At 56.8% G+C, this 55,682-nt stretch carries 55 protein-coding genes and 1 pseudogene (1 of these 56 cut by a window edge); 33 read left to right on the forward strand and 23 right to left on the reverse strand.

The annotated features are described in order from the left end of the window. The 4 genes in view from Q1B27_RS17655 to Q1B27_RS17670 are tightly spaced (each overlapping or abutting the next) and all read left to right on the forward strand, a layout consistent with a single transcriptional unit that may run on beyond the window. Positions 1–660: the 3' portion of an energy-coupling factor ABC transporter ATP-binding protein gene (locus Q1B27_RS17655; protein WP_299849391.1), read on the forward strand. The gene continues 48 nt to the left of window position 1, outside the view; the window shows 660 of its 708 coding nt (coding positions 49–708); its start codon lies off the left edge, out of view; its stop codon occupies positions 658–660. Beyond that, positions 635–1,249 carry an energy-coupling factor transporter transmembrane protein EcfT gene (locus Q1B27_RS17660; protein ID WP_299849393.1) on the forward strand — a complete coding sequence of 205 codons (615 nt, stop codon included), beginning with the start codon at positions 635–637 and terminating at the stop codon, positions 1,247–1,249. The genes Q1B27_RS17655 and Q1B27_RS17660 overlap by 26 nt, the downstream gene beginning before the upstream one ends. Further along, positions 1,250–1,804 carry a biotin transporter BioY gene (locus Q1B27_RS17665; RefSeq protein WP_299849395.1) on the forward strand — a complete coding sequence of 185 codons (555 nt, stop codon included), beginning with the start codon at positions 1,250–1,252 and terminating at the stop codon, positions 1,802–1,804. It abuts the gene before it with no gap. Further along, positions 1,794–2,480 (forward strand): nitroreductase family protein, encoded by a 687-nt coding sequence (locus Q1B27_RS17670; protein ID WP_299849397.1) that lies wholly within the window; start codon positions 1,794–1,796, stop codon positions 2,478–2,480. The genes Q1B27_RS17665 and Q1B27_RS17670 overlap by 11 nt, the downstream gene beginning before the upstream one ends. Before the next feature lie 8 nt (positions 2,481–2,488). Here Q1B27_RS17670 and Q1B27_RS17675 read toward each other — a convergent pair whose 3' ends face one another. From Q1B27_RS17675 to Q1B27_RS17685, 3 genes are read right to left on the reverse strand one after another with little or no spacing between them, the layout of a single operon-like run. Next, complete coding sequence (locus Q1B27_RS17675; RefSeq protein WP_299849399.1) at positions 2,489–3,601, reverse strand: thiolase family protein; 1,113 nt, start codon at positions 3,599–3,601, stop codon at positions 2,489–2,491. Next, positions 3,598–4,782, reverse strand: a complete 1,185-nt coding sequence (locus tag Q1B27_RS17680) for an AMP-binding protein (RefSeq protein WP_299849401.1) — start codon at positions 4,780–4,782, stop codon at positions 3,598–3,600. Before Q1B27_RS17680 ends, Q1B27_RS17675 begins: the two co-directional genes overlap by 4 nt. Positions 4,783–4,794: 12 nt before the next feature. Beyond that, positions 4,795–5,934: a mandelate racemase/muconate lactonizing enzyme family protein gene (locus Q1B27_RS17685; protein ID WP_299849403.1), complete on the reverse strand. Its 1,140-nt coding sequence runs from the start codon at positions 5,932–5,934 to the stop codon at positions 4,795–4,797. Between the two features lie 150 nt (positions 5,935–6,084). On the opposite strand from Q1B27_RS17685, the gene Q1B27_RS17690 reads away from it, so the two are divergent. The 5 genes from Q1B27_RS17690 (at position 6,085) to Q1B27_RS17710 (ending at position 11,528) form a co-directional block, all read left to right on the forward strand. Continuing rightward, positions 6,085–7,683 (forward strand): ATP-binding protein, encoded by a 1,599-nt coding sequence (locus tag Q1B27_RS17690; RefSeq protein WP_299849405.1) that lies wholly within the window; start codon positions 6,085–6,087, stop codon positions 7,681–7,683. Further along, entirely contained in the window at positions 7,680–8,261 is a 582-nt protein-coding gene (locus tag Q1B27_RS17695) for a response regulator (protein WP_299849406.1), read from the forward strand. Before Q1B27_RS17690 ends, Q1B27_RS17695 begins: the two co-directional genes overlap by 4 nt. A gap of 177 nt (positions 8,262–8,438) precedes the next feature. Then, complete coding sequence (locus Q1B27_RS17700; RefSeq protein ID WP_299849407.1) at positions 8,439–9,428, forward strand: DctP family TRAP transporter solute-binding subunit; 990 nt, start codon at positions 8,439–8,441, stop codon at positions 9,426–9,428. Positions 9,429–9,495: 67 nt separating this feature from the next. Then, entirely contained in the window at positions 9,496–10,068 is a 573-nt protein-coding gene (locus Q1B27_RS17705) for a TRAP transporter small permease (protein WP_299849409.1), read from the forward strand. A gap of 74 nt (positions 10,069–10,142) precedes the next feature. After that, positions 10,143–11,528, forward strand: a complete 1,386-nt coding sequence (locus Q1B27_RS17710; protein WP_299849513.1) for a TRAP transporter large permease — start codon at positions 10,143–10,145, stop codon at positions 11,526–11,528. Positions 11,529–11,645: 117 nt separating this feature from the next. Here Q1B27_RS17710 and Q1B27_RS17715 read toward each other — a convergent pair whose 3' ends face one another. From Q1B27_RS17715 to Q1B27_RS17740, 6 genes are all read right to left on the reverse strand, one after another. Next, positions 11,646–12,731, reverse strand: a complete 1,086-nt coding sequence (locus tag Q1B27_RS17715; protein ID WP_299849411.1) for a zinc-binding dehydrogenase — start codon at positions 12,729–12,731, stop codon at positions 11,646–11,648. 128 nt (positions 12,732–12,859) lie between these two features. After that, on the reverse strand, positions 12,860–13,660 hold the full coding sequence (gene pcaD / locus Q1B27_RS17720; RefSeq protein ID WP_299849415.1) for a 3-oxoadipate enol-lactonase: 801 nt from the start codon (positions 13,658–13,660) through the stop codon (positions 12,860–12,862). Next, positions 13,660–14,862 (reverse strand): endonuclease/exonuclease/phosphatase family protein, encoded by a 1,203-nt coding sequence (locus tag Q1B27_RS17725; protein WP_299849417.1) that lies wholly within the window; start codon positions 14,860–14,862, stop codon positions 13,660–13,662. The genes pcaD and Q1B27_RS17725 overlap by 1 nt, the downstream gene beginning before the upstream one ends. Further along, positions 14,859–15,845, reverse strand: coding sequence for a threonine/serine dehydratase (locus tag Q1B27_RS17730; protein ID WP_299849420.1), 987 nt, complete (start codon positions 15,843–15,845; stop codon positions 14,859–14,861). Before Q1B27_RS17730 ends, Q1B27_RS17725 begins: the two co-directional genes overlap by 4 nt. Then, positions 15,842–16,675, reverse strand: a complete 834-nt coding sequence (locus Q1B27_RS17735) for an alpha/beta hydrolase (RefSeq protein WP_299849422.1) — start codon at positions 16,673–16,675, stop codon at positions 15,842–15,844. The genes Q1B27_RS17730 and Q1B27_RS17735 overlap by 4 nt, the downstream gene beginning before the upstream one ends. Beyond that, entirely contained in the window at positions 16,675–17,361 is a 687-nt protein-coding gene (locus tag Q1B27_RS17740; protein WP_299849424.1) for a haloacid dehalogenase type II, read from the reverse strand. The genes Q1B27_RS17735 and Q1B27_RS17740 overlap by 1 nt, the downstream gene beginning before the upstream one ends. Before the next feature lie 211 nt (positions 17,362–17,572). On the opposite strand from Q1B27_RS17740, the gene Q1B27_RS17745 reads away from it, so the two are divergent. Continuing rightward, positions 17,573–18,001: a peptidylprolyl isomerase gene (locus Q1B27_RS17745; RefSeq protein WP_299849426.1), complete on the forward strand. Its 429-nt coding sequence runs from the start codon at positions 17,573–17,575 to the stop codon at positions 17,999–18,001. Between the two features lie 342 nt (positions 18,002–18,343). Here the strand turns inward: Q1B27_RS17745 and Q1B27_RS17750 are convergent, their stop codons facing one another. Next, entirely contained in the window at positions 18,344–18,832 is a 489-nt protein-coding gene (locus tag Q1B27_RS17750) for a VOC family protein (RefSeq protein WP_299849428.1), read from the reverse strand. 138 nt (positions 18,833–18,970) lie between these two features. Between Q1B27_RS17750 and Q1B27_RS17755 the strand changes: the two genes are divergently transcribed. Further along, the gene (locus Q1B27_RS17755; RefSeq protein ID WP_299849430.1) at positions 18,971–19,567 is read left to right on the forward strand and encodes a LysR family transcriptional regulator; all 597 of its coding nucleotides are present in this window, start codon (positions 18,971–18,973) and stop codon (positions 19,565–19,567) included. 68 nt (positions 19,568–19,635) lie between these two features. Here the strand turns inward: Q1B27_RS17755 and Q1B27_RS17760 are convergent, their stop codons facing one another. Beyond that, the gene (locus Q1B27_RS17760; protein WP_299849432.1) at positions 19,636–20,526 is read right to left on the reverse strand and encodes a DMT family transporter; all 891 of its coding nucleotides are present in this window, start codon (positions 20,524–20,526) and stop codon (positions 19,636–19,638) included. A 112-nt stretch (positions 20,527–20,638) separates the two neighbouring features. Between Q1B27_RS17760 and Q1B27_RS17765 the strand changes: the two genes are divergently transcribed. From Q1B27_RS17765 to Q1B27_RS17785, 5 genes are all read left to right on the forward strand, one after another. Continuing rightward, positions 20,639–21,463 (forward strand): LysR substrate-binding domain-containing protein, encoded by an 825-nt coding sequence (locus Q1B27_RS17765; RefSeq protein WP_299849434.1) that lies wholly within the window; start codon positions 20,639–20,641, stop codon positions 21,461–21,463. A 235-nt stretch (positions 21,464–21,698) separates the two neighbouring features. Beyond that, positions 21,699–23,174 carry a trimethylamine methyltransferase family protein gene (locus tag Q1B27_RS17770; RefSeq protein ID WP_299849436.1) on the forward strand — a complete coding sequence of 492 codons (1,476 nt, stop codon included), beginning with the start codon at positions 21,699–21,701 and terminating at the stop codon, positions 23,172–23,174. Positions 23,175–23,185: 11 nt separating this feature from the next. After that, positions 23,186–23,629, forward strand: coding sequence for an SRPBCC family protein (locus Q1B27_RS17775; protein WP_299849438.1), 444 nt, complete (start codon positions 23,186–23,188; stop codon positions 23,627–23,629). After that, positions 23,622–24,326: a hypothetical protein gene (locus Q1B27_RS17780; RefSeq protein WP_299849440.1), complete on the forward strand. Its 705-nt coding sequence runs from the start codon at positions 23,622–23,624 to the stop codon at positions 24,324–24,326. The genes Q1B27_RS17775 and Q1B27_RS17780 overlap by 8 nt, the downstream gene beginning before the upstream one ends. Continuing rightward, positions 24,327–26,735, forward strand: coding sequence for an FAD-dependent oxidoreductase (locus tag Q1B27_RS17785; protein ID WP_299849442.1), 2,409 nt, complete (start codon positions 24,327–24,329; stop codon positions 26,733–26,735). Here the strand turns inward: Q1B27_RS17785 and Q1B27_RS17790 are convergent. Continuing rightward, positions 26,732–27,652: a LysR family transcriptional regulator gene (locus Q1B27_RS17790; RefSeq protein ID WP_299849444.1), complete on the reverse strand. Its 921-nt coding sequence runs from the start codon at positions 27,650–27,652 to the stop codon at positions 26,732–26,734. The genes Q1B27_RS17785 and Q1B27_RS17790 overlap by 4 nt on opposite strands. 102 nt (positions 27,653–27,754) lie before the next feature. Here Q1B27_RS17790 and Q1B27_RS17795 point away from each other — a divergent pair, with 102 nt between their 5' ends. The 4 genes from Q1B27_RS17795 to Q1B27_RS17810 all read left to right on the forward strand — a co-directional run bounded on the left by Q1B27_RS17795 (position 27,755) and on the right by Q1B27_RS17810 (position 33,976). Next, positions 27,755–29,035, forward strand: coding sequence for an aminotransferase class III-fold pyridoxal phosphate-dependent enzyme (locus Q1B27_RS17795; RefSeq protein WP_299849445.1), 1,281 nt, complete (start codon positions 27,755–27,757; stop codon positions 29,033–29,035). Between the two features lie 210 nt (positions 29,036–29,245). Further along, positions 29,246–31,105, forward strand: coding sequence for an EAL domain-containing protein (locus Q1B27_RS17800; RefSeq protein WP_299849447.1), 1,860 nt, complete (start codon positions 29,246–29,248; stop codon positions 31,103–31,105). 887 nt (positions 31,106–31,992) lie between these two features. After that, complete coding sequence (locus tag Q1B27_RS17805; protein ID WP_299849515.1) at positions 31,993–32,775, forward strand: hypothetical protein; 783 nt, start codon at positions 31,993–31,995, stop codon at positions 32,773–32,775. Between the two features lie 16 nt (positions 32,776–32,791). Next, the gene (locus Q1B27_RS17810; protein WP_299849449.1) at positions 32,792–33,976 is read left to right on the forward strand and encodes an MFS transporter; all 1,185 of its coding nucleotides are present in this window, start codon (positions 32,792–32,794) and stop codon (positions 33,974–33,976) included. A 258-nt stretch (positions 33,977–34,234) separates the two neighbouring features. On the opposite strand, the gene Q1B27_RS17815 is transcribed toward Q1B27_RS17810, so the two are convergent. The 3 genes from Q1B27_RS17815 to irrA form a co-directional block, all read right to left on the reverse strand. Further along, positions 34,235–34,618: a RidA family protein gene (locus Q1B27_RS17815; RefSeq protein ID WP_299849451.1), complete on the reverse strand. Its 384-nt coding sequence runs from the start codon at positions 34,616–34,618 to the stop codon at positions 34,235–34,237. Positions 34,619–34,780: 162 nt separating this feature from the next. Further along, the gene (locus Q1B27_RS17820; RefSeq protein ID WP_299849453.1) at positions 34,781–35,770 is read right to left on the reverse strand and encodes an NADPH:quinone reductase; all 990 of its coding nucleotides are present in this window, start codon (positions 35,768–35,770) and stop codon (positions 34,781–34,783) included. A 46-nt stretch (positions 35,771–35,816) separates the two neighbouring features. After that, positions 35,817–36,236, reverse strand: coding sequence for an iron response transcriptional regulator IrrA (irrA, locus tag Q1B27_RS17825; protein ID WP_299849455.1), 420 nt, complete (start codon positions 36,234–36,236; stop codon positions 35,817–35,819). A 172-nt stretch (positions 36,237–36,408) separates the two neighbouring features. Between irrA and fabA the strand changes: the two genes are divergently transcribed. The 4 genes from fabA to Q1B27_RS17845 all read left to right on the forward strand — a co-directional run bounded on the left by fabA (position 36,409) and on the right by Q1B27_RS17845 (position 39,383). After that, entirely contained in the window at positions 36,409–36,918 is a 510-nt protein-coding gene (fabA, locus tag Q1B27_RS17830; RefSeq protein ID WP_299849457.1) for a bifunctional 3-hydroxydecanoyl-ACP dehydratase/trans-2-decenoyl-ACP isomerase, read from the forward strand. A gap of 24 nt (positions 36,919–36,942) precedes the next feature. Continuing rightward, a complete protein-coding gene (gene fabB, locus Q1B27_RS17835; RefSeq protein ID WP_299849459.1) occupies positions 36,943–38,172 on the forward strand; it encodes a beta-ketoacyl-ACP synthase I in 1,230 nt (409 codons plus the stop codon). 6 nt (positions 38,173–38,178) lie between these two features. After that, positions 38,179–38,970, forward strand: a complete 792-nt coding sequence (locus tag Q1B27_RS17840; RefSeq protein WP_299849461.1) for an enoyl-ACP reductase — start codon at positions 38,179–38,181, stop codon at positions 38,968–38,970. 155 nt (positions 38,971–39,125) lie between these two features. After that, a complete protein-coding gene (locus Q1B27_RS17845) occupies positions 39,126–39,383 on the forward strand; it encodes a hypothetical protein (protein ID WP_299849463.1) in 258 nt (85 codons plus the stop codon). Between the two features lie 400 nt (positions 39,384–39,783). Here Q1B27_RS17845 and Q1B27_RS17850 read toward each other — a convergent pair whose 3' ends face one another. From Q1B27_RS17850 to Q1B27_RS17865, 4 genes are read right to left on the reverse strand one after another with little or no spacing between them, the layout of a single operon-like run. Then, a complete protein-coding gene (locus Q1B27_RS17850) occupies positions 39,784–41,403 on the reverse strand; it encodes an ABC transporter ATP-binding protein (protein ID WP_299849466.1) in 1,620 nt (539 codons plus the stop codon). Then, positions 41,400–42,233, reverse strand: a complete 834-nt coding sequence (locus Q1B27_RS17855) for an ABC transporter permease (protein ID WP_299849468.1) — start codon at positions 42,231–42,233, stop codon at positions 41,400–41,402. Before Q1B27_RS17855 ends, Q1B27_RS17850 begins: the two co-directional genes overlap by 4 nt. Further along, positions 42,233–43,219: an ABC transporter permease gene (locus tag Q1B27_RS17860; protein WP_299849470.1), complete on the reverse strand. Its 987-nt coding sequence runs from the start codon at positions 43,217–43,219 to the stop codon at positions 42,233–42,235. The genes Q1B27_RS17855 and Q1B27_RS17860 overlap by 1 nt, the downstream gene beginning before the upstream one ends. A gap of 42 nt (positions 43,220–43,261) precedes the next feature. Beyond that, on the reverse strand, positions 43,262–44,857 hold the full coding sequence (locus tag Q1B27_RS17865; RefSeq protein ID WP_299849472.1) for an ABC transporter substrate-binding protein: 1,596 nt from the start codon (positions 44,855–44,857) through the stop codon (positions 43,262–43,264). 257 nt (positions 44,858–45,114) lie between these two features. On the opposite strand from Q1B27_RS17865, the pseudogene Q1B27_RS17870 reads away from it, so the two are divergent. Continuing rightward, positions 45,115–46,279, forward strand: a pseudogene (locus Q1B27_RS17870) (IS3 family transposase). Positions 46,280–46,324: 45 nt separating this feature from the next. Here the strand turns inward: Q1B27_RS17870 and Q1B27_RS17875 are convergent. After that, entirely contained in the window at positions 46,325–46,645 is a 321-nt protein-coding gene (locus Q1B27_RS17875; protein ID WP_299849474.1) for a hypothetical protein, read from the reverse strand. On the opposite strand from Q1B27_RS17875, the gene Q1B27_RS17880 reads away from it, so the two are divergent. From Q1B27_RS17880 to Q1B27_RS17910, 7 genes are all read left to right on the forward strand, one after another. Continuing rightward, on the forward strand, positions 46,644–47,030 hold the full coding sequence (locus Q1B27_RS17880) for a Fur family transcriptional regulator (RefSeq protein WP_299849476.1): 387 nt from the start codon (positions 46,644–46,646) through the stop codon (positions 47,028–47,030). The genes Q1B27_RS17875 and Q1B27_RS17880 overlap by 2 nt on opposite strands. Positions 47,031–47,061: 31 nt before the next feature. After that, on the forward strand, positions 47,062–47,709 hold the full coding sequence (locus tag Q1B27_RS17885; protein ID WP_299849478.1) for a DUF2796 domain-containing protein: 648 nt from the start codon (positions 47,062–47,064) through the stop codon (positions 47,707–47,709). After that, positions 47,675–48,406, forward strand: coding sequence for an ABC transporter ATP-binding protein (locus tag Q1B27_RS17890; RefSeq protein WP_299849480.1), 732 nt, complete (start codon positions 47,675–47,677; stop codon positions 48,404–48,406). The genes Q1B27_RS17885 and Q1B27_RS17890 overlap by 35 nt, the downstream gene beginning before the upstream one ends. Continuing rightward, positions 48,403–49,653, forward strand: a complete 1,251-nt coding sequence (locus tag Q1B27_RS17895; protein WP_299849483.1) for an ABC transporter permease — start codon at positions 48,403–48,405, stop codon at positions 49,651–49,653. Before Q1B27_RS17890 ends, Q1B27_RS17895 begins: the two co-directional genes overlap by 4 nt. Before the next feature lie 20 nt (positions 49,654–49,673). Then, positions 49,674–50,174 (forward strand): DUF3299 domain-containing protein, encoded by a 501-nt coding sequence (locus tag Q1B27_RS17900; protein ID WP_299849485.1) that lies wholly within the window; start codon positions 49,674–49,676, stop codon positions 50,172–50,174. Further along, positions 50,168–50,677 carry a DUF3299 domain-containing protein gene (locus Q1B27_RS17905; protein ID WP_299849487.1) on the forward strand — a complete coding sequence of 170 codons (510 nt, stop codon included), beginning with the start codon at positions 50,168–50,170 and terminating at the stop codon, positions 50,675–50,677. Before Q1B27_RS17900 ends, Q1B27_RS17905 begins: the two co-directional genes overlap by 7 nt. A gap of 540 nt (positions 50,678–51,217) precedes the next feature. Further along, positions 51,218–51,670, forward strand: a complete 453-nt coding sequence (locus Q1B27_RS17910; protein ID WP_299849517.1) for a hypothetical protein — start codon at positions 51,218–51,220, stop codon at positions 51,668–51,670. Here Q1B27_RS17910 and Q1B27_RS17915 read toward each other — a convergent pair. After that, complete coding sequence (locus Q1B27_RS17915; RefSeq protein WP_299849489.1) at positions 51,606–51,815, reverse strand: DUF6471 domain-containing protein; 210 nt, start codon at positions 51,813–51,815, stop codon at positions 51,606–51,608. The two genes, Q1B27_RS17910 and Q1B27_RS17915, sit on opposite strands and share 65 nt — an antisense overlap. Before the next feature lie 51 nt (positions 51,816–51,866). On the opposite strand from Q1B27_RS17915, the gene Q1B27_RS17920 reads away from it, so the two are divergent. Beyond that, positions 51,867–52,367: a LuxR C-terminal-related transcriptional regulator gene (locus Q1B27_RS17920; protein ID WP_299849491.1), complete on the forward strand. Its 501-nt coding sequence runs from the start codon at positions 51,867–51,869 to the stop codon at positions 52,365–52,367. Between the two features lie 198 nt (positions 52,368–52,565). Here Q1B27_RS17920 and htpG read toward each other — a convergent pair whose 3' ends face one another. Together htpG and htpX are read right to left on the reverse strand one after the other, a co-directional pair. Further along, positions 52,566–54,431 (reverse strand): molecular chaperone HtpG, encoded by a 1,866-nt coding sequence (htpG, locus tag Q1B27_RS17925; protein WP_299849493.1) that lies wholly within the window; start codon positions 54,429–54,431, stop codon positions 52,566–52,568. 60 nt (positions 54,432–54,491) lie between these two features. Then, positions 54,492–55,370 carry a zinc metalloprotease HtpX gene (htpX, locus tag Q1B27_RS17930; RefSeq protein ID WP_299849495.1) on the reverse strand — a complete coding sequence of 293 codons (879 nt, stop codon included), beginning with the start codon at positions 55,368–55,370 and terminating at the stop codon, positions 54,492–54,494. Between the last annotated feature and the right edge of the window lie 312 nt (positions 55,371–55,682).

Genomic DNA, 55,682 nt, shown 5'->3' on the forward strand with positions numbered 1-55,682 from the left:
AATGTATCTTTTCGCACCGAGGATATGCGGGTGGGAATCGTCGGCAGAAACGGGTCGGGCAAATCAACGCTGGCGCGGCTGTTGGCGGGGCTCATATCGCCTGTATCGGGAAACGTACGGATCAACGGCAACGACCTTGCCAAGGATCGTAAAACGGCCCTGAACGAAATCGGAATTCTGTTTCAGAACCCGGATCATCAGATCATTTTTCCGACAGTTCTGGAGGAAGTCTCCTTTGGTCTGACCCAACAGGGAATGTCCGGTGAACAGGCCGAAGACGCGGCGCGCGCGACGTTGGAAAGGTTCGGGAAATCGCATTGGGCCGAAGCGAGCATTGCCGGGCTTTCACAAGGCCAGAAGCACCTTGTCTGTCTGATGGCCGTGGCCGCGATGGCGCCGCGTGTCCTGATTCTGGACGAGCCATTTGCCGGATTGGATATCCCCACCAAACTACAATTGCGCCGGTATCTTGAGCAATATAGCGGCACACTTGTGCACATCACCCATGATCCCGATGACTTGCACGGATATCAATGCCTTGTGTGGCTGGATAAGGGGATGGTGGTGCAAAAGGGAGCCGACACCGAGGTTCTGGATGCCTATGTCGGTGCGATGAAACAACTGGGAGAGCAAGATGATATCTCTGACCTCTCCGATTAGAACCCGGGCGCATGATTGGCCGGCAGGGGTGAAATTCGCAGGCTTATGTGTTGCGACGCTGGCGCTTTTCTTCATCGAGGATGTCGCCGTGAACCTGGCGATTTTCGCGGCTGTGATGATGCTTTACGTGTTGCCGGGCGCAGTTTTTTTCCTGGCCGGACTGCGTCAGTTGCGGATTTTGTGGCCCTTCATCCTTGTGGTGCTGGTCTGGCATATCTGGGTTGGGGAGGCCGAGGCCGGGCTGGTGATCGTCCTGCGATTATCTTCAGCCGTGGCATTGGCGAACCTTGTCACCATGACCACGCGGTTGACGGACATGATTGGCGTTGTGCGCCGTATCTGCGCCCCTCTGACGTGGTTCGGACTGCGCACCAATGTTCTGGAATTGGCAATTGCGCTGGTCATTCGGTTGACACCGGTGCTGTTGATAAAGGGGCGGCAATTGTCGGAATCCTGGCGCGCAAGATCACATCGGCGATCAACATGGCGCATCATATTGCCGTTCACAATACTGGCTCTGGACGATGCCGATCATGTTGCCGAAGCGTTGCGTGCGCGGGGCGGATTTAACACTAAGGAGACTAGCTAGATGGAAAAGAACGTGGCCCTTATTGCCCTTTTTGCCGCGTTGATCGCGGCGCTTGGGTTGATCCCCAAGATCACGCTGGCTTTTGGCGTGCCGATTACGGCGCAAAGCCTGGGTGTGATGTTATGCGGGACCGTTCTGGGATCAAAGCGCGGGGGATTGGCGGTCTCGCTGTTTCTTTTGCTGGTCGCGATCGGTCTGCCGTTGCTGTCGGGGGGACGTGGCGGCCTGGGCGTTTTTGTTTCACCCTCGGTCGGGTTCCTGATCGGCTGGCCCATCGCTGCCTTCGTGACCGGACTGATCGTCGAGAAGTGGCGCAAGGTGAACCTGGCCCTGGTGGCGGGTATAGCCTCGGTGATCGGGGGGATCATGGTCATGTATGTGTTCGGGATCGTGGGCCTGTCGATCTTTCTGGAAAAAACACTGGTCGAATCCGCAGCACTGGTTGCGGTGTTCGTGCCGGGTGACATCTTGAAAGCGGCGATCGCGGGGATGCTGACATCGGCCTTGGCGAAGGCACGGCCCGCAAGCGTCTTGTCACGGGCCGATGTCGTCTGAGTTTGCAGAACTGATTGCCGGACGGCGATCCATCCGCGCGTTCACGGATGCCCCGGTGGATCGTGGCGCGATAGAAGAAATGTGCCGGGCGGCGCGGCGCGCGCCCAGCGGGGCCAATCTTCAACCCGGTCGCTTCCATGTTCTGACGGGCGGGGCGTTGAAATCGCTGAAACACGCGCTTGGCAAGGCCGTCGAGGAGGGCGTGCCCTTTGACCGGGAGTACAGCTATTTCCCATCGGCCATGTCGCCCGAGTTGAAATCACGTCAACGCGCAGCCGGGTATGCCCTTTATGAGGCCCTGGGGATTGCGCGGCGAGATGTTGAGGGGCGCAAACGCCAGTTTGACAGGAATTATGCTTTTTTTGGCGCTCCTGTCGGCGTGGTCGTTACCATTGACAGGGATATGGGCAAGGGCTGTTTCATGGACCTTGGTATGGCGTTGATGTCGTTTCTGCTGTCGGCAGAGGATCAGGGTTTCGGCGCGACGGGTATCGGTGCACTGGCCAATTACGGAACGGTTGTTCACCGCCATCTGGGCTTGCCAGAAACCGAACTGGTGGTGTGTGGTATCGCCATCGGCGTGACCGATCAAAGCGCGCCGGTGAACCATTTCAGAACTGAGCGTCTGGCGTTGGAAGAATTCACCTCTTTCAGCGGCTTTGCGGAAGACCCTTGACGTAGCGCCTACAGTTTTCGGGCAAGCAGTGCTGACCCCAATCCGCCCGCTGCTGCAATAGCTACAAGACCGCAGCCCGGATTGCGACAAAGCTGATGATAGAGGCTGACAGCCAGGATCGCGCCGGACGCGCCGATGGGATGGCCACGGGCGAGTGAGCCGCCATGCGGATTGACGATCTGGCGCGGTATCCTTACGCCTTGCTGGCAGGCGATTGCCTGAATGGCAAATGCTTCCATGATCTCGGCGGTGATCAGGTTTTCAGGCGTCATCCCGGTCTGGGCAAGCACCTTTTCAATAGCAGTGACAGGGGCCAGCCCGGGGCAGGCGGGATCGCCGCCAAGTGTCTGCCCGGCAAGTAGTTCGACCTTGGGTGCGGTGACGTGCCGAGCGATCTTTTCTGAGACGATGATGGCAAAAGCGGCAGCGTCGGCGGCCACGGCCATGTTGGCCGAGGTGACGGATCCATGCACGGTCTTGGCTTTGCTGCAATGGCGCGGGGTCAGGTTTCGCGTGAACGTGTCTGTGTTCAACCCCGAAATCTTTACGATTTCCGCCGCCTTGATTTCGGGTGCAGTGGCGATCGCTTTGCGATGGCTATCAATCGCCCATTCATCCTGTTTAGCCTGATCAATATGCAACATTTCAGACAGCCGATGCGCCGCGGTGGCCATGTCAGGGTCACGATCAGCCCAAGGCGTGAAGGCGGCCTGCTCGTAAGGTTGCGGATCAGAGCCGTCTGCAAAAGTACGATACCGCAAGGGCCGCCTTGAATAGCTTTCGACCCCACCAGCGATCACGATGTCATGTTGGCCGGATTTTATCATCGCATCAGCAATCAGAAGCGCATCGAGCCCACCGACACATTGCCGGTCAACCGAAAGCCCCGCGACCGTTTGCGGAAGCTCAGCGGCCAGGGCAACAACACGCGCAGGATTGCCGCCCGCGCCGAGGGCGTTTGAAACAATGATCTCGTCCACCTGACTTTTCGCCAGACTGGCATCGTGCAGGGCTTGCGTGACCACTGGTGCCGCCAGATCATGCAGCGACAGGTCCGCCAGCCGCCCGTTTCTGGGGGCAACGGCACTGCGCCGTGCCGCAATGATGAAGCTGCGGGTCATGGCGTTGACCCCAATAGCTGTTGCAAGGTTTGAAGGTCAGGTTTTCCTGCTGCGAGCAGGGGGATCTTGTCCAGAAAGATGAAACGATGCGGGACCGCAGGTGCGCCCAACGCGTCGCGGCATCTTTGCCGAAGCTGTTTTTCCATACCTTCAAATGCCCGACCTTCGATGGCGCACAAGATTTTATGGCCACGTTTTTCGTCCGGTAGCCCCAAGGCCGCGCAAAGCGTTATTTGTGGCAAAGCCATAAGGGATTTCTCGATTTCTTCGGGAAAGACATTGGTGTCCGATACCGTCACCATCCGATTCTTCCGGCCTCTCAGGAATAGATGGCCATTCGCGTCCAGATAGCCCATTTCGCCGATGCTCAGGTATTTTCCGTCCCATTGAGTTTCTGTGGTCCCAGCGCCTTCGTATCCTTCAAAGAGATACGGGCTGGTAACCCAGATTTCACCGGTCTCACCGGGCTGTGCGAGCATGTTATTGCGGATTTCCAGGGTGACGCCGGGATAGGGGCGACCCACGGACCCATCGGGAGTATCTCTGTCCGTGATCGAGATAAAGCTGGTCTCGCTGGCGCCGAAAAATTCACGAATGGCGGCATTGGGGAAAAGCTCGGCCAGGTGTTGGCGATGTGTGCCCTCCAGCTTGCCACCACCAGAGAAGATGTGGCGAACTTCGGGCAGGCTTGTCAGCCCCAGTGCCCCTGCGCCGCGCATCAGAAGGTGCAACTGCGAGGGTGTGGCGTAGATAACAGTGACCTGATTTTCGATCATCCTGTTGATCTGATTTTTGGGCGAAAGGCTGGACAGCATCAAGATGTCGGCGCCGATATGAAACGCCTCTAACGTGGCATAAAGGGAGAGCGAATGGCCCAGATGTCCAATCGTGGCATAGGTGTCGCCGGGACCAAGCGCGAAATCTTGACGGTTGATGTAAAAACTTTTCACCCAGCTTTCTGGACGCCGCCGTATCGTTTTTGCCTGTCCGCTTGTCCCGGATGTTTCGCAAAAAAGCATTTGTTCGTTGGTTTTCTTGGTACGAATTGGGTTCTGCTTTGACTGTTGCGCAAGAATTGAACTGCCAGTTTGAAGACCGTTCACAAGAACATCGACACCCGCGACCCCGGGCGAGAGGACAGTGCTATTTTCATGGATATTGAAATGTTGTGATGTCAGCATTCTACGTTCTTACTACAGAATACGAGTGCCGTATTTCCGGACCGTATCTTCATTCAATGTCAGGCCCAGACCGGGGTCACGGTTCAGGGTCAGCCAGCCATCGGTTATGGTGGGCGGATTTTCAAAGAGTTCCGCCTGAAGCGGATCACGCTCGGGATCGGTGAAGGCTTCGACGAAACAGCCTGCGGGCGTAGAGGCGACCAAGGGCGCGTGGATGAAGCAATCATGGTGGGGCGTCACCTCGACATGGTGTAGCTCGCACATCGCTGCCATTTTGCGCCCTTCGGTGAAGCCGCCAAACATGGTCACGTCGAATTGAAGGATCTGTATCGCCTGTTCTTCCAGCATGGCCCGGCATCCATACATGGTCAGTTCGCTTTCACCGCCGGATAGCGGAATGTTGGTGCGCTGCGACAGTAACTTGAGCTGGCGTCTGTCATCGGCCCATCGCAACGGTTCTTCAAGCCAGCGGGGCTTCAGCGGCGCCAGCAGCTTGACCGCCTCGGTCGCGGTTTCCAGGTCCCAGGCGCGGTTCACGTCGACCATAAGATCCTTGTCAAAGCCGATGACCTCGCGGATCACCTCAAGCCGTTTGATGTCTTCTTTGAGGCTCATTCCTCCGACCTTGGCTTTGAAACCCAGATGGCCCTGGGCCTTAAGCTTTTGCATTTCATCACGCAATTCAGCCAAATCCTTGCCGTCGCGATAATAGGCGCAGGTGACGTAGCAGGGCACCTCATCGCGATAGCCACCGAACATCTGGTATAGCGGCAGGCCCGCCATCTTGCCCATGATGTCCCAACAGGCCACATCAATCGCTGACGAAATACGCACCAGCGCCTCTCGACCCCAGCCACGTTCAGTCGCGTAGCGGGTCGAGGTCAGGGCGAAGAGTTTTTCATAAAGACGTTCCGGCGCAAGCGGGCTTTCCCCGATAATCAAGTCCGCAATCCCGTTTTTGAACACGTCGACGATCGGCTGGGCATTGGTGTAGCTGGTGGCCAACCCAAAGCCTTCGACGCCGTCGCTTGTGGTCAGGCGAACCAGAATTTCATTTGCAGTGGGCACGATGAAATGGCTGACCCAATGGGGGCGGTCGATTTCGGGGCCGCGCAGCAGAAAGACATCCAGGGCAGAGATGGTCGTCGTCATGGTGTGATCCCCAGTGCAAGGTAGGATGGATTTCATATCAGCATCTGAAGTATCCGCCAGCCCCGGTGAAAACCGCAATAAAAAATCCGGCGCACGGCATCGCCGTCGAAACACCATTTCCATTGATCCGTGGCTTGGATAACAAGGGGAATGCTTCGTCGCCCGTTTTTCGTTGCCGGCCTTGTGTTCGGACTAACCAGCGTCATAACCGCATCCTGGTTCTATTGGGATCTAGGGCGAACAACTGCTGATGCACACCTGCGTGCGCACGAAAACCTGACCCGTTCTGCGCAGGAACTTGAATTTGAAATCAATCGTCACAGGGTAGAAGCCGGTATTCTGAGCCGCACAGGAGAGGCGAAATTGCTTGTCGGGGGCCAGGCCGAAGCGGATAGCACGATGTCATGGCTGAGGCAGAATTTCGGGCTGACTACGGCTGAAACGCTGGCCTTGTTCCGATTTGACGGTGGACAGCATGTGGAACTTGGACTTTTCGGGGCAAAATTGCCGGACGACATTCTTCGGGACATGTTGCTGACAGCGCGGCAGGGGCGTTTGGGGCGTGGCTGGTTTCTGACCAATACCGAACCCACCTATGCCTTCGCGTCACCGATTTTTCGTGCCGACCGCGTGGCAGGCGCTTTGGTTCTGGCAGTGGATCTGGGGCGCATCCGTGACATCTGGAGCCTCGATCAATCACAACTGTCTCTGGTCGGTGCCGAGGGTAATACGGTGTTTTCCAACAGCGCATGGGTCAGCAGTGAGACCAATGCCAGTGATCTGCTGCTGGACAAAAAGATGCCGCTGTTTCGGTGGCAACTTTTCCTGCGCAAATCCTTGCAGGCAGAACTTTGGCTGGTCGCGCAACGGACGGCGCTGGTCTTTTTTTCGGTCCTTATACTCTTTAGTGCTGCAGTCTTCGCGGCCTTTCGCCGACAACATCTGATTGTGGAGCTTGAGCGTGAGCAGCAGCAAGGGATTGAGTTGGACCGGCTGGTGCAGAAACGAACCGCGGAATTGGGTGAGGCGCAGGCGGCACTGATGCAAAAGGAAAGACTGGCACGGTTCGGGATGACATATCCTGCGATCAGCCACGAAATTGCACAGCCGCTGACCGCGCTGAAGGCGTATACCGAGAATGGTTTGAAGCTGTTGGAAAAGGAACGGTCTGCCGAGGCGGGTAAGAATTTTCTGGCGATCCTGGATCTGACTAAGCGGATGAATCGAACCGTTGCCAACCTTCGCGCTTTTGCGCAGGGTGACCATGCGGACACCCGTGCTGTTGATGTTAGAAACACAATCGGTCGCGTAATTAAAGAGGCCGGGCAATCGGCGAGTTCCGGAGGCGCCAGCCTGGCCGAGATTGTCACGATACACGCCGACCCGGATGTCGAATATCTGGCCGTTGCTGGTGACGTCCGCGCCCATCAGGTGATGCTTAACCTCCTGCAAAATGCATATCGCGCGGTCGAAGAGCAGCAAGATCCGCGAATTGATGTGCACCTGACCGCCGAGACAGAGAAGATCATCGTTGATGTCATAGACAATGGGCCGGGGATTCCGCCTGAAATGACCGAGGATATTTTTGAAAGTTTTGTCACCACGCGAAACCAGACCGGGCTTGGGCTGGGACTGTCGATTTCCCGGGCGTTCGTGGCGCTGATGGGGGGCACGCTGGATGTTGTTCCCTCATCGCGCCCAGAGGAAGGGGCGCATTTCCGGCTGACGCTGAAACGGTGGGTAGAATGACGCCGAATATTTATCTGATCGAAGATGATTTTGATGTGCGCACGGCGCTGACACAGGCCTTCGAGCTTGAGGATCATCGGGTTGCTGCCTTTGCCTCTGCTGAGGCATGCCTGCCCAAGATACCGCAGCACGCTGAAGCGGTGGTTGTGACGGATGTACGTTTGCCCAAGGCGGATGGCGAGGAAGTACTGAAGCTTGTGCAGACCTTTGACCCGGATCTGCCGGTCATCCTGATCACCGGGCATGGAGACGTACCCATGGCGGTGCGGTGCCTGAAATTCGGTGCCTTCGACTTTTTTGAAAAGCCGCTTGATGCGATGGCGCTTGTCACGTCGGTTCGCAATGCGTTGAAGCAGCGCCGCCTGATCTTGCTGACTCGTCAGTTGGCCACGGATCTGGAAATGGAAGACAAGCCATTGTCAGAACAGGTCAACGACTTTGAAAAGCTTGTGCTGGAGCGGGCGTTGAAGCTGCACCGTGGGCGACTGACCGAAGTGATGAACGCGCTCGACCTGCCGCGAAAAACGCTGAGCGACAAAATGGCAAAGCACGGGTTGAAACGGGAAAGCTTCACCTGATGCACTGATTTTTGGGCGGATTTCCACCAATTTTCGCGCTGCAATCCAAAAAAATAGCTGAATCTCTCGGAATTTCCCCTGAATCCCTTTGAACAAAAGCCAAAAGCACTGGCAGATTAAGTCAACGGATCATCCGTTCAACGACTGCAAAATTGCGAAGTGTTCAGGGAGGACATCATGAATAAGTTTACCGGGCTACTGGCCGCAACGGCCATTGCACTGTCATCTGGGATGGCGTTTGCCGAGGAGATTGTGATCAAATTCGCCCATACGACGGGCGGAACGACGCATCCCAAGGTTAAAGCGTCCGAGGCGTTTGCCGCGCGGGTCAACGAACAGATGGCTGGTAAGGTCAAGGTCGAGCTTTATCCGAACAGCCAACTGGGGGGTGTCAGCCAAATTCTTGAGGGGATGTTGTTGGGCGACATTCAGATGGGCGCACCGTCGCTTTCAAAATTCGAGCAATATACGCTGAAACTTCGGATATTCGACCTGCCCTTCGTGTTTGAGGATATCGACGCTGTCGACCGGTTCCAGAACGGGCCAACGGGCCAGGAGCTGCTGAATTCGGTCAACGATGCGGGCCTGCAGGGTCTGGCGTTCTGGCATAATGGCATGAAGCAAATGTCGGCCAATTCGCCGCTGATCGCGCCGTCGGATGCAGCGGGCAAGAAGTTCCGCGTTCAATCATCGGATGTTCTGAAGGCGCAGTTCGAAGAATTGGGTGCGACACCGCAGAAAATGGCGTTCTCCGAGGTGTTTGGCGCCTTGCAGCAAGGTGTCGTCGACGGCCAGGAGAACACATGGTCGAACATCTACACCAAGAAATTCTTCGAGGTGCAGGATTCGATCACCGAAACCAACCACGGTGTGATCGACTATCTGGTTGTGACCTCTGCGGAATTCTGGGGCAGCCTGCCGGATGATATCCGCAGCGAGCTGGAAACCATTCTTGCCGAAGTTTCTGCCGAGGCAAACGCCAATTCCGCCGCGATCAACCAGACAAACCGGGACAAAATCCTGGAAGACGGTGGCAAGATCAACGAACTGACCGCAGAGCAGCGCAACGCCTGGGTCGAAGCGATGAAACCCGTCTGGAGCAAGTTTACCGACGATATCGGTCAGGACGTTCTGGATGCCGCGCTGGATGCTAACGGCGCTTCGTAAGCAATAGAAACCAAGCAGAAGGGGCCCCGAAAATTCTCGGGGCCTTTTTTAAAGAAGGGGACAAGCGATGACACAACAACGGATCAGCAGGCTTCTGGAATGGATCGAGGAATCCATCCTTGCCTACCTCATGGCGGCGATGGTGCTGCTTTCCTTTGCCAATGTGGTGGATCGCAGATTTCTGGGCGGTGGCCTGTTTTGGGCACAGGAAACGACGCTGTTCTGTTTTCTGATCCTGATCATGCTGGGCATCACGTATGCGCTGCGCAAGACCTTGCATGTCGGCGTGGATGCCTTCGTGAACCTGTTATCGGAGAAATGGCGTTGGGTCGCCACAATGTGCGCCTGCTGTTTCACCATCCTCTATGCTTTTTTCATGATTTACGGGGCCACGGTTGCCTTCAATAAATTCTATTTCCACAAGTTTCTGTCCAAAGCCGGGCTGGATGACATCCCGGTCACCAAATGGATGATCTACGGCACGATCGTGATCTGTTTCTGCTACTTCATGCTGACCATCCTCTACATGACTTACGAGGTTTTCACCGGCAAGCGCCACGCTATCACAGCCGCGCACGAAGCGGCTGACGAAGAAGCTGCCGCCGTTCTCGAAGCCAAAAAGCTGGGGGAGCGTGACTGATGGCCGACGCGTTGCATTATTTTCTGGCCGATCTTCTGGCGCTCAAGGGGTCTGAAGGTTGGGTTTTGTTCGGCATGGTCTTTTTCCTGCTGGCGATGAATGCGCCGATTGGCGTGGCCCTTGGACTGCCTGCGGCTTTGGCCATCTTCATCAAGGAAGGGTCGGTCACGTCGGTTGCGACCCAGACACAGGCGGCGGTGATGGGGCACTATCTTCTGACCGCCATTCCCTTCTTTATTCTGTCATCCGCATTCTTGACCTCGGGCGGGGCGGCAAGGCGTATCGTCGATTTCGCCGTAAAGGCCTTGGGTCACCTTCGTGGTGGCCTAGGTGTGGCGGGCGTTTTCTCGTGCATGCAATTTGCTGCGATGTCCGGATCATCTCCAGCGACGGTAGCCGCGGTGGGGCCGATTGCCATCGACGGGATGAAACGCGCCAATTACCCTGTGCCACTGGCGGCTGGCATTATCGCGACGGCCGGCACGCTTGGTATTCTTATCCCGCCTTCGATCGTGATGGTCGTTTATGCCGCCTCGGCCGAGGTGTCGACGGGGCGCATGTTCCTGGCCGGCATTGTGCCGGGGTTGGTTGCGGGGCTGATGCTAATGGTAGCGATCTGGCTGACGGTTGGGCGTGCGGGCGTACAAAGAATGGATTGGGCCGGCTGGCGCGCGGTTTTCAAGGCCGGGTTCTATGCGCTTTTCGGCCTGCTGCTGATCGTGATCATCCTTGCGGGGCTTTATTGGAAGCCCGAGGCCTTCTTTACACCGACCGAGGCCGCCGCCTTTGCCGCTGTCTATTCATTCTTCGTGGCAACAACGATCTATCGCGGCGTGGGCATCTACAAGGATGTCCCCTGGGTGTCCGAGGGGGAAACTACGGGTCAGGCGGTAGCGCGTGGCGTTCGGCAATTTGCGACTTCAATGGCGCTGATGCCGGTGAACCTCTTTCATCCCGGCGTGCGTCAGGTGCTGATCGACAGCATCAAGATGACACTGATGCTGATGTTCATCATCTTCAACGCACTTATCTTCAGCCATGTCCTGACCGAACTGGGCATCCCGTTCGAGATCGCCAACATGGTGACCGAGGCGAATATGCCAGCCTGGGTGTTCCTGATTGTTTTGAACATCATCCTGCTGATCGGTGGGCAGTTCATGGAGCCATCGGGGCTTTTGCTGATCGTGGTGCCGATTGTGGTGCCGGTGGCGCAATCTCTTAATATCGACTTGATCCACCTGGGCATCATCATGGTGGTCAATATGGAGATCGGTCTGATCACGCCGCCGGTTGGTTTGAACCTCTTCGTGACCTCGTCGATCACGGGTCTGTCGGTCCTGAACGTGATGAAGGCCGCGCTACCCTGGACGGGCATGCTGATCGTGCTTTTGATGTTCGTGACGTATATTCCGGCGCTTTCGATCGGTTTCCCGAATTTCATCGACTGGATGTTCCAGTAAAAAGCCATCACCGGCACATTCGGTGAACCTAAGAAAAAAGAGAGGCACCGGTAAAACACCGGTGCCTCAGATGTGTGCTGACACAAAACGGCACAAGCCCGTGCCGCAAGGAAGCGGTTATTTCAACAGGATCACGTTTCGTCTGGCACTGCCGGATTTGGTGTCGGCGATGGCCTCGTTTATCTGTTCAAGGCTCCAGCGGTTCGAAATCAGCTCATCCAGTTTCAGGCGACCCTGGCCATACAGGTCGATCATCCAGGGTATGTCGCGTTTGATCACCGTGTCACCCATTTTGGAGCCGATCATGCCTTGTCCCGCAGCGGCGAAGTTCACGGGTTCATAGGTGGATGTGGCACCAGAATGGGGCATGCCCACCATAATCACACGCCCGCCACCGGCAAGGTATCGAGGTGCTTGGTCGTAGGCGGGGATAGCACCAACCGTCACGATCACCGCATCTGCCCCGCGACCCATCGCTTTTTTAGCGTCCTGCCAGGGTTTGTCGGTGGTGGCCAGAACACCATCGGTGGCCCCGAATTCGATGGCCGTATCCAATTTATCCTCGCTCATGTCCACAGCGACAATCCTACGGGCACCGGCGATACGTGCGCCCTGGATCGCATTAAGCCCGACCCCGCCCGCGCCGATCACCACCACGTCCTGCCCTGCGCGCAGAGCGGCGGCATTCACGACAGCACCGACACCCGTGATTACCCCGCAGGCAAGCAGGCTGGCGATATCCATCGCCATATCGGAAGGGATTTTCACCACCTGGCTTTGATCAACGACGACTTTTTCGGCGAAGGCGCCACATGCCATGGCCTGATGCAGCTTGCCACCATCGACAGTTTTCAATGGGCCATGGTCACCGTCATAGGGGGTCTCGCAACTGGTGGGTTTGCCCCCGCCGCAACTGGGGCACTGACCGCAGGCCCGGATCAGCGTGACGATCACGGGATCACCCTTAGAAATTCCGGTCACGCCCGCCCCAACGCTGCTCACGCGGCCTGCGGCTTCGTGCCCGTAAACCGCCGGTAATGATCCACCCCAGCCCCCTTCGGCATAGACGATGTCGGAATGGCAGATCGCTACCGCTTCAAGGTCGATCTGAACCTCTCCTTGCTCGGGCCCGCGCAGGTGTACATCTTCGATCACGAAAGGTTCACCGAAGGCGTGGCAGACGGCAGCTTTGATGGTTTGCATGAGGTCCCTCCCGATTTTTGTTGGACGTAGCCTGACCCGGATTCGCGCGGGCGTGCAAGGCGCAATGTGACACGGAGCATTCGCGGGTGAGGCGGAAGGGGTATCAAACCTGCATCCGAGCCATGAGCTTAAGCGCTATTGGCGATATGGCCAGTTCGGTGGAGGAAATCGGTCAGCACACGCGCATATTCCTCGGGCTGATCGACACAGGGCAGGTGGCCTGCACGGCGGATCAGATGAAATTCGGAGCCGGGGATCAGGTCAATGGTTTCGCGCACCAGATCAGGCGGGGTAGACCCGTCATCCGACCCGGCGATGCCCAACGCAGGCAGGCGCAGGCCGCTGGTGGGTGTATAGAAATCCGTGCCCGAGATGGCATGCATGCAGCCGATGAAGCCCTCGGCGCGTTGGCTGGTCATCATCGCGCGCCAGAAAGGCAATTCATCCGAGGCGCGGAATACGCGAGTGAACCAACGCTCCATCGTTGGGTCGGCTAGTGCTTCGACACCGCCTGCCTGAGCGGCGGCAATACGCTCCTGCCACATCGCGGGCTGTCCAATTTTCGCAGCGGTATTGGACAGGACCAGCGCACGAACCTGATCCAGACGTTTCACGGCCAAGCCCTGTGCCACCATCCCGCCGATGGACAGGCCCACAAAGGCGCATTCGCGGATCGACAGATGATCGAGCATCATTTCGGCATCGCGCACCAACTGACCCATCGAATAAGGGCCAGGCGGACAATCCGAACCGCCATGCCCCCGCATATCGTATCGGATGATGCGCAGTCCCTTGGGCAGACGCGGAACGATCTTGTCCCAAAGCCTGAGATCCGTACCCAGAGAGTTGGCAAAAACCAGGGGGGCACCCGACGTGTCGCCATCTTCGCGCACCTCCAGCGTGATATCACCCAGATCAATCCGGGCCATCAGCGCAGGCTCATATGCGCAAGGATCTGGCCGTGGTCAGACGCAAGTTTGTTGTATGGAGCTTCTGGATGGGAGCCATCGGTCAGATGGTCGTTGAAAACGCTGAAATAGGTCATCTCGCCCACGCGCGCCTCGTAATCCGGGTGGAAATGACGGGACAGGAATAACTGGTCGATGGATTCGAACACCCCCCCGAAAGCAGAGGTATAGACCATGTCACGCAGGCTTTTGCGGACAAAAAGTTTCTCGGCGGAATGCAGGCGGACACGTTCGATATCATCGGTGATTTGCTGGCTCTGTTCAGCCGAGTAGCGGTCGTTCGGGGCCTTGGCGTCGTGGCGCAGCATCCAGGCATAGTTCTTGAACGGCACTTCACCAGCTATGATCTCGGAGCTGACCGCATGTTCGCCATCGTTGAAATCGCCCATCACAATGACCGGGTGGCCAGACTTGATTTCCCGCACTATTTCACCGCGCAATACCCAGGCCTCGGCCATGCGGCGCACGGCGGCGCGCAGACTGCCAAGGGCGCGGCCAACGGGATCATAGTGGGTCAAATCCTCTTCCGGGGCATAGTTGGCGTCCTTCGGCCTGATATGTTCGCCCAGTTTCGATTTAAGGTGACAATTGAAAACAGTGATCACCTGATCGCCCACGGGGATACGCACCTTGAGGATCGGGCGTGACAGGCGGTGCAGGCGATAGAACCCGGCGTCTTGCGGGCCACCAAGGCCCCGAAGCGGCTGGAACGGGATATCGAGGGGCTGGGGCAGGTCCTGTATCATTTCGGGCTTTTCCACAAAGCCAAAGCGCGAAAGAACCGCTACCCCCGGGCGACGCTGTCCCGGCACACCTTCGTCCGCGCTGTTGGGTGCAAAAGCGAGCGCTGCATCGCGATAAGGTTCAACAGCCAATTTTCGAAAGATGACTTTGCGACGATAGCTTTTTGATTTGTCCGGCAACGTCGCGGCATTCAGCACCTCGGCCCGGCGATCGGTTTCGTCGATCACGGCGCGCAGGGCGTCCTCTTCAAAGATTTCCTGAAAACCAACTATGTCGGCATCCATCGTCAGAAGCTGGTTGGCCATCCAGTCTTCTTTCCAGGCATATTCCTCGGGTGTGTATTTCTGGAATTCGTAATATTCCTTGTCCGGACCGATCAGGTTCTTGACGTTGAAACTGGCAATGGTGAAATCGGTCATACGTCATCTCCGTATTTGGCAAGGGCGGCCTGGAACATCTCGCTATCGACGTTCCCGCCCGAAATGGTGACGATAACCGTCTCGCTTTCGATCTGATCCTTGCGGAAGAGCGCCGCCGCCAGGGCCGCCGCGCCGCCCGGTTCGGCCACGACCTTGAACCGTGCCCAGGCAATCGCCATCGCATGCAGGCATTCATCTTCGCTGACGGTCAGGCCTGACCCGCAGAGGCGTTGCAAGATCGGAAAGGTGATCTGTCCCGGTGCGGGGGTCAGGATGGCATCACAGATATTGCCCGATTGTTGGTTGTTGGTTTCGATATGGCCCGACTTCAGCGAACGGGTCACATCGTCAAATCCCTGCGGCTCTACAGGGCGTACACGCAGACCGGGGGCGTCGGCCTCAAGCGCCAGTGCGATGCCCGAGGTCAGGCCGCCACCGCCGCAACAGACCAGCACCTCCCCCTGCTTGATGCCGAGCGCGTTTGCATCCTCGGCGATCTCAAGTCCGGTTGTACCCTGGCCCGCGATCACCAGCGGTTCATCATAGGGCCGGATCAGCGTCAGGCCTCGTTCGGCGGTAAGCCTGTCACCCAATGCTTCGCGACTTTCGCCTCCCACACGATCATACAGCACCACTTCGGCCCCCAAGGCGCGGGTGTTGTCGATCTTCATCTGCGGTGCGTCGGCGGGCATGATGATCACCGCAGGCACGCCAAATTCATGCGCCGCCAGTGCCACGCCCTGCGCATGGTTGCCGCTGGAAAATGCGATCACGCCACGTCCCCGGGTTTCGGGGTCAAGTGCCGATACTGCCGAGCGTCCACCACGATATTTGAAGCTACCGGTGTGTTGCAGACATTCCGGTTTGACGAATACGCGCCGCCCGGCAAACGTGTCGATGAAGGGCGAATTCAGCAGCGGGGTACGGCGGGCATGGCCCTTGAGCCGCTCAGCCGCCGCCCGGATCATGTTGATATCACTCATTTAATACGCTCCAGCAAGGCCATGATGGCGATCAGCGCCCCGGGCTCGTCAAGGAAAGGTACGTGTCCGCGATCGGGCACCGTGGCTGTGATCATATCGGGGTGGCGACGCGCCATCTCGGCCTGTGTTTCGGCATCGAGCAAGTCTGAATTCGCCCCACGGATAGAGGCGAGAGGCAAACCATCCAGCGCGTCAAACAGCAGCCAGAGGTCCGGGGCATCCCCGGCACCTGCCTGCCCTACCAGCGCGTCACGCAAGCGGTGGTCGTAGCGCAAGGCCAGTGTGTCCTTGTCCTGCTCACGCCACATGAACTCCGCCTGGACCAGCCAGCGATTGAGGCTGACATTGGGGAAAGCGTCGGCGTAGACGGCTTTGAGCCCATCGGCGGCGGCGGCATATGTCGGAAAGTTCGGTTCCTTGCCAACATAGTCAATGATCCGCTCAAGACCGCCGGGTGCCACCACCGGTCCGATGTCATTCAGGATCACGCCGTTCAGCCGGTTTTTGTGCAGATGGGCCAGCACCATCGCGATCAACCCGCCGCGCGACGTACCCAGAAGGGTGACCTGTGGCAGGCCCAGATGATCCAGTAGCTCGATGACATCCTGTGCTTCCTGCAGGATGGAATAGCTCATGAAATCAGGCGCATAGTCTGATTTTCCACGTCCCCGATAATCCATCCTGATCAGGCGGGTATGGGCCATGTGCGGGGCGACGAAATCGAAATCGCGGCAATTGCGAGTCAGTCCCGCAAGGCACAGAACGGGTGGGCCTGCGCCTGCGTCCTCGTAGTAAAGGGTCAGATTGTCAGAGGTTTGAAATGTCGCCATCACGCCCCCGCCAGTCCTGGAATGCCTGTCAGATCGTTGAGGAAATGATCGGGTTTGGCAGGTAGCCTGTCCACCGGATCGCCGGCGCGATTGACCCAGGCTGTCGCAAAGCCATAGCCCGCCGCCGCGGCCGCATCCCAGCCATTCGACGAAACAAAAAGCACCTCTTTGGCCGCGCAGTCGAAGCGCTTGCCGACCAGATCATAGACGACACTGGCCGGTTTGAAGATGCCGACGCTTTCGACCGAAAGCACGTCGTCCAGCACATCACCGATCCCCGCAGATTGCACTGCCCCGTCCAGCATTGCCGGAGAGCCATTTGACAGGATCGCGGTGTTTATTCCTTGCGATTTCAAGGCGTTCAGCATGGCGGGAACTTCGGGGTAGGCCTCAAGCTCCCAATAAAGCTGCAAGAGGCGTTCACGTAGTTCTGGATCATCGCCATGGCCGCTGAATTCGAGCGCCCAATCGAGGCCGTCCTGTGTGACCTGCCAGAAATCGGTGTGGGCGTTCACGACCGCGCGAAGCCAGGTGTATTGCAACTGTTTCAGTCGCCAATGTTCGGCGATCTGCGGCCAATCCTTCGCAAAGGCCTCGCGGCCCGGTTCCGCAGCGGCGTGCCGGGCGGCGGCACCAACGTCGAAGAGTGTACCGTAGGCATCGAAAATACAGGTGGTTATGGCCACTTTCCCCTCCTCAGTAATTCCGGCGCAGACTGGCACGGATGCGCCAGAGGGGGAAGATCAATCTGGTCACGGCGGCGTGCACAGTTGCGTGTTGGAGGAGTGGTTTGCAATCGTCTGGAGCAACGAGTAGCGTTGGAAAACCCAAAACCAAGCACCCGCGCGACGAGGCGTGGCCTTGCAAACCCATCCCCCTGAAAAGATTGGAAACTTTATGACCCAGGTCAAATCCGGCGACACTGTGCGCCTTCACTATACCGGCACGTTGACGGATGGTACCGAGTTTGATTCCAGCGCCGGAGGTGATCCGCTGGAATTTACTGTCGGGTCCGGTCAGATCATTCCGGGGTTGGATGAGGCCATTCCGGGCATGGCCGTGGGGGACAAGAAAGTCGTCGAAGTGCCCGCAGATCAGGCCTATGGGCAACCGCATGAGAATGCCCGTCAGGACGTGCCGCGCGCAGATATTCCCGATGAAATCCCGCTTGAGGTGGGAATTCAGCTACAGATGCAAGCCCCCGATGGTCAGGCCATTCCGGTGCGCGTTGTGGCGATCAGCGAAGAGAGTGTGACGCTTGATGCCAACCACCCGCTGGCAGGTCAGGATCTGACTTTTGCGATCGAGCTGGTGTCGATCGGGTAGGGCCTGCCTGCTCATCCGATGAGCGCGACGGATACCCGGTTCTGCGCAAAACCTGAGAGAATCGGGTTAATGCGCTGAAAAGGCTGAAAAACCCATGTCGGTATAACGTCGGTATTTTGTCGGTATTACGTCGGTGCCCGGAGCGGTATTTTGACGGATTAACAAAGCGTGCGGTTGCCGAGGGATGCCGCGTTGTCGAGATCGGGCCAGTGCTGCGCGAAACGCTGGGGCCGGTGGGGATGCATGTCGTGGCGCGTATCCACAGTGGAAACGGTGACGAATGGCCGTGGTCGACATTCGGTTTTTTTTGTTGCGCAGTTGGTTACAGGGCCAGCCCGTTTTTCAACTTTCGACCAGCTGATGAACACCGCTTGGGGTCGAGATTGTTTCTTGCACGTGGATGTCTGCGAAGACTTCGAGAATATTGTTTTCCGGATCCCTGAAATACAGGGTGCGATGGGGCCAGTCCTGATTTGTTGGCGGCTCGATAACGTCGATATTCTGTGCCCGGAGTGTTTCATATGCAATGTCCACGTCGGATGGTGGGACCCTGAAGCTGAGCTGAACTGACGCAGACTGCTTTGGAGCCCTGGGCCCATCATAGTGGCGTCCCCGGGGTCTGAGGCCGAGGAACAGAGACCCGACCCGGAATTCCACCATGAGGCCCGGCGTTTCTTCTTCTATCCGAAAGCGAAAGAGGTCCTGGTAGAAACGTTTCATTTTGTCGATGTCGTCACACAGTATGAAAACGTAGCCCAGGCCACGGATGGCATCGAAGCCCGCATTCCTGTTTGGATCACCCTGAGAGGCAGCGTTTGGGTTTTTGTTCATTGTCAATTTCCAGTTTGAGGCGATGAGAGTTTTTCGTCTGATGACCTATCTCTTATCGTGGTGAGATCATTCGTCAGACCCAGAATTTCTGGGCCTTCCCCGCCTGCCATTGACCAGACCATGTGCTAAGTTCGTGCCATGACATATCGATTGCCTTCTCTGAACACGTTGCGCGCCTTTGAAGCGGCGGCTCGTCATCTCAGCTTTCGGGCGGCGGCCACCGAAATTGGAGTGACATCCGGAGCTGTCAGCCAGCAGGTCAGGAAGCTGGAGCAATCTTTGGGTGTGGACCTGTTCCACCGGTTGCCACACGGGTTGTTGCTGACAGTCGAAGGAGAGGCCTATCTGCCGAAGATCACCAAGGTCTTCGAAGATCTGACCGCTGCGACAGAGGAAATCGCACCGGATATGAACGGAAAGAAATTTTCCGTCGGCGTGTGCCCGAAGGCGGCTGCACTTCTTCCGGTAAGGTGGCCACTTAACGGGCGGAGCCTGGGGGCATATGTTCGCGAACGGATCGAAACATCGGATGTGGAGCAAGTGAGAACGGGTGCTATTGATTGTCTTGTGCAGGTCGGGGGTGGCGCCTTTGGTCAATTGGCGGTGATCCAGGTCGCGCGAGCGGTCACGCTGCCCGGCCAAGATGCCCAATTCAACGTCATCTGCAAAACAGGTCTTGCGAACTGTCGACAGACCAGGGAATTAATCCTGAACCTTTCTGCGCTTGGCCAGTGAAAATCTGACATCAGGTCGCCAGCTGACTGGAAGTTTCGTTTTGTTGGCCGTTACTTGTGTCGGCATGCTCAGCAATCAGCGCATCTATCCTTTGATTTGTGGAGCTTGAGACGCTCTCCCAGTACGGCGATGATGATGGCGGCAAGACCCAAGATCTGGGCCGTACCTGGGCGCACGTCATATACCAGAACGTCAAAGATCAGCGCGGTCAACGGGTACAGAAATGAAAGTATAGCGACGCGATTGGTGTCGAGGGATTGAACAGCACCGTAGAGCAGCATGTAGAGCAACGCAGTATGCACCACGCCGATGACGAGGAGGTATTTCCAGCTATCGGCTCCGATCCGCAGGCCGTCCATGCCCGCCAGGGGCAGCAAGAGGATTGCACCGACCAGAAGCTGAACCACCGACAGCAGATCCGTCGGCGAGTTGGACAGATATTTGGTTATGAGCAAGGTGATGGCATAGCAGGTCATTGCCGCCATGGTCAGCGCAAGGCCCGTGACATCCATGACCGCCCCGTTGTTTCCGCCCATGGCGACCAGCGCAACACCGGCAAATGCCAGGGCCGCCCATGCAAAAGACGGAAGGGTAATCTTTTCATGAAACAGCATGGCCGAGGCAAACAGCAGAACAAAGGGGTAGACATGGTAAACTGTTGTGACCATCGAAATCGACGCATGGCTGTAGGCCATAAAGAACAGCAGCCAGTTGGCCGCCATGGTGAGGCCACTCAGGCACATCAGAAAGAAGGTCCGCCTGGTGAGTTTGTATAAGATTTTGGGATGTGCGATTAGGCAGTAGAGCAGGAGCGTTCCACCACCGATCAGGCATCTGAAGAACACCACAGTCAGCGCGGGTTCGCCGCTTTCGACCACGAACACACCGATGCTGCCTGCCAATACCATCGCAGCAATCATCTTGAGACTGGGAATATCCAATCGAAAATTTGAGCCCATGATCCACCTCCTCGGTCAGGGGAGGTTAGGTGGGTTTATAAATCTAATAAAATGATTTTATCAGATATAAAAAGTCTGTTATTTTGCTTTCATGTTGTTGGACCTTGATCATTTGCGCAGTTTTGCCGCCGCGGCCGATACGCTTAATTTCTCGGAGGCGGGCATTCGCGTCGGTCGTGTGCAATCTGCGATCAGCGCACAGATCAAGGCGCTTGAGGATATGACCGGAGAGGTATTGTTTGACCGTGGTCGCGGTAAGCCCATGGCACTCACACCGGCGGGTGAGAAGCTTTTGGCGCATGCGCATAAAATGCTCAGGCTGAATGCGGCCGCGCTAAGTGACATGAGGCAGAATGACGAACGCCGGGCCTTCAGGGTCGGGACGACCGAGACCTACGCCCTGTCGATCTTTCCCAGGATGCTGGCCCTTTTTGCCTCCAGATACCCGGCAGTGGAATTGACCGTGATTTGCGGCACCAGCCCGGTTTTGCTGGAGGCGGTCGAGCGGCGTGAACTGGACCTGGCGATTGTCACCGATCAGTCGAAATCGGAGGGCAGGACCCCAATTTGCGAAGACGAACTTGTCTGGGCTGCGGGTTCACGCCTGCATGTGGATGAAAATACCCCGTTGCCGCTGGCCTTCATGCCGGTTGGATGTGAATACCGCAGACGTGCACTTGCTGCGCTGGATGACATAGGCCGGCCCTGGCGGATGGCCGTGAACAGCCTCAGCCCGACCGGTGTTCGTGCCGCCATAAGAGCGGATCTTGCAATCTCGGCCATGCCGGTTGCCTCGCTTGAAAAGGACTACAGGATACTGTCTGAGGATACAGGTTTGCCCAAACTGGAAAGCATTCGCATCTGTGCTTACAGCCATCCGGAAGATGCCAACACGCTCGTTGACGACTTCGTTTCCCTGGCGGCGAAGGTATTCTAGCGCATTCCGCGTGCCAAACCGGTATGCAGACCAGCCCTGATTTCGGCCCAGACAACATCTTTGCGCAAAATCTGGCAGTCCTGGTGGGGCCAATGAAGCATTGGATCATGCCATGTTATCATGAAAACCGTTCATCATCTGGGCCGCTTTATTGAATTTTAAACACAATGTTTTTGCGCTCTAATGGTCTCACCGAGGAGCGAAGATGGTGAGACGGACACGAAAGCAGCCGGATATGGCACGCGGTTCTGAGGAACCTCACGCGCCTGCGTTTCACGTCGGCGGTAATCTGCGCCCGCTGTCGCAATCCGACATGTCGATGATCGTGTCGCACGCATTTGACATCCTTTCGACCATTGGCATGGACGGGTTGCCGGAAATGGCAACGGAGCGCGCTCTTGCGGCCGGGGCCTGGCATCGCGCAGACGGTCGTTTGTGTTTCCCGGTGGATATGACACGCAAGGCACTTGCGCGGGCGCCAAAGCGCGTTGCGCTGCCTGGCTTTACCCCCAAGCGGGATTTGCAGATTGGCGGCGGCCCGGTCCATATCGGCACCGGAGGTGCTGCGGTTCAGGTGCTGGACGCCGCCAGCGGGTCTTACCGCGACAGCCAACTGACAGATCTCTACGCCCTGATGCGGGTATTGGACGCCTCGCCCAACATTCACTATGGCGTGCGCCCGGTTGTCGCCAGAGACATGGTTGATCCGTTCGAGATGGACATCAACACTGCCTTTGCCTGCCTGAAAGCAACCTCGAAACCCATCGGGATCAGCTTTTGCGATCCGGACCATATCGACCCGGTCGTTGAGATGTTCGATATCGCCCTTGGGCATTCAGACGGGTTCCGGCAACAGCCCTTTTGCATGGCGGTTATCGTGCATGTCGTGCCCCCGCTGAGCTATGCCACTGAGGGTATCTTGATGCTTGAAAAGGCGGTGCGCGCGGGAATGATCCCGCAAATTTGCTCTGCTGGTCAGGCCGGGGCAACAAGCCCTGTCACCTTGGCCGGAGCGCTTGCGCAGGGGTTGGCGGAATGTCTGGCAGGTCTGGTCGTCGTGGATGGCATCCAGCAAAGCGCGCCGTGCATTTACGCCTTGATGCCCTTTATTTCAGACCTGCGCACCGGCGCGATGAGTGGCGGCAGCGGCGAGTCCGCCATTGCCAATGCCGCAGCAGCACAGCTTTTGGCGCATGTCGGTCTGCCGTCAACCGTGTCGGCAGGGATGACGGATTCAAAGCTGGTTGATGCGCAGGCGGGTTACGAGAAAGGCTATACTGTTGCCATGGCCGGGCATGCAGGCGCGAATATGATCAACCTCTCGGTGGGAATGCTGGGATCTATTATGGTGGCAAGCCCGGAGGCCATGGTCATCGACGACGATATGTGCGGGGCGATCCTGCGGTCCATCAGGGGGATCGAGGTGTCAGACGCCACGCTTGACCTGAGCGCCGTTGAGCGTGTGGTCAGCCATGATGGGCATTACCTGGGCGAAGATGAAACCCTCAAACGTATGAAATCGGATTACTGCTATCCCGCCCTTGCCGATCGTCAAAGCGTCAGTGACTGGATCGACGGGGGCCGCCATTCTATCTGGGACCGGGCACAGGAAAGGGTGAAGGAAATTCTTTCAGCGCCACGCCCCTCCCATCTGTGCGCCGCAGCGGAAGCACGCATTCGCGCCACGTACACCATACGCCTTGAGCCATGACAGGAGCTAATATGCACGTATTTCGCAGCATGATCATTGATGCAAAGATCGACAGGGTCTGGGCCGCCGTTCGTGCCTTTGACGGAGTGGTGAATTGGAACCCCGGAGTGGTGCGCGCCACTTTGGAAGACGGAGCACCAACAGCAACCGGGACCGTTCGCGCATTGCATATCGCGGATGGCACGGTCTTTCGGGAAACCCTGCTGGCCCATTCCGATCTCGACTGTTTTTACACCTATGACATCATTGATAGCCCGCTACCCGTCACCGGATATATCTCAACCCATCGTTTCATCCCGATCACCTGCACCCAACAGACGCTGGGCATCTGGGAAAGCCGGTTCGCATGTGCGCCGGAGGATGAGGCCGAGATGGAGAAAGTCGTTGGTGACGCGATCTACATTGGCGGCATGACCGGATTAGAACTTTTTCTGAAGGAGACTGAAAATGGCTGACACACTGGCCCCGCGCGCCGTCATCGGCGTCATGACACCGGCAATGAACACGGTCGTTCAGCCGGAACTCGAACTGCTGCGCCCCGAGGGTGTGACCAACCAGATGCAGCGTTTCCGACTGGGTGGCAACGCGGTATCGGACGACCTGCCGGATGAGGCCGCCAAGCTGATGGACTGCGCCCCCCTGGCGATTGCCGTCGGCCTGACCACCGATGCGGGGCCGGGCGGGCCGGACAAGCTTGAGGCGCGCTGTGACGAGATTTCACGCGAGGTTGGTGTCCCGGTCCTGGGGGCGTCCCTTGCCGATTACGAAGCGTTGCGCACACTGGGCGCAAAACGGGTCGGCATTGTCACGCCGTTCAATGCCGAGGTGGATGCGGTTGTGAAGGCAAACACCCAGGCGGCAGGGTTCGAGGTTGTTGCGATTAAAGGCACCGAAGCACCGTCGCTCCCGGCGATCTGCGAAACCCCTCTTGATGAAATTCGCGATGTCTTTGCACAAATTGCCGCATCGGATTGCGATGTCATTCTTCAGGTCGGAACGGCACTGCCCGTCGTGGCATTGATCGCTGAGCTGGAAGCGGCGCATGGCAGGCCCATTGTTGCGTGCAACACGGCGGTTTATTGGCAGACCCTCCGTGCGATCGGGATTACCGATCCGATCCAAGGCTACGGTCAGTTGCTGGCGGCGCACTGAATGCGAACCCATGCTCGGGTCGTCGTGATCGGCGGGGGGGCTGTCGGCGCCGCTATCCTCTATCATCTGGCCAAGGCAGGCCTCAGTGATATTGTTCTTCTGGAAAAGAACGAGTTGACCGCCGGATCGACCTGGCATGCGGCGGGCAATATCCCGACCTACGCGAATTCATGGTTGGGAATGCGGGCCGGTAACTATGCCTGGCAACTCTACCGGGAACTTGCCACGCACCCCGAGGCCCCCATCACCTATCGCCATACTTCCGCAATCTGGCCCGCCCATACGCCCGAGCGTATGCAGCTTTTCCAGCATCTTTGCGGTGTGTCCCGATCGGCCGGGTTTGATCTGTCGATGCTTGATCCGTCCGAGATTGAGCAGATGCATCCCTATTGGAAAGCGGATGGATCCGTCCTTGGCGGGATCTTTGATCCCTATGAGGGAGATATTGACCCCAGTCAGCTGACACAGGCTCTGGCCACACATGCGCGCGCCCTGGGCGCGGAAGTCAGGCGATTCACCGCTGTCACAGGACTTAGCCAACGCCCGAATGGTGAATGGGACGTGGAAACATCAGGCGGCACGCTTGTGGCTGGCACCGTGATCAATGCAGCCGGATCAAGCGGTGGGATGATCGCCGCGATGGCGGGGCTGCATTTGCCCGTTGTCACGCTTGAGCATCAATACATGGTGACGACAGCAATAGCTCAGCTGGAAGCCGATACCCGCCTGTTTCCGCTGATCCGCGATCCTGACATTCGCTTCTATCTGCGACGCGAACGCAACGCGCTGCTTCTGGGCTCATACGCCCATGAAGGTCGGCCTGTTTGGCAGGATGGTGTGCCGCAGGATTTTGACCACCAGCTTTTTGGCGATGATATCGACGGGATGATGGCGGTGTTCGAGGCGGCTTTGGCCCATGTGCCGCTGTTGGCCGACGCCGGTGCACAGCGATTTGTAAACGGGCCGATCCCCTATTCCCCCGATGCCCTCCCCCTGATCGGGCCTGCAGGAGGTGCGCGCAACTTTTATCACGCCACGGGTGTTCAGATCGGCATCACCCATTCCGCTGCCATTGGCAAAGCGATGGCCGAGTGGCTCACGGCAGGCGAAACTGAGTGGGACCTGTCTGCGTGGGACCCGCGCCGCTTTGGCACATGGGCCACGCAAGATTACGCTGCCGCGCGCGCATCCGAGCATTACGATCTGCAATACGCAATCCCCTATCCACATCGGAACATGGCTTCTGGCCGACCCGTCAATCAGACGCCACTCTACGAGAATTTGCGCAGCCAGGGCGCGGTGATGGGTCAGATCGGCGGGTGGGAGCGGGCTTTCTGGTTCGATCGCAATGCCACGTCCGCCGCCAATGCCCTCAGTTTTGGTCATGAACCCTGGCAGGACGCGGTGCGGGTTGAATGCGAAACCGTTCGCGATGCGGTTGGCGTGATGGATCACGGCGGCTTTACGAAATATGTTCTTGAAGGGCCGGATGCCGCCGATGTCCTGAACAGGTTGATCTGCGGGGCGCTTCCGGCCCCTGGCCGTGTCCGCTTGTCCTACATGCTCACGCCGCAAGGGCGCATCTGGTCCGAAGCGACGATTGCAAGGCTGGCGGAGGATCGCTTTCTGCTCTGCGGTCCGACGCTGGCTGTCGACCGCGATTTCGACTGGATATCAGCCAAGATTGGCACGGCAAACGCGACGCTGACCAAAGGCCATGCCCATGATGGCGCGCTTATGGTGATGGGGCCGCAATCACGCGAAGTTCTGCGCTCATTGACATCAGCCGACCTGCGTGCGCCTTGGATGAGCGTGACCGAATGCGAAGTTGCAGGCGTGCCGGTGACAGCTCTGCGCGTCAGCTATGTCGGTGAATTGGGGTGGGAATTGCACGTGGCTTCAGAGCACCTGCCAACGCTTTATGACTCGGTTTGGCAGTCAGGCATGCAACATGGCATTTGCAACTTCGGCTCCTACGCGCTCAATGCGATGCGGATTGAAAAGGGATACCACGGCTGGGGCGCGGATTTTGGCACCGAATACACGCTTTTTGACGCGGGCCTTTCGAAATTTGCCAACATGTCAAAGGGGGCGTTCGTTGGACAGCCCGCTGTTGCGCGGCAGGCGGAAGAGGCCGCCGCATGGGAATTCATCGGTCTGGAAATCACCGATCCGGGACCAGAGCCGCTGCCCTCTGACCCGATTATCAAAGACGGGCAGGTTATCGGCTATCTTACATCTGTTTCGATGGGATATCGGACAGGTAAGCTTTTGGCGCTTGGCTATGTTGAGTATGGCGCGGTGGCGATTGGGAAAAGATGTTTTGTCCAGGCCTTCGGAGAGATGCGGCCAGCCACCCGCCATTCACCCCATGTTTATGATCCTGAAAACATCAAACTAAGGTCCTAGCCAAAGCCGCCGTTGAGGGCGGACCATTTGGCAAGCACCTGGCCCACCTCCAGGATTGGCCCGGACGTGCTGTCTTCGGATCGCATAAGGGCGTGCCAAGGTACCTCGATCCCCTCTTTGCCGACACGAGCCCCGAAAATACGCCCCGCCGTGATGGCCGGACGTACCGCCCAACCCGCCAGAACGCTGCTGCCCTGACCGGCAGCGACCAGTTCGACGATGGCTTCGGGCAGTTCCACCGTTGCCGTCCAGCGAGGATATCTCCCGGACGGGCGAAACAGGCGGGCGAACTCTCGGTCCGGTTCCGGGGTCAGCGTATAGGTGATAAAATCCTCACCTTCGATGTCCTCGCCCTCGACAAATGCCCGACTGGCAAGGGGGTGATCCGGCGGGAATATGAACATCAGTTCGTCTTTGAAAAGAGGGATTTGATGCGTGCCGATCGGTATCGCTTCACCGGAGGTCACGATAATGTCGACATGGCGATTGGTCAGCGCCCTCACCGGTTCGCGCGTGACGCTGGCCATCACCTGCAGCTCGATTCCGGGAAGGTGGGCGCGCAGGTACTTGGTGAACCCGGGCAGCCAATGATAGGAGCTATAGGCCTCGACCGCGATGCGTACGACATGCTCGACCCCAAGGTCCATGCGCTGAACATCTCGTTCGGCACGATTCATTTCGGCCAGTACACGTTCTGCCAATTCGGCCAGATATTCGGCCGCAGGGGTCATGCGCAGCCGCTTGTGCATGCGCGTGAACAGAACCAGGCCCAACCGCCGCTCGGCTTCCTTGATCCGGTGCGACAGAGCTGATGAGGTCACACCCAATGCCTCGGCGGCATCGCTGACACGTCCATGCTCCGCAATCGCGCGGATCATTTTGAGGTGGCGCAGATCAAGGAACGGGCCGTCAGCCATCATCTCACCTGAATGAAATTCACAAAACCTCCTGTTTTTCTTTATTGCTTTTCATCCATGGTCAAGACGAAACTTGGACAGGACGCTGAACAGGAAAACGCCATGACAAATTCAAATCAGGACATGTGGCGTGCAAGGGCGCGGCAGGTGTTGCCCGCTGGTGGATTTGGCAATTACGATCCGAATGTCGTTCTGAAAGCAGGGCGCGGGTCTCGTGTCTGGGATGAGGACGGTAAGGAATACATCGACTATCTTATCGGCTCTGGACCAATGCTTGTGGGTCACAACCACCCCGAAGTCGTGGAGGCCGTGCAGGCCCAACTTGCAGATGGTATGACCTTTTTCACGACCAACGCTGTGGGCATCGAACTGGCGGAAGTCATTTGCGATGCTGTCCCTTGCGCAGAACAACTGCGCTATGTCTCCACCGGATCAGAGGCAGATATGTATGCGATGCGTCTGGCGCGCGCGCATACCGGACGCGATCTTATCCTGAAATTCGAAGGCGGCTATCATGGCATGTCCGGCGAGGCCTTGATGAGCATGGCCCCGCAGAACCTTGCGAATTTCCCCCAACCGGTCCCGGATTCGGCGGGTATCCCCCAGGCAACGCGCGATGGCGTGATCGTTGCGCCCTTCAATGACATCGCTTTTGCCCGGCAAATCATTGCTGAATATGCAGGCCAACTGGCCGGCGTCATTGTCGAACCCTTGCAACGACTAATCCCGCCAGTTCCGGGTTTTCTTGAGGCGCTGCGCGAAGAAACGACACGTCATGGGATCGTCCTGATATTCGACGAGGTGGTTACCGGATTTCGGCTGGCATTGGGGGGCGGGCAGGAACTCTATGGTATCACACCTGACCTATGCACGTTGGGCAAGGTAATTGGAGGTGGCTTCCCGCTTGCGGCCATCGCGGGAACGTCTGAAATCATGGCGCATTTCGACATCGACAAAGTGGGGCAGGAACAATTCACCTTTCAGGTCGGCACGCTCAGCGGCAACCCCGTGGCGGCGTCCGCAGGTTTGAGGACATTGGAAATACTGAAACGGGACGGCGCATACGAGGCACTGCGGGACACGGGGCGCAGGTTGATGCACTCGCTTGCGACCACAGCCAATCAGATTGGCCTTCCCGCGACGGTCGTCGGCGACTCGGTCCTGTTCGACGTTGTATTTGCCGCAGGGCCCGTGGCGGACTATCGCGACACCCTCAGAACAAACGCAGATTTCCAAAAGGTGTTCAATGAATCGCTGCGCGCCGACGGTATCCTGAAAGCACCAATGAAGTTCTACGCGTCACTGGCACATGATGAGACGGATTTAGATGCCACTGAACAGGCGATTGCCCGTGCAATGGAGGCCTGCACGCGGCTTTGTTAACTTCTGAAAGACGTTGACGCAGTCGTATCCGAGGGCCGAGCGTTAAATGGGTAATGCACCCAACCCCTTCTTCTGCCCGGAGGTTCGGAGCAGACTTTCTGCACTTTAATCGTTCCATTTTTACATAATAAAATTAGGACGTTGGCGCGGTATAAACCGTTCCTAATCGCTTGGATGCCATAGAAGGGCGGAACTATGTAAGCCCTGTACATGATACCTGCTCAGATATTCAATCAAATCAATGACAAGTGCACGGAAGGCCTCGCACTTGCTTTGGCGTCGAATGATGACGGGGCGGTGATGGAATTTCAGTGGTGTAACAAGGCTTTCACCACGATCACCGGGTACGAAGAAGCGGAAGCGCTTGGTCAACGGGGAACCATTCTGATCGGTCCGGATCTTGAGCAGGGCATTCACCTCTACATCATTGAAAAGCTGATGAACTGGGAGAACTTTTCGACCAAGGCTCTCAATAACCGTAAGAACGGCGACGTTTATTGGCAGCGAATGAGCTGGGTTCACCTATCCGATCCCGAGACGGGAAATCACTGGTGGCTCTGTTCAATCATTGAACTGGAGGAGGAGCGCGCCGAGCCTGCCAAGCGCGCGACAAATGATCTCGAGGTGGCAGATCAGGAAGGCTATGCGAGAGCCGTCGAAAAAGTTCACCGTCTGGAGAAAGAGAACACACGTCTGCACGAACTTGCCAAGTCGGTGGCCAAAGACGCGAACGAAGATGCGTTGACGGGCCTTTCAAACCGGCGGCACTTCGAGGTCGAGCTGAAGACCTGGATTGAAAACCTCAAGCAGCACGGAACGGAATTTGCCGTGCTCTATATCGATCTGGACCGCTTCAAATTCGTGAACGACACGCTTGGCCATGATGCAGGAGACCGGCTGTTGGTTTCGGTTGCCAACATGTTGCGGGACCTGACCGATAAATCCGATCTGGTCGCGCGTCTTGGCGGTGACGAGTTTGTGATTTTGAAGCCGCTGGGGAAGAGCGCTCTCAATGTAAGCAGCATGGCCGACGAGATTGTTCAGAGGATGCAGGCGCCATTCACGTTCGACGGTAAGTCGACAGCCTGCAGCGTGAGTGTCGGGGTGGCAATTGCCAAAGCGAATATGGAAGACCCGGAACGGGTCGTCACAGATTCCGATGAGGCGCTTTATCACGCAAAATCGCAGGGAAAGGGGCGGTGGTCATTCTTTACCGAAGAGATGCACGCCAAGTCCATTGCAACCAAGCAACTGGCGTCGGACCTCCTGCTTGCATGTGAAAGACGCGAGTTCATCCCGTACTTTCAGCCCTTGATTGATGCGGCGACCGGTAGAATTGCCTGCGCCGAGATGCTGGTCAGGTGGTCGCATCCAACCAAGGGCATTCTCGCGCCAGCTGCATTTCTCGATACCGCCGCCAACATGGGGGTTCTCAAGAGGATCGATGAAATCATATTTGCCAGCCTGCATGGGGCTTTGACCCGTCTTGATGAAGCGGGTGTCGACCTTCCTCGCGTTGCGGTCAATGTCTCCGCCGCCCGGTTGGCAGATCCAACCTTCATCCATGACATCAAGAGTTCTGGTATCAATCCGGAAAGACTGACGGTCGAAATTCTTGAATCGGTTTATCTGGATCGAATGGGTGACGTGGTTCGGTGGACCATAGACGAGCTTGACGAGTTGGGCGTGACAATAGCACTCGACGACTTCGGAACGGGGCACGCTTCGGTGCGGGGATTACTGGAAATCAAACCCGCAATCCTGAAGATTGATCGCCATTTCATCCAACCTGTTGTCGCGGATGAGAGCGCCAGGCCGCTGGCTGAATCTATCATTGGTATCGGCAAGAGCCTGGGTATGCGTGTGGTTGCTGAAGGTGTCGAATCCGAAGAGCATGCGCACCTGGTGAGCGAGATGGGCTGCGATTACCTGCAAGGCTTCTATTTCGGCAGACCGATGAGCGAGGATGATCTACGCGACAGGCTCATTGAGACAGGGGGAAAGTTCTGGACCTGCGGGCTGTGGGGTCCTGATAGCGACATGTCGCGCGGTCTCGGCAGAGCGGTTTGATAGCATATCCGGTACTAACGTGTGGGTGCCCGAACCTTTGCTACCCCAAGTTTAAGGCGCCATGGTTTACGAGCGCCGTCGCCAGTCAAATAGGGGTGGCTCGCTTCAGCAGGGGACCGAAAGCTGCATCCGTGTACCAGCGGTCCTAGGCGGCAGCAGTCGCAGCAAGTTCAATCGCGCGGGAAAGCGCCTCGTCGGCGCAATATGTGGGCCGGTTAGCGGCGCAAACCTGTTTACGGCCAGGACCCACTTCATAGATACAGGACAGATAGGCACCATCGGCAATTGCGGATGCGCACGGAACCCATCTCCCTCCGGGGCCTTCGACGGCATTTCCGACGCGCACATTCACAGATCCTGACGGTGGGCAGGATACCAGAATTGACTTATCAAACAGCTTAGAAATACTCATCGTAGCTCCTTTCGCGTGCCCTTTATTCAGGCTGGATTCGACCAAAGTATGGCTGCTCTTACGCCTTTGCCTTCGGGATGCCGCATTCACCGTGAGCATGAGGTCCGATCGAACCGGGAGGCTGGATTTGCATGGCTTTCAGTTTTTAATCCAACCTGATAAATGATTTTAAATTAGGTAGTTAGAACGAGATTGAGACAGGGCGAAAGGTTCTCTCAATTTTATGGATTTTCCTTGTTTTGGTCACTTTCCCCTCGGGCATTTCGCGGGTGTTGCCCGACAACGACGAGAAACGAGCCGGTCTGCCAAAAGGTCAGATCATAGGACGCTTGGGACAGACGAATCCGGCAGTGTGAACACACAAAGAAACCCGGAAATTTGATCTGAAATCCAGCAGGCCGCAAATGGTTAATAACACATCATTAACCATTTGGTGGGAGCCTGCATGCCAGAGCGGGAGCAAAGGGCCAGTTGGATGGGGATGTCACCACGTAGATTGTTTGAATTGACGACACACCTGTCTGGCATCCTCCGCGATCTTGAGGAGGCGGGCATTCATGTTGAGATTGGCGATGACTTTGCCAAGTATCGCTCTTATCGGGGTCAGCAACCCGACCGAAGCCCGATCTACCCGATGTTCGATGTGGCGAGTTCGTATATCGATCGTACCAACGGATTCTGGATTTGCGGGTTTGACCCAGATGGTGATTTGATCCACACGCAGGCCGTGCGCCTTCTTGATCTAACCGGCATTTCACTTGCAACGCATCTGAATATCCACCGCCACAAATACATCACCCCAGACACAACGCCCGATCCGGATCTCACTTATTATTCGGACCCCGAGTCGCTCGATAAGATCACGGGTAAAGTCTGTTATCAGGGCGAGTTCTGGCTTCGTGCCCGTGGCCTTGGCGGACCGCGTAGCCAGGGCGCGACCTCGCTATTGTCGCGCGTCCTGTTCGAGATCATGGTCGGAACCTGGAACCCGTCCTTTGTCTTTGCGCTCGTGCCCAAACAATTGGCCGCGAAGGGTGCGCATCTTCGCTACGGCTACTGTCATTGCGAACCCGGTCGGTGGCTGGGCCCGGATCAACAGGTAACCGAGGAAGACTATTTGATCTGGATGGGGGCCAAGGACATGGCCAATATGCTTGCGCGAGCCCCTCTAAGCCTTCAACGCGGGGCCAGCGTTTCGGTGGTTCAACCCACTGCGGTTGACGCGAAGAGCCATCTGGACGCAAGAGCGAATGTCTGACCGGCGGGGTGGATAAATGACATCCCATACGCCAGAAATCGATCGGGCTGGCCCAGTGGTCGTGTCACCACGCAGGGCGATAATCGGACCGATCGCGGCAAACATCGCGTTCGTGATGGAGCTTACGCTGGTGCCATTGCTATTGCCAGCGATGCAATCGCAGTTCGGCCTGTCGATCGGCGAACTGGCCTGGGTTTTCAACTCCTACGGCATCGCGGTGGCAGTTGGCGTTTTGCTTGGCGGCTGGTGCGGCGATGCCTTCAATACGAGGAAGGTCTTCGGCTACGGGGTTGCCTTCTTCGCCGCTGGATCGCTCCTGGTGGCCGCAGCGGACAGCTTCGAGACACTCATCATCGGGCGCACATTGCAAGGCTTTGGTGGCGGTATCTTTTCGCCACTTGTGCCCCTTCTCTTGACGCGAGCCTTGCCGCTGAAACCGGGACGGGCGCTGATCGTCTGGGGCAGCATTGCGGGCTACGTTGCCGCCTTTGCACCGCTTTTCTATGGCAGATTCCTTGGTGAATATGGTTGGAATATCGCGTTCATTTTCATCACGATCATGGCGGCCATCGCATTGGTGATTCTGAACGTTTCGCAAGTTTCCGATGAACCTGCGCCGTCTTCTGACCCGACGACGGACTATTCGGAACTGTTTCGAGCCCGTGACCTCTGGGTGACATTCGTCTATGTGTTCTGCACCTACGGATCCATCACCTATTACCTGTTCCGGTTGCCAGTCTGGCTGTCGCAGAATGAGGTCAAGGCGGCTAGCGTCGGCTTTGCGTTGTCGATTATGTGGCTGACTTTCTCCGGTCTGAGCACGCTATTGCGAAACATGGTCGACAGCCCGCATATCAGGACAATTATGCTTGCCGCGCCGCTGCTCATCTTCGCCGGATTTCTGCTTTCACACTATAACGAGAACCTCTTTCTCGTCGTCTTGTCATCGGTTCTTGTTGGTTCGGGTTTGGCGTGCAGCAATGCACCGTCAACGCAATTGGTCCTGAGGTTCGCACCGAAGGGGATGAGCGCAGTCTCGACAAGCCTGGACATCACCTTTGCAAGGCTTGGCGGCATTGCGACGGTCGCCATACTTGCAGAGACGGAGTTTGCATATGCCGCCCCCGCGATATGTCTATCGTGCCTCGTCGCAGCCTGCTGCGCGCTGGCGGTACGCAAAGGGCTGGCAAGCGGGGCGTGATTTCCGGATGGACGGAAGTGCTCAATTCGCTGTAATTTCCTACGACAGACCAGCCGATATCATAGGTCGCAGGGTCCTGCGGTTGTCTGTAATGCTGCCAAACTCTTGGGGTAACGACCCACCGTTCGAAAAACTTCAGCGCCCGTCAGCATTGGCTCTGAGCGGGCATCTGGCGTAATCACTCGCATTCTCGCAGCTCCTGTGCTTCAGCGAGGGCGAGGTGCCGACAAGCTGGCCATTCAATTCTAAACGTGGTGGTTATTTCTCGGCGATTGCGTCAATCTCCAGAAGCCAACCCTCTTCGAACATCCCCGCCAAAACAACGGTAAGCGCGAAGGTGTGGCCGGCGAGCTTTGACATTCTCACATCACGGTTTTCCTCCCGGTACTTGCGATCGACAAGAAAGGTGGTCGCTTTTACCAGATGCTCTGGCCCCATGTCAGCTGCGCGCAGCTGAGCCAGAATATTGTCCCATACTGCCTCAGCCTGGCCTTTGAATGTCGTCGGAAGTTCGCCATCCGGCGTGACAGGGGCTTGCCCGCTGACATAGACGCGGCGGGTGGTTTCAGTGACTTCCAGCGCTTGAACATATGCGCCGACAGCTTCGGCTCCGTCCTCCGCGTTTATTCGTCTGATGGCCATTCCTGTGATCTTTCCTTGCGTTCGTATGCAATCCTGATGTTGTTTCTTTCTGACCAGAAGCCAGGGCGCCTGATAAAATCGCCATGCGCCGCAGTGCGTAATTCAATGCCAGGGGTACCTGGTCACATTGGCGAGGACTGATGGCGCAGGCGCGTCAGGGTGTCATGCAATCTTGAGCAGCACCGCCCCGGCCCGACCCGGAGTCATCACGGTGTCATGAGCCTTGGCGCAATCTTCCAGTGCATGTTGCTGGTGAATGGCGGGGGCCAGGGTGCCGTTCAAAAGCGCGTCATGCAGCCGGGCGATGGCGGCGTTCCGGGCGGGTTCTGGCAGGATGTAGATCAGCGTGATGTCGATCTTGAGTGCCTTGAACAGATAGGCACCGAAGGGCAGTTCCGGCGTCATGTTCAGGAAGGAGCCATAGGTCGCGATGGTGCCATTTTCGACCATGACATCGGCCAGTAAATCCACGTTTGCGCCAAACTCCACCTCGACCGCGCGATCAATACCAGCGCCGTGCGTCGCTTCGGTGATTTTTGCCGCTAGATCGACATCTGCATAATCGAATACATGATCCGCGCCTGCCGCGCGGACCCGTGCCTCGGCCGTGGGAGAGCAGGTTGAAATCACCTTGGCGCCGCCGGATTTCGCAAGCTGGACCGCGTTATGGCCCACCGCACCCGCGCCACCACTGATCAAGAGCGTCTTGCCTGCCACATCACCGCCTCCGAACACTGTCTGGGCGGCGGTCAGCCCGGGGATGCCTAATGTGGCACCCAGCTCCAACGATACCTCTTCGGGTAGCGGCACGGCTTGTGCCTGGGGCAGGGCAATGAATTCGGCGGCGGTGCCAAAGGCGCGCTGCCACTGACCGTTCCAGATCCAGACCCGCTGACCGATGCGATCCGGATCGACGCCGTCGCCCACGGCCTCAATCACGCCCGCACCATCGGAATGAGGGATGATCTGGTCAAAGGCGGGTTTGGTGACGCCCGGACGCGCGCCACCGCGGGCCTTGGCGTCTGACGGGTTCACGCCGGATACGGCCAACCGTACCAGCACTTCTCCGGCGGCGGGCGCAGGTGTGGGGACATCCGTCAGGGACAGCACGTCGGCGGCGGGACCGAAACGGGAATAGGTGATGGCGCGCATGGGGTCCTCGCTTGTCGAAAGGGATCAGCGGCCAGAATGGCGAAATTCAGGTGCGGCGCAAGCGGATGATCACATCGACCTTGGCAATCTCGGTGCCGTCGGGGGCCTTGGGCAGGCTGACGATGTCAAGCTGATCGGCAGGCGCGTCGGACAGGCGGTTTTCATCTTCCCAGAAGAAATGCGGATGGTCGTGGGTGTTCGTATCGAAATAACTGCGCGAGCCATCGACTGTCACTTCCTGCACCAGACCGGCATCGCAGAAAGCGCGGAGCGTGTTGTAGACCGTGGCCAGCGACACGCTTTCGCCCATCTTCTTCACATCGGCAAACAGGCTTTCGGCGGTCACGTGGCGGTGCTGCCCATCACCCACGAGAAGTGTCGCCAGTGCCACCCGCTGACGGGTCGGGCGCAATCCGGCACCGGAAAGCCATTTCGTGCCTAGGGTTGTTGCCTGGGAATTTGTCACAACTTTGGTCCTTGTCTCGATGGCCTTAATATAGGGCTTTCACCGCCAGTATTTCAAATAAATTCATGCGCTTTGATGATGCATCCTGCCGCACGCGGGCTTGCATGGCCCTTTTGCCGGGTGCTACAGGAGAAGTAACGGAATATTGCAAGACTGAAAGGGGCCACCCAATATGGCTGATTATCCGACCAGCTTCGACCGGGATGAGCTGCTGAAATGCGCCCGGGGAGAGCTTTTTGGCCCCGGCAATGCCCAATTGCCCGAACCGCCAATGCTGATGATGGACCGGATCACCGATATCAGCGGTGACGGCGGTGAGCATGGTAAGGGGCACGTGGTTGCCGAATTTGATATCAAACCCGATCTTTGGTTCTTTGAATGTCACTTTCCCGGCAATCCAATCATGCCCGGATGCCTGGGCCTTGACGGCCTGTGGCAGCTGACCGGTTTCAACCTGGGTTGGCGCGGCTGGCTGGGTCGTGGTTATGCGCTGGGCGTGGGCGAGGTGAAGCTGACGGGCATGGTTCGGCCGGATCGTAAGATGTTGACCTATTACGTGGATTTCACCAAGGCCGTGCAAACCCGCAGATTGACAATGGGTGTGGCCAATGGTCGGGTTGAGGCAGATGGCGAGGTCATCTATCAGGTGAAGGACATGAAGGTTGCGTTGTCAGAAAGCTGACCCCCTGAACAAAGGAGATCGCTAATGCGTCGTGTCGTGGTCACCGGCCTGGGTATCGTCTCGAGCATCGGGAACAATGCCGAAGAAGTGCTGGCCTCGCTCAAGGCAGGCCGTTCGGGCATCACCGCCAACGAAGATATGAAAGAACATGGCTTTCGCTCGCAGGTGGCGGGAGCGCTGGATATCGACGTCACCGGGCATGTCGACAAGCGGACCTTGCGGTTCATGGGGCCGGGTGCGGCCTATGCCCATATCGCGATGGGGCAGGCGATTGCCGACGCGGGCCTGGAAGAGGGCGATATCGTCAATCCGCGCACTGGGCTGGTTGCGGGATCGGGTGGGCCATCGACCAGCGCGATGCTGGCGGCACATCAGACTGTTCTGAACACCGGAGCGACCAAGCGAATCGGCCCCTTTGCCGTGCCGAAGACCATGTGTTCGACGATTTCCGCCAACCTCAGCACCGCCTACAAGATCAAGGGCATCAACTATTCCATCACCTCGGCCTGTTCGACATCGCTGCATTGTATCGGCAACGCAGCTGAACAGATCATGATGGGCAAGCAGGATGTAATGTTTGCGGGTGGCGGTGAGGAACTGGATTGGACGCTGTCGTGCCTCTTTGACGCGATGGGTGCGATGAGCAGTAAGTACAACGACACGCCTGAAAGGGCGAGCCGGGCTTTTGACGCCGATCGCGACGGGTTCGTGATTTCTGGTGGTGGCGGCATCGTTGTGCTGGAGGATTTGGATCACGCGATCGCGCGAGGCGCGAAGATCTATGCCGAGGTAACTGGCTATGGCGCAACCTCCGACGGGGCCGACATGGTGGCCCCTTCAGGTGAGGGGGGTGAGCGCGCCATGAGGTTGGCGTTGAGCACGCTGGCCGAGGGCCGCAAGGTGGGTTACATCAACGCGCATGGCACCAGCACGCCCGTGGGCGATGTCGGCGAAGTCGAAGCGGTACGCCGCATCTTCGGACAAGGCAGCACACCGCCGATCAGTTCGACCAAATCCATGACCGGGCACAGCCAGGGCGCTACCGGCGCGCAAGAGGCGATTTATTGCCTGTTGGCGCTGCATCACGATTTCCTCATCCCCTCGATCAATGTAGAGACGCTCGATCCGGCGTTGGACCCAGCCGAGATTGCCACAAAACGCGTGGACGATGCCGGGCTAGATACGGTGATGACCAACTCTTTTGGCTTTGGCGGCACGAACGGGTCGATGCTGCTGAGCAAATATAACGGATAAGCACATATGAATGATGCAATGAAGGGCAAACGCGGGCTGATCATGGGGGTCGCCAATGACCGCTCGATTGCCTGGGGTGTGGCCAAGGCGATGCACGAGGCCGGGGCCGAGTTGGCGTTTTCCTATCAGGGTGAGGCATTTGGCAAACGGGTGGAGCCGCTGGCGGCTTCGTTGGGGTCAGACCTGCTGTTGGACGTGGATGTCTGCGATGATGCTTCGCTGGATGCTTGCTTCGACACGCTTTCCGCGCGCTGGCCGACGATTGATTTCGTGGTCCATGCCATCGCCTATTCCGACAAATCCGAGCTGACAGGCCGTTTCCTGAACACCAGCCGTGCCAATTTCAAGAATTCGATGGATATCTCGGCCTATTCCTTCATCGAGGTGGCGCGCCGGGCACATCCGATGATGACTGAAAACGGTGGTACGTTGTTGACGATGACCTATCAGGGGTCAAACCGCGTGGTGCCGAACTATAACGTCATGGGCGTGGCCAAGGCCGCGCTTGAGGCGACAACCCGCTATCTGGCCAATGATCTGGGCCCTGATGGTATCCGGGTGAACGCGATTTCGCCGGGTCCGATGAAAACCCTGGCCGGGGCCGTCATTGGCGGCGCGCGCAAGACCTACAAGCACACTGATGCTAACGCGCCACTGCGCAGCAATGCCACGCTTGAGGCCATCGGAGGTACGGCGGTCTATCTGGCATCGGATGCGGGTGCCTGTACCACTGGCGAGATCATTCGCGTCGATGGTGGCTATCACGTGCTTGGCATGCCTCAGCCCGAACATCTTTGACATCTTTTTGAACGGTTGCGCCGGATTCTGGCTGTAGGGCCAGAAATCAGCCGCTGGTCAGAGAATATGCCATTCCCGACAAATTGGCGGCAAACACCAGTCTTTGGCCAGATGATTGCCGTAAATTTGCCACGAGTGTCGGGCATTCTGTCGCGATGGAATATGCGTTTGCGAAACGAGAGGCGCGACGAGAGCGTTACAAGACGCGGGCCAAGACGGCCCGTTTCTATGCTCGTCTGGTCATGCTGCTTTTGGTATGCACAACTGCTGCGGCCGCTTGGCAGGACGACACCTATGGCCCGCAGATGAAGCAATATGCCCTTATCGCAATGGAAAAATTCGAGGCTGCGACGGATGAAGACAGCGCCAGCCGCAAACTCGTGCAGACTGCAATCAGCAAGCTCGAACTCTAAGCTGAAATTTTTTTCACCTGGCTGCAAATATTATTAAGAACGCAGGTTCAAACCTCAAACCAGATGCAAATACGCTCTATCGGCATGCCAAGCGAGCTCATCGTGGCAGGTAGCGTGAAGTACCTGTTAGATTTCTGCATGTCACTTGGCGACGGAGGAGCGCGGGCGCTTGATAAGGCCGCCGGTAAGAGCCATCTGATCGCAAAAACCCACATGCTTGCAGGCGTGATCTAGGCGGATCTTTTCTGATCGGTTTCAACGGTTTTTGATGTCAGTCAGTTGTTTGGGGAGAGGTTCCCATTTCCTCAATATATCGAAATCGACGAGTGAAACCCATCACTGCTGACATTGGGCACACTGGCTTGAATAAAACGAAGAAGCCGTGGGGAAAATAGTCTGGCTAGTCAGGATGCCATGATTTGCCCGGAACTGCAGCAAGCAGGTCTTTTGTGTATTCTGCCTGCGGGTCACGAAAGATTTCCGCAGTAGGACCGGTTTCGACAACCTCGCCGTATCTCATCACTGCGAGACGATCACAGACCTGCGCCGCGACCCGTAGATCGTGGGTAATGAAGATCATCGACAGCGTCATCCGCTCGCGGATTTCATCCAGAAGTCGCAGAATCTGCGCCTGGATCGAAACGTCCAGCGCAGATACCGGTTCGTCGGCAACCAACACATCCGGGTTCAGCGCCAGTGCGCGGGCAATACCGATGCGTTGGCGCTGCCCACCCGAAAACTCGTGCGGAAAACGATCATAGGCGCGAACGTCCAAGCCGACGATTGAGAGCAACTCTCGGGCTTTTGCCTCTGCCTCGTCCTTTGCGATGCCTTGCAACAAAGGGCCTTGGGTAATGATCTTGCCAACTTTCGAACGCGGGTTAAGCGATGCGAAGGGATCCTGGAACATCATTTGAATGCTGGAGCGATGCGGGCGCATTTCAGCGCGGTTGAGCGGTTGCAGGTCCGTACCGTTGAGCAGAATCTTCCCCTTGTCAGCATCGACAAGGCGCACAATGCAACGGGCGACAGTGGACTTCCCCGATCCGCTTTCGCCCACAATTCCCAGTGTTTCGCCACGCCGCAATTCGAGGTTCACATCCTGCGCTGCTTTCACTACCCGCTCGCTACCGCCAAGCCCAAAGAAGCCGCCGCCGCTGCGGAACACCTTTTCAAGGTTTTCCACCTGAAGCACCGGTTCGGTCGATTGCTTGCGTGGCGGACGTGGTGTCAGGCTGGGGACAGCAGCGATCAGCGCTTGAGTGTAGGGATGCTTAGGGGCATTCAGGACTTCGTCAGCGGTACCAGCCTCGACAAGCTTACCCTGCTGCATCACCGCGACGCGATCCGCGATATCGGCGACAACACCGAAGTCATGCGTGATGAACAGCACACCGGTGTTATGCGCAGCCTGCATTTCTTTGATCAGCTTAAGAATTTGCGCCTGCGTGGTGACATCCAGCGCCGTTGTCGGTTCGTCCGCGATCAGAATTTTCGGGTCAAGCGCGAGGGCCATCGCAATCATCGCCCTCTGGCGTTGCCCACCGGATAGTTCATGCGGATAGGAACGCATGATATGGCCTGGGTCAGGCAGATGAACGTCGGCAAGCAGGGCAATCGCGCGTTCGCGCCGCTCTTTGCGTCGCATGGTTTCGTGAAAACGGAACACTTCGTCGATCTGGTCACCAATGGTCATGACCGGGTTGAGCGCCGTCATCGGTTCCTGAAAGATCATCGAGATTTCGCTGCCGCGTATCTGGCGCATCCGGGCATCCGCCACATCGGCCAGGTTCTCATCGCCAAATCGAATACTTCCCTCTGCAATACGCACATGGGGTTTTGGCAGCAATCCCATCACAGCGCGCGCCGTCAGTGACTTGCCCGAACCGCTCTCGCCTACGATACACAGGATTTCATTCGGCGCGAGATCAAGGTCAACTTCCTCAACTGCAAAGGCCCTTTCGGAGCCTTCGGGCAGACAGATATGCAGATTTCGGATTTCCAGCAGTGGTGAACTCATTGGCGTTCTCGCAAACGCGGGTTCAGCGCATCGTTCAAGCCTTCGCCGACCAAATTGATCGCCAGCACGGTGATCAGGATGGCAATGCCGGGGAAAGTGCAAACCCACCATGCCGAGCGCAACAAGGTGCGCCCTGCGCCGATTTGGAATCCCCAACTCATGATATTCGGGTCACCCAGTCCCAGAAATGCCAGGCCGCTTTCTATCAGGATCGCGGTTGCGACCATCAACGAGCCGATGACGATGATCGGTGACAGGCAGTTTGGCAGAATTTCGCGAAGCATGATCTGTGCATCTCCCATGCCAACCGTGTGGCAGGCCTGAACGAATTCACGGTTCTTGAGCGATAGAAATTCACCCCGAACCAGCCGCGCAACCGCAGGCCAGGAAACCACTGCAATGGCAATCACGATGCTTTCGATAGAGGGCTTCATGATCGCGACCAACAGGATCGCAAAGACGAAGGACGGGATCGTTTGAAACATCTCGGTCGTGCGCATCAAAAGATTATCGATCCTGCCGCCATAATAGCCCGCAAGCCCCCCCATGACCGTGCCAAATCCGACCGCCACAATGGTGGCAAGAAGCCCGATAAAGAGAGAGGTTTTTGCCCCATGCGCAATGCCGGCAGCGACGTCGCGCCCCAGGCTGTCACTGCCCAGCAGAAAACCACCTTCACCCGGGGGCTGCATGGATTTCCCTGCCAGTCTGAATGGATCCTCCGGAAAGATCAGATGGGCCGTAGCAGCCATCAGAATAACCAGGCTGAGGATCACAAGCCCCCCCACGGCCGAGCGATTACGGCGATAAAGTTTCCAGAAATCCCGCATCAATCCACCTCGATGCGCGGGTCAAGCCACGAATAGACGATATCGACGATCAGGTTGACGCCGACAACCAGCAGCGCCGACAAAAGGAATATCCCCAAAAGCAGGTTCAGGTCGCGCGAAAAGAGCGCTTCGAAGGCAAGCATTCCAAGCCCCGGCCATGCAAAAACGGATTCGACAATAACCGAGCCACCGATCAGTGCACCCACCTGCACCCCTGCCATCGTGACAACCGGTAAAAGCGCGTTGCGCAGGACATGGACAAACATGATGCGTCGCTCGGTCAACCCTTTTGCACGCGCCGTGGTCACGTAATCCATCCCGGCCTGTTCCAGCATCGAGGCGCGCATCAGACGCGTATAGAGCGCTAGGTAAAACAAAGAGAGGGTGATTGTCGGAAGCACTAGATGGTGCGCGATATCCCATACCCTGTCCCAGCCCTCATAAAACGCGGCGATGTTTTCCATGCCACTGGTGGGGAACCAGCCAAGGTTTAGGGCGAACACCACGATAAACATCAGTCCCACCCAGAATAGAGGTGTTGCATAGGTCAGCAACGCGAAGACTGAAATAAGCGTGTCACGCCAGGTGTTCAGACCGGTCGCCGCCAGCAGGCCCATTACGATACCCACACCAACCGCCAGAACAATGGTACTGGTCATCAGCAATAGGGTCGGGAAAAAGCGGTCCAGAACGAGGTCGAGTACTGGCATTTCATGCCGGAAAGAATAACCGAGATCAAAGGCTAGTACGTTCTTCAGATATACCGCCAGTTGCACCGGAAGCGGTTTGTCGAGCCCAAACTTCTCGCGCAGTTCGGCCATATATTCGGGCGTTGCCGACCCGGCCTCGCCAGCCAGCACGTCAACCGCATCCCCCTCTGCCATTTGCAACAGGAAGAAATTCACGACGACGATTGCAAAGACAATCGGAATCGCCTGCAATAACCGTTTCAGAACATATCGCAGGCGTTTTGCTGTGTGATTCATTCTGGTGCCGGCCGGTTACGGCCGACACCCAGGGGTGCCGCGTCAGTCATCAAACCAAACCTGGTCAAAAGAGCCATAAGCCCCGAAGCCAGAGAGATCGTGCCCCTTTAGTTTGGAGTTGTAAACTGTCAGGAATTTCATTTCGAAGAGGTTCACGACAGGCAAATCGTTGGCCAGAATCTCCTGAATTTCCTTGTACATCGCGCTACGCGTTTCAGCATTCGCTTCGCGCGCGCCGTCTGCCAGCAATTGATCCAGTTTCGGATTGCTGTAGCGCGACGAATTCACAAAATGCGTACCCTGCCGGATCTGGTCAGTGCCGTAATGACGGTGAACCCCCAGTACCGGATCTGGCAGCTGGTAGAAGTAGTTCACATTCATGCGGAAATCATAGTCCGCATAAACCCGCTTCAGCCAGGTTGGCACGTCTTCATAGCGCAACTCCAGTTCGATACCGATATCGCCAAGCGCTTGCTTCATATATTCGCCCGCTCGGCGCCAGTCTTCGCCATATGGGATCAGGTCCAGAACTGCCTTGGCGCGCACGCCATCCGCATCGGGTGCGATTCCGGCATCGTCCAGTATCTTGACGGCTGCTTCGATATCGGCGTTTGCCGGATAATTCGGCATTCCCGGCGCATAGAGGCCTGTGGCCGCATAGCTGCTCGACAGCGCGCTGGTGGCAGGATTGCCGTAGCCAAACCAGATGTTGTCAATCAGGAACTGGCGGTCAATCGCCATCGAAATGGCCTGGCGGATCTCTGGTTTGTCAAACGGCGGTTCAGTTGTGTTGAACTCGATAAGCGAGACCGGATTGATCATCGCATACCCATCCGTTGTTACACCGATGCTGTCGAGTTCTCTCAGACGTACCACATCGACATTCGGGATCGCGCCATATGCACCGTAGTGTACTTCACCATTTTCCATGGCAGCGGCGCGGGTCGAGGCGTCAGGGATAAAGCGACCGACGATACGGTCCAGATAGGGCAACCCTTCTTTCCAGTACTCCTCGTTCTTATCCAGACGGATGAACTGGCCTTTCTTCCATTCAACGAACTTGAATGGTCCGGTTCCGACCGGGTTATTGGCCAGGCTCGCACTCTTGACGTCCTGTCCGTCCAGCAGGTGTTTGGGCACCATCGGCGATTCATACGCGCCCAGAGAACGCATCATGTAAGGCGCGGGATTGGCCAGGTTAAATACGGCTGTATGATCATCGGGCGTGTCGATCGAGGTGACTTCTTTGAACGAGTTCGGGCCGCGCGGGTGCACTTTTCTGAGCACTTCCATCACGGTGAATTGCACGTCGGCTGACGTAAAGGGCTCTCCATCGTGCCATTTCACGCCCTGGCGCAGATTGAATGTAACAGTCTTGCCATCGTCACTGACTTCCCAACTCTCGGCAAGGGAAGGGATGCCTTTCAGGTCCTTGTCGTAATCAAGCAACCCATCATAAATTTTTGGAGCGACAAGCCCGATCGGGCCAGATGTTGAAATGTAGGACGCCAGAGAAGGCGGCTCCGGTTGAACGAGCATCACCAATGTGCCACCCGCTTTTTGTGCGTGCGCGGCCAAGCCGCTCAAAGCAATTGAAACAGCAGTGATCGCACCGCCCAACCAAATACTTATCTTCATATTACTCTCCCTTTTGTAATTTTTTTGGGGGGTCGTGGCGCGAGCCTGCCTGAATTCCAATAGTCAAACAACCCTTTTACCCTGCATTTACGACCTTTGTATTGTCGCCGACAGCGCAGCTGATGCGTGGATTTTTGGGTCAAAATGATGTCAAAAATCGTGTTGGAAATGCCAGAAAATCCTGCTTGTGACGGCGGCACTGAGCCTCCCCATTTGATTGGGTCCACCGTTAAGATTAGGAAACGGAGGATCAGAGAATGGCGAACAGAAGACCGAAGCCGGAAGAGATTGTCTCGAAGCTACGGCAGGTTGAAGTTCTGATGGGGCAAGGCATGCCGCGCCTGGATGCGATCAAACAGATGAGCGTTGTGGAACAGACCTACTACCGCTAGCGCAAGCAGTACGGCGGAATGGGCGTAGAACAATTGAAGGAACTGAAGCGGCTTCAGAAGGAAAATGAGCGGCTGAGGCGTGCGGTGTCAGACCTGACGCTCGACAAGCTGATCCTATCGGAAGCATCGAGGGGAAACTTCTAAGCCCCGCTCGTCGCCGTGCCTGTATTGATCATGTTCGCAGCCAGTTCAAAGTCTCCGAGCGCCGTGAATGTCGAGTTTTGAGACAACACCGATCCACGCAAAGACGGATTCCGCGGGGCGGACCAGATGAAGAACGACTGGTGGCCGATATGATTGAGCTGGCCAGGCAATATGGCAGATACGGCTATCGCCGGGTCGCGGTGTTGCTGAGAGAGGCAGGATGGTCTGTCAGTGATGGTCGCATCGAACGGCTCTAGAAGCGAGAGGGCCGGAAGGTTCCGCACGAGCAACCAAAGCAAGGACGGCACTGGCTGAACGATGGCTCCTATGTTCGACTTCGACCAGAGCATCGTAACCACGTGTGGTCCTATGACTTCGTGCATTGCCGCACCGATGACGGAAAGGCCTTTCGTACACTGAACATCATTGGAGAGTTCAGTCGGGAATGCCTAACGATCAGGGTGAAGCGGAAGCTGAACTCTACCGATGTCATCGACGCTCTGACGGATCTGTTCATCCTGCGAGGCGCACCGTCCTACATCCGTTCAGATAACGGCCCTGAGTTCGTTGCCCTGGCGGTTCGCGACTGGATTGCGGCTGTCGGAGCCAGAACGTTATACATTGGGCCAGGTTCGCCTTGGGAGAATGGATACTGCGAAAGCTTCAACGGTCAAATGAGAGATGAGCTGTTGAACAGGGAAATCTTCTACTCGCTCAGAGAAGCGCAAATCATCATCGAAGAATGGAGGAAACACTACAACACCAAACCCTTCTCATCGATACTGCGTGTCGACTGCCAGGCAATGGACCACACAGTGCACTGGGCTATCGCCCTCCGGGGCCGGAAACCATCATCCCGATGGAACACAGGCCGATCATGCACTAACAATCAACTTGGACCCGTCAAATAGGGCTTCTCATGAGCAACCAGTTATCTGGAAAAACCTGCCTTGAATAAACGTCTCCGCAGTTCGCCCATTTTGTCGGGATCCTTCAGAGATAAACGATCAAGGTCTTTAACGCAGATTTCGGGCAGCGCGTCCTGACAGAAGTTGACCACTTTGGCAGTGTCTTCTGGGTGTTCAAGCGCCAAATTGCTCGCAGCTAGAAAATGCGCGACGTACCAATTTGGCATCCGGTGTGTCGCGTGCTCAGCCCATTTGATTGCAGTGTCGTAGCGACCATCTCTTCCTGCCTTGAATTTTGTTACATTATAAAATAACAAAACCAGGAATATGGGAGGTTCTTTCATGAGAAAGCGCGCTGCTGCACGGCAAGACGATGTTTTAAGTGTATTGAATGCACGCCAGAAGCCGATGACAGCCTATCAAATTCTTGAAGAGCTACAGGCGAGTGAGCCGGATATCGCGCCGCCGACCGTTTATCGCACTCTGTTGGCGCTGACCGACCAAGGGCGCGCACACAGGCTTGAATCCATCAAGGCCTTTGTACCCTGTCGGTGCAAACATGCCGAAAGTGTACCGGTCCTTGCGATTTGTGAAGGCTGTGGATCAGTCGAAGAGCATGACGGCAGCGGTCTCTTGCCACAACTGACAAAGCTAACGGACCGTAGCGCATTCCACGCAGAGCGGCACATCGTTGAAATTCACGGGCAATGCGGAACCTGCGCGGCCTGACTTCACGCAACTCAATCGGATTGGACACACCATGAAACAGACACTTTCGCTGATTACCATTTTCGCTGCCGTCCCCGCACTTGCAGAAGACACCCGTCAGCTTGACGCCCATGAGCACGGTGTTGGTGCCCTGAACATTGCCATTGAAGGCACGACGGTGGCCATGGAATTCCATGCCCCGGGCGCGGATATCGTCGGTTTCGAACATGCCGCTGTAAGTGAAGCAGATCGCGCGTCGGTGGACGCCGCGGTTGCAACACTTGCGACACCCCTAAACCTGTTCGTACCGCCCGCCGCGGCTGAATGTTCCGTGACCAAGGCAAGCGCCAAGCTGGAGAGTGAAGAGACCCACGACGAGCATGCAGATCATGACGACCATGACGACCATGACGACCATACGGATCATGATGAGCATACTGAGCATGATGATGATCATGCCGAACACGAGGAACATGCCGAGCATGAGGAACATGCGGACGAAGCCGGGCATACAGAGTTTCATGCCGAGTATACCCTTGCCTGCGCCAATCCGACGGCTTTGACCGAAATCAGCTTCGCTTATTTCGATGCCTTTGAAAACGCGCGTGAACTGGAGGTACAGATCATTACCAGTTCTGGCGCGCAGGCGTTTGAAGTGGAACGTGATGCGCCGGTTCTCGATCTGCGGAGCCTTTTCTAAGGTGACGCCGCCCGTCCTTGAACTCTCAGAAGTCGGCTTTCATTGGCCCGGTCGAACGAGGTTCGCTCTGTCTTTGTCCAACTTCACTGTTGATAAGGGCGAAACCGTATTGCTCCTGGGCGAAAGCGGATCGGGTAAATCCACGCTGTTGTCGCTGATTTGCGGTACCATCCTTCCCCATAAAGGGACGGTGCGGGTCGCCGGAACAGATATCACGATGCTGTCGGGCGGCGCACGTGACAGGTTCCGCGCTGAACAGATAGGCGTGATCTTTCAGCAGTTCAATCTCCTGCCTTTCGGAACGGTGGCCGACAACATCCTTCTGCCCCTCCGATTTGCCCCGGATCGGCGCAAACGTGCGGGGGACGCAAAGGCAGCAGCCGCAGCCTTGTGTGAGCAACTTGGTTTGCCAGCGGATGTGTTTGCCGCCAAGGCCAATGCGCTGAGTGTGGGCCAGCAGCAGCGGGTGGCCGTGGCACGGGCGCTGATCGGCCGGCCGCCACTTATTATCGCAGACGAACCGACGTCTGCCCTGGATGCAAACAGCCAGATTGCCTTTCTTGACCTGCTCTTTCAACAGGCATCAGCCAACGACACCTCGCTCCTGATGGTCAGCCATGATCCGCGACTGGCGGAACGCTTCGACCGCGTTGTGCGCATGGAAGACATTGCCCAAATCACGCGGGCCGCCGCATGATCCTGCGCCTTGCCATCGCATCTCTCTTTGCGCGCGCGCTTACGGTGGGCATGACCATCCTTGCGATTGCGCTGTCGGTCGCGCTCTACCTCGGTGTCGAAAAGGTGCGCACCGGGGCGAAGTCCAGTTTTGCCGATACGATCTCGGGCACGGACCTGATCGTCGGCGCCCGGTCAGGCTCGGTTCAGCTCTTGCTCTACTCCGTGTTCCGCATTGGCAATGCGACCAACAATGTTACGTGGCAGAGCTATCAGGACATTGCAGCACGGTCGGATGTTGAATGGATTGTTCCGATTTCCTTGGGCGACAGCCACCGGCAATTTCGTGTCATGGGCACGACGCAAGATTTCTTTGAGCATTACAAATTTCGGCAGGGCAGGTCGCTGGGGCTGGCCCAGGGCGTCATCATGGATGACCTCTTCGATACGGTCATCGGCGCGGATGTCGCCACGACTTTGGGCTATAACGTGGATGACCCGATTGTTGTTGCCCACGGTCTCGCCTCTTTTACCGAGCATAAGGACCAGCCGTTCCGCGTGTCGGGCATTCTGGCGAAAACGGGCACACCGGTGGACCGGACCGTCATTGTCAGCCTGGAAGCGATTGAGGCAATCCATGTGGATTGGCAAAGTGGTGCTCAAATCCCCGGGCAATCGACGCCTGCCGATGTTATCCGCATGATGGAGCTGACGCCGAAGGCTGTGACGGCGGCGCTTGTCGGTGTCGACAGCCCGTTGCAGACTTTCGCCCTTCAACGCGCGATCAATGAATATCCGGAGGAACCGCTGCTGGCGATCCTTCCCGGCGTCGCCTTGCAGGAGCTCTGGGGCATTGTTGGCATTGCCGAAACGGCGCTCTTGGCCGTCTCGGCGATGGTGGTTGTCACGGCATTGATCGGAATGATGGCAACGATCTTTTCCAGCCTGAATGAACGCCGCCGCGAAATGGCAATCTTTCGAGCCATGGGTGCGAAACCAATGACGATCCTCAGCCTGTTGGTGCTTGAGGCGATGCTGATGGCGGCCATCGGGGCCGTGCTTGGTTTGGCCTTTCTCTATGTCGGCCTGATGATTGCGCAACCGGTTCTGGACAGTGCCTTCGGTCTTTGGTTGCCCATCGACGCGCCCACGATGCGCGAAGCAATTGTTATTCTGGCGGTCATCGGTGCTGGCGCAATCGTGAGCCTTTTCCCGGCACTGAGGGCTTACAGAATGTCCCTTGCAGATGGTATGATGGTGAAAACGTGATGTTGAGAATGAGGTATTCAATGCTGAACCGAAGGTCTGCGCTGTCGCTTCTGACAGCATCTGCATTTGCCCCGAAGTCTGCTTTTGCCAGTACTCCGCAAGAAATCACGTGGGATGATCTTATCCCTCCGGGTGTTCCATATTCCGAGATCATCGGCGAAGGTGAGATGGACGAAGCCAACGATCTCTGGAACCCCATTTATGACGCGAATGGCATCAAGCTGAACGAGGCGCTGAATGGTGCATATATCAAGATGCCCGGCTTCATCATTCCCTTCGATGTCAGCGCCAAAGGCGTGAAAGAATTCATGCTTGTTCCCTATGTTGGCGCTTGTATTCACACGCCACCACCACCGGCAAATCAACTTGTTATGGTCAATGCGAAAAACCCCTGGCCGGGCGATCAGCTCTGGGATCCTGTCTGGGTGACGGGAACCATGCGAACCCAGTTGCAATCGACCAACCTTGGTAAAACGGGCTATTCGATCTCCGCTGATGAAATGGCAGTCTATGTATGGTGAAACGCGCCGTTCACCGACGATCGGTACTGGTGGGCCTGACCGCGTCAACGCTGTTGCCGCAGGTCTCGAAAGCTGAAGATGTCGTTGACCTGAGTTGGAATGACCTTCTCCCCGAAGATCAGACCTCCGCTCCGAATGTCTTGCAAGGTCTGATCGACCATGAAAGCGCGCCCCTCTCCAGCCAGCAACCAGCGTCGAGCGGGACGAGAACGGATTGGAACGGGCAGATTGTTCGACTGCCGGGGTTCGTCGTGCCAATTGATCAAAGGGGCACCGGAATCGTCGCTTTCATTCTTGTGCCGTTTGTCGGTGCCTGCGTCCACGTCCCGCCACCGCCCGCCAACCAGTTGGTATTCGTGACGACAGAAGAACCATATGAGAGTGCAGGATTGTACGAAGCGGTTCACGTGACTGGTATGTTTGCCGTGTCATCGGTCTCCACACACCTCGCGGATATCGGTTATGCGCTGTCGGCTGACAGGATCGAGCCGTATCGCGGATAATTCAGACCAAACCCGCGCTCCAAGACATGATCGGGCAGGCTTCCGAAGTCTCAAACAAAGAAACTGGCTTCGCAAGCTATCACGAACTGCCCGGGTATTCTTCGAAGCCGCCATTGTCGTGGCTGCAACGAAAGTCCAGACCTCCCGCATAGCAGACGATGGTCGCTCGTTAGGTGGATGGCCGGACAGCGGACAAAGCCGGCCTTATGTATCAAACGCACCAAGGTTCGGGAAATTGAATAGGACTCCACAACCAACTTGCACTCAAGCAGAGTTCTCGAATGTTCAAGCGGCTCAATCAGTTTTTATGCATTTCGAGTGGCGGCTATCGCTGGCGACAGTGATTTGGAGCCTACTTGTGCCAGCGGGGAGTTTCGCGCTGCCTGCCTGGGCAACAAAGGCGACTGGTGTGTTTAGCCAATACGCCCCCTGTCATGGGTTGTTGCTGGCTTTGCTGGACTGTTTTGCTATGTGCTATCCGTTCTTATTTACGGTACGGGGCAGCAACGCTCGGTTAGATCGCGCTATGACGCCAATTTTATGCAGGAAAGTGGCGGAGTTGACCCTTTGGCGCGAGTGTTTGAGGGTAAACGCATTTACTTGAATGATTTTGTATTGCCATCGCAGCCCCGAGTTGTTGGAAAGACGTTTGTGGATTGCGAGATTGTTGGCCCGGCGAATATGTACTTCGAGCTTGATAACTCAGTAGATGACGTTCAACCGGGCTTGGTGGACGCAGTCTCTCTTAGCGGGGAGCGCCAGTTCTACAACGGCATACTCTTTCGAAACTGTAAGTTTCGTGGCTGCACGTTCCATCGAGTAACGTTATTTCTTGAGCTGAAAGAAGTGCTTAGAATAGAAAATCTTAACTGGCTCAATTGGATTTCACCCATGCCGCCAGCGGACCTTCTGACCGATCAAGACAAGCCTAGCTTAATCGAAGATCAGTCTGACCAATTGCCGCCAGAGACTGAAGAAGAAACGCCGCACTAAACTTGCCCCGTGACAACTTGTTTCTGACGTTAGGCTCTTTGTCCCCGATCATCTCCGCAAGCTGAGCGTAGGTAACACCTTGTCGTTTGAGTTCCGCCTTCAAAATGTTTGCCGCTTTGGCTTCCCTCTGATCTGTGCGCTCCATTCACTCAACACGAGACTGGCCCTAAGAAATCTTAGATCAGGCGTTCCTGCGATGAAATTGGTCAGCGGTGTGGATGTATTTTCTGTTCTGGATCGAGACGGTAACACGGTGTTTTCCAGCGAAAACTGGGAAGTAACAGTTGGCAGATACGCCGAGCTGTCTAACGCAGTGTTTGCGCTGTCCCACACCGACCAGACCAATGAAATACCTTCAGCTGGTGGTTATGTGACATCTCTCAACTTGGAAGAGGATTTTGCGCTCGCACCTGGCGGAAAGGTCATTTTGGTGACCATACGTGAAAAGGCGCATCCTTCTCTTTCCCTAGAAGAAGTGATTGAAAATCTCTACTCGGAGTTGCTCACACCGCGGGAAATAGCGATCAGCAAATTGGTACTACAAGGACATCCAACAGCCAGCATTGCAGAAAACCTTGGGATCAGTATTGGAACGGTAAAAAACCATCGAAAGCGAATGTACAGAAAGCTCGATATCACCACCGAAAGAGAATTCTTTCTGGCTGTGTTATCTTGGTTGTCAGAGAGCGAAACCTGAAACCTTTCCTATCATCGGTTGCAAGTCACGCAGCCGGGTTAGCAGGTTACCAACCCGCTTGGATTCTTACGAGCCTTTGCGGACGGGATGGGCGGCCCATTGCTGCCGTCTATTATGTATCTGTGACGCTGCGGTGCAGCCTTTCATTCCTGCTTTTCGCTGCGGCTGCAAACAACAGTGCCAATCTCAGTGGCATCCCTATGTGGCGACGGCACGTGCCAGAACGTTTCCAAAACGCCTCGCAAATTCGGGCGGGTCGGTCGGGGTTTCACCTTCGACGATACGGGCCTGATCCAGCAAGAGGTGGGCGGCGTCTTTCAAGAGCTCATCGTCAATTGCGTTCTCGCCCTTGGCGCGATCTGCAAGTTTGATGATGATCGCATGGCTGGGGTTAAGTTCAAGAACACGTGGGACGCCGTGTTGCAACTGCCCGTGGCGCTTCAGCAAGCGCTCCAGATTGACATCCATGTCGCCGTCATCGGCGATAAGGCAAACGGGACTGTCTGTCAGACGTTTCGACGGTCGCACGTCCTTGACCGCGTCGCCCAACTCCGCCTTGATGGCGGCGATGAGCCCGGCAAGATCAGCCTCATCAGGTTTATCTGCCTTATCCTTGGTGTCATCCGCATCAATCTTGTCCAGATCAGCGGCCCCGCGAGTGATGGATTTGAACGGCTTGCCATCAAATTCGGTGATGTGCTGCAACCAGAACTCGTCCACGTGATCGGACAGGAGTAGGACCTCGACCCCCTTGGCCTTGAAGCCCTCGAGATGGGGGGACTGGGCCAGCTTGGTGGCATCCTCGCCCGCGATGTAGAAGATTACCTCTTGCCCCTCTTTCATGCGCGCCACGTAGTCGGTAAGGCTCGTCAGATCACCCTCGCCGGTGGATGCAAAGCGACAAACCTCAAGAAGGCGGTCGCGCAGCGCTGCATCCTCGACCAGACCTTCCTTGAGCACAGCGCCGAAATTGTCCCAGAACTGCGCGTAACCCTCTGGTGCCTTGTTGGCCTTTTTCTTCAGTTCATTCAGAACCTTCTTGGTGATCGAGGTCCTGATCTTAGCAAGCTGCGGGTCGGTCTGCAGCATTTCTCGCGAGACGTTGAGCGACAGGTCCTGGCTGTCCACCACCCCGCGCAGAAAACGCAAGTAAGCCGGGATCAGGTCTTTCGTAGTCTCGGAGATGAAGACCCGGTTGACGTAGAGCTTTAAATGGCTCTTGCGCTCGGGCTCGAAGAGATCAAACGGCTGGGTGCTGGGGACGAACAGTAAGCTGGTGTGGTTGAGCGTGCCTTCCACCTTGTTATGCATCACGTGCCAAGGTTCGTCGAAGGCGTGCGAACTATGGCGGTAAAAATCGGTATATTGCTCCTCAGAGATGTCCTTCGGTGCCCGTGTCCAGAGCGCTTCGGCGGCGTTCAGGGTCTGTTCCCCCAGGTTGACCGGGAAGCTGATATGCTCGGAATAGGTCTTGATGATGTGCCGGATGCGGCGCTCTTCGGCAAATTCCTTGGCGTCTTTCTTGAGGTGCAGCGTGACCGTTGTGCCATTGGTCGCGCGCTCGGCTGGCTCGATAGAGAATTCACCTTTGCCGTCGGAGGACCAGAGCCAAGCCTCGGCTTCGCCCGCCTTGCGCGTCACCACGTCGACCCGGGAGGCCACCATGAAGGCTGAATAGAAGCCCACACCGAACTGGCCGATAAGGCCGGGCTTGTCCTTATCCTCAGCCTTGAGCGCTTCGAGGAATGCTCCAGTACCGGATCTGGCGATGGTGCCCAGAGTCTCAAGCAGATCGGCGTGGTTCATACCGATGCCGTTATCTGAGATCGACAGCGTCTTTGTCTTGGCGTCACTTTCCAGCGTGATCGCAAATTCTCCGGAGGGCGCAAGCGCAGCGTCCGTCAGAGCGGCATATCGCAGCTTGTCGCAGGCGTCGGACGCATTGGAGACCAGCTCGCGCAAAAACACCTCGCGGTTGGAATAGAGTGAGCCCGCAACAATCTCCAATAGCTGGCCCACTTCCGTCTGGAAGGAAAACGTTTCTTTCTCAAGGGTCTCTGTCATGGCTTTTACCTCCAAATTCCGATCGCAGCGTTAGTTAGTGAATTCCCGCGCGTGATTCAACTATCCCCAAGGTCCATCCCCTGACGGTTGACTGATGCCGCTCTGTGGGCGGGTACCATCGAGCGTCTTGAGCCTTGCAATGCGCTTTTCGATCGACGGGTGCGTGGCGAACAAACTGTCCATCGCCTGCATGTGAAGAGGGTTGACGATGAACATGTGCGCCGTCGCCGGGTTGCGCTCGGCGGCGATGTTGTCGATCCGGCCAGAGAGCTGGCCCAGTCGCGCAAGCGCAGACGCCAGCCATTCGGGATTGCCACAGATTGCAGCCCCCTCGGCGTCCGCCTCATACTCGCGCACCCGGCTGATCGCCATCTGCACCATGCCTGCGGCCAAGGGCGCGAGGATCATCATTGCGATGGTACCGATGAGCCCTAGGGGGCGATCCCGCCCACCGCCAAAAAACAACGCGAAATTCGCCAGCATAGACACCGCCCCAGCCAGCGTCGCGGTGATCGTCATCGTAAGGGTATCGCGGTTCTTGATATGTGCCAGCTCATGAGCGACCACGCCCGCGATCTCTTCGCGGCTCATATTGCGCATCAGACCGCGCGTGACAGCGACGGCGGCATTTTCCGGGTTGCGCCCGGTGGCGAAGGCATTGGGCTGCTCGGTCTCGATGATGTAGAGCGCGGGCATCGGCATACCTGCTTTCCTGACCATAGCCTGGGTCATCTGCCACAGTTCCGGCGCCGAGCGCGCATCAATGGGCCGCGCCCCGTGCATGCGCAGGACGGCCTTGTCCGAGTTCCAGTAGGAATTGAAGTTCATTGCAAAAGCAATAACGAGTGCGATGATCAGCCCTGCCTCACCGCCCAACATGAGCCCGATCATACTCACAAAGGCTGTCATCGCAGCCATCAGAACAAATGTTCGAGCCATCCGATTTAACCTCCAATGCCCGTCAATGCGCATATAGGAAGGACATTTTGTGACGACAATGACAGGTTAGGTCAGCACATGTTTCAGCGCGCAGTCTGCCTTTCACAGTGCATGGCGATTGCATGCCTCAGGTGTCTGCCAAAGAATCATTGCAGCGTGATATTTGAAATGACGGCCATGGGTTCACAATCGTCATTCGCCGGAGCGATGTAGATCCACTTGTCAACAAACTGATTGATGACGGCCCAAAGCATGCGTAATTGGGCTGACCCTGATCTAAGGTCGAGCTCCCGTTAAGATCACAGGATATCT

The sequence above is a fragment of the uncultured Roseovarius sp. genome, assembly GCF_947489715.1.
In the GTDB taxonomy this organism is placed as follows: domain Bacteria; phylum Pseudomonadota; class Alphaproteobacteria; order Rhodobacterales; family Rhodobacteraceae; genus Roseovarius.

Excerpts from the sequence above, each read along its gene's own strand:
- Q1B27_RS17660 (WP_299849393.1), top strand. The coding sequence starts at position 635 with ATGATATCTCTGACCTCTCCGATTAGAACCCGGGCGCATGATTGGCCG.
- Q1B27_RS17665 (WP_299849395.1), top strand. The coding sequence starts at position 1,250 with ATGGAAAAGAACGTGGCCCTTATTGCCCTTTTTGCCGCGTTGATCGCG.
- Q1B27_RS17670 (WP_299849397.1), top strand. The coding sequence starts at position 1,794 with ATGTCGTCTGAGTTTGCAGAACTGATTGCCGGACGGCGATCCATCCGC.
- Q1B27_RS17675 (WP_299849399.1), bottom strand. The coding sequence starts at position 3,601 with ATGACCCGCAGCTTCATCATTGCGGCACGGCGCAGTGCCGTTGCCCCC.
- Q1B27_RS17680 (WP_299849401.1), bottom strand. The coding sequence starts at position 4,782 with ATGCTGACATCACAACATTTCAATATCCATGAAAATAGCACTGTCCTC.
- Q1B27_RS17685 (WP_299849403.1), bottom strand. The coding sequence starts at position 5,934 with ATGACGACGACCATCTCTGCCCTGGATGTCTTTCTGCTGCGCGGCCCC.
- Q1B27_RS17690 (WP_299849405.1), top strand. The coding sequence starts at position 6,085 with ATGCTTCGTCGCCCGTTTTTCGTTGCCGGCCTTGTGTTCGGACTAACC.
- Q1B27_RS17695 (WP_299849406.1), top strand. The coding sequence starts at position 7,680 with ATGACGCCGAATATTTATCTGATCGAAGATGATTTTGATGTGCGCACG.
- Q1B27_RS17700 (WP_299849407.1), top strand. The coding sequence starts at position 8,439 with ATGAATAAGTTTACCGGGCTACTGGCCGCAACGGCCATTGCACTGTCA.
- Q1B27_RS17705 (WP_299849409.1), top strand. The coding sequence starts at position 9,496 with ATGACACAACAACGGATCAGCAGGCTTCTGGAATGGATCGAGGAATCC.
- Q1B27_RS17710 (WP_299849513.1), top strand. The coding sequence starts at position 10,143 with ATGGTCTTTTTCCTGCTGGCGATGAATGCGCCGATTGGCGTGGCCCTT.
- Q1B27_RS17715 (WP_299849411.1), bottom strand. The coding sequence starts at position 12,731 with ATGCAAACCATCAAAGCTGCCGTCTGCCACGCCTTCGGTGAACCTTTC.
- pcaD (WP_299849415.1), bottom strand. The coding sequence starts at position 13,660 with ATGGCCCGGATTGATCTGGGTGATATCACGCTGGAGGTGCGCGAAGAT.
- Q1B27_RS17725 (WP_299849417.1), bottom strand. The coding sequence starts at position 14,862 with ATGACCGATTTCACCATTGCCAGTTTCAACGTCAAGAACCTGATCGGT.
- Q1B27_RS17730 (WP_299849420.1), bottom strand. The coding sequence starts at position 15,845 with ATGAGTGATATCAACATGATCCGGGCGGCGGCTGAGCGGCTCAAGGGC.
- Q1B27_RS17735 (WP_299849422.1), bottom strand. The coding sequence starts at position 16,675 with ATGGCGACATTTCAAACCTCTGACAATCTGACCCTTTACTACGAGGAC.
- Q1B27_RS17745 (WP_299849426.1), top strand. The coding sequence starts at position 17,573 with ATGACCCAGGTCAAATCCGGCGACACTGTGCGCCTTCACTATACCGGC.
- Q1B27_RS17750 (WP_299849428.1), bottom strand. The coding sequence starts at position 18,832 with ATGAACAAAAACCCAAACGCTGCCTCTCAGGGTGATCCAAACAGGAAT.
- Q1B27_RS17755 (WP_299849430.1), top strand. The coding sequence starts at position 18,971 with ATGACATATCGATTGCCTTCTCTGAACACGTTGCGCGCCTTTGAAGCG.
- Q1B27_RS17760 (WP_299849432.1), bottom strand. The coding sequence starts at position 20,526 with ATGGGCTCAAATTTTCGATTGGATATTCCCAGTCTCAAGATGATTGCT.
- Q1B27_RS17770 (WP_299849436.1), top strand. The coding sequence starts at position 21,699 with ATGGCACGCGGTTCTGAGGAACCTCACGCGCCTGCGTTTCACGTCGGC.
- Q1B27_RS17775 (WP_299849438.1), top strand. The coding sequence starts at position 23,186 with ATGCACGTATTTCGCAGCATGATCATTGATGCAAAGATCGACAGGGTC.
- Q1B27_RS17780 (WP_299849440.1), top strand. The coding sequence starts at position 23,622 with ATGGCTGACACACTGGCCCCGCGCGCCGTCATCGGCGTCATGACACCG.
- Q1B27_RS17785 (WP_299849442.1), top strand. The coding sequence starts at position 24,327 with ATGCGAACCCATGCTCGGGTCGTCGTGATCGGCGGGGGGGCTGTCGGC.
- Q1B27_RS17790 (WP_299849444.1), bottom strand. The coding sequence starts at position 27,652 with ATGGCTGACGGCCCGTTCCTTGATCTGCGCCACCTCAAAATGATCCGC.
- Q1B27_RS17795 (WP_299849445.1), top strand. The coding sequence starts at position 27,755 with ATGACAAATTCAAATCAGGACATGTGGCGTGCAAGGGCGCGGCAGGTG.
- Q1B27_RS17800 (WP_299849447.1), top strand. The coding sequence starts at position 29,246 with ATGATACCTGCTCAGATATTCAATCAAATCAATGACAAGTGCACGGAA.
- Q1B27_RS17805 (WP_299849515.1), top strand. The coding sequence starts at position 31,993 with ATGGGGATGTCACCACGTAGATTGTTTGAATTGACGACACACCTGTCT.
- Q1B27_RS17810 (WP_299849449.1), top strand. The coding sequence starts at position 32,792 with ATGACATCCCATACGCCAGAAATCGATCGGGCTGGCCCAGTGGTCGTG.
- Q1B27_RS17815 (WP_299849451.1), bottom strand. The coding sequence starts at position 34,618 with ATGGCCATCAGACGAATAAACGCGGAGGACGGAGCCGAAGCTGTCGGC.
- Q1B27_RS17820 (WP_299849453.1), bottom strand. The coding sequence starts at position 35,770 with ATGCGCGCCATCACCTATTCCCGTTTCGGTCCCGCCGCCGACGTGCTG.
- fabA (WP_299849457.1), top strand. The coding sequence starts at position 36,409 with ATGGCTGATTATCCGACCAGCTTCGACCGGGATGAGCTGCTGAAATGC.
- fabB (WP_299849459.1), top strand. The coding sequence starts at position 36,943 with ATGCGTCGTGTCGTGGTCACCGGCCTGGGTATCGTCTCGAGCATCGGG.
- Q1B27_RS17840 (WP_299849461.1), top strand. The coding sequence starts at position 38,179 with ATGAATGATGCAATGAAGGGCAAACGCGGGCTGATCATGGGGGTCGCC.
- Q1B27_RS17845 (WP_299849463.1), top strand. The coding sequence starts at position 39,126 with ATGGAATATGCGTTTGCGAAACGAGAGGCGCGACGAGAGCGTTACAAG.
- Q1B27_RS17850 (WP_299849466.1), bottom strand. The coding sequence starts at position 41,403 with ATGAGTTCACCACTGCTGGAAATCCGAAATCTGCATATCTGTCTGCCC.
- Q1B27_RS17855 (WP_299849468.1), bottom strand. The coding sequence starts at position 42,233 with ATGCGGGATTTCTGGAAACTTTATCGCCGTAATCGCTCGGCCGTGGGG.
- Q1B27_RS17860 (WP_299849470.1), bottom strand. The coding sequence starts at position 43,219 with ATGAATCACACAGCAAAACGCCTGCGATATGTTCTGAAACGGTTATTG.
- Q1B27_RS17865 (WP_299849472.1), bottom strand. The coding sequence starts at position 44,857 with ATGAAGATAAGTATTTGGTTGGGCGGTGCGATCACTGCTGTTTCAATT.
- Q1B27_RS17880 (WP_299849476.1), top strand. The coding sequence starts at position 46,644 with ATGAGAAAGCGCGCTGCTGCACGGCAAGACGATGTTTTAAGTGTATTG.
- Q1B27_RS17875 (WP_299849474.1), bottom strand. The coding sequence starts at position 46,645 with ATGAAAGAACCTCCCATATTCCTGGTTTTGTTATTTTATAATGTAACA.
- Q1B27_RS17885 (WP_299849478.1), top strand. The coding sequence starts at position 47,062 with ATGAAACAGACACTTTCGCTGATTACCATTTTCGCTGCCGTCCCCGCA.
- Q1B27_RS17890 (WP_299849480.1), top strand. The coding sequence starts at position 47,675 with ATGCGCCGGTTCTCGATCTGCGGAGCCTTTTCTAAGGTGACGCCGCCC.
- Q1B27_RS17895 (WP_299849483.1), top strand. The coding sequence starts at position 48,403 with ATGATCCTGCGCCTTGCCATCGCATCTCTCTTTGCGCGCGCGCTTACG.
- Q1B27_RS17900 (WP_299849485.1), top strand. The coding sequence starts at position 49,674 with ATGCTGAACCGAAGGTCTGCGCTGTCGCTTCTGACAGCATCTGCATTT.
- Q1B27_RS17905 (WP_299849487.1), top strand. The coding sequence starts at position 50,168 with ATGGTGAAACGCGCCGTTCACCGACGATCGGTACTGGTGGGCCTGACC.
- Q1B27_RS17910 (WP_299849517.1), top strand. The coding sequence starts at position 51,218 with ATGCAGGAAAGTGGCGGAGTTGACCCTTTGGCGCGAGTGTTTGAGGGT.
- Q1B27_RS17915 (WP_299849489.1), bottom strand. The coding sequence starts at position 51,815 with ATGGAGCGCACAGATCAGAGGGAAGCCAAAGCGGCAAACATTTTGAAG.
- Q1B27_RS17920 (WP_299849491.1), top strand. The coding sequence starts at position 51,867 with ATGAAATTGGTCAGCGGTGTGGATGTATTTTCTGTTCTGGATCGAGAC.
- htpG (WP_299849493.1), bottom strand. The coding sequence starts at position 54,431 with ATGACAGAGACCCTTGAGAAAGAAACGTTTTCCTTCCAGACGGAAGTG.
- htpX (WP_299849495.1), bottom strand. The coding sequence starts at position 55,370 with ATGGCTCGAACATTTGTTCTGATGGCTGCGATGACAGCCTTTGTGAGT.